57 protein-coding genes and 1 pseudogene (1 of these 58 running past the window's edge) are annotated in these 54371 nt (G+C 74.7%); 29 read left to right on the plus strand and 29 right to left on the minus strand.

All coding sequences use genetic code 11. The features are described 5' to 3' along the window. Positions 1–70: 70 nt before the first annotated feature. Positions 71–949 carry an NAD(P)H-binding protein gene (locus ABT299_RS26845; RefSeq protein WP_500252400.1) on the minus strand — a complete coding sequence of 293 codons (879 nt, stop codon included), beginning with the start codon at positions 947–949 and terminating at the stop codon, positions 71–73. Positions 950–1071: 122 nt separating this feature from the next. On the opposite strand from ABT299_RS26845, the gene ABT299_RS26850 reads away from it, so the two are divergent. Beyond that, the gene (locus tag ABT299_RS26850; protein WP_206700362.1) at positions 1072–2133 is read left to right on the plus strand and encodes a LysR family transcriptional regulator; all 1062 of its coding nucleotides are present in this window, start codon (positions 1072–1074) and stop codon (positions 2131–2133) included. Here the strand turns inward: ABT299_RS26850 and ABT299_RS26855 are convergent. After that, complete coding sequence (locus tag ABT299_RS26855) at positions 2052–2678, minus strand: TetR/AcrR family transcriptional regulator (protein WP_241756541.1); 627 nt, start codon at positions 2676–2678, stop codon at positions 2052–2054. The two genes, ABT299_RS26850 and ABT299_RS26855, sit on opposite strands and share 82 nt — an antisense overlap. A 104-nt stretch (positions 2679–2782) precedes the next feature. Here ABT299_RS26855 and ABT299_RS26860 point away from each other — a divergent pair, with 104 nt between their 5' ends. Then, positions 2783–3745: an AurF N-oxygenase family protein gene (locus ABT299_RS26860; RefSeq protein WP_190868253.1), complete on the plus strand. Its 963-nt coding sequence runs from the start codon at positions 2783–2785 to the stop codon at positions 3743–3745. A 23-nt stretch (positions 3746–3768) separates the two neighbouring features. Further along, a complete protein-coding gene (locus ABT299_RS26865) occupies positions 3769–5283 on the plus strand; it encodes an FAD-dependent oxidoreductase (RefSeq protein WP_500252401.1) in 1515 nt (504 codons plus the stop codon). 3 nt (positions 5284–5286) lie between these two features. Here ABT299_RS26865 and ABT299_RS26870 read toward each other — a convergent pair whose 3' ends face one another. The 9 genes from ABT299_RS26870 to ABT299_RS26910 all read right to left on the minus strand — a co-directional run bounded on the left by ABT299_RS26870 (position 5287) and on the right by ABT299_RS26910 (position 12293). After that, positions 5287–6315 carry an ABC-2 membrane transporter-related protein gene (locus ABT299_RS26870; RefSeq protein ID WP_500252402.1) on the minus strand — a complete coding sequence of 343 codons (1029 nt, stop codon included), beginning with the start codon at positions 6313–6315 and terminating at the stop codon, positions 5287–5289. Beyond that, positions 6312–7202 carry an ABC transporter ATP-binding protein gene (locus ABT299_RS26875; RefSeq protein ID WP_500252403.1) on the minus strand — a complete coding sequence of 297 codons (891 nt, stop codon included), beginning with the start codon at positions 7200–7202 and terminating at the stop codon, positions 6312–6314. Before ABT299_RS26875 ends, ABT299_RS26870 begins: the two co-directional genes overlap by 4 nt. 110 nt (positions 7203–7312) lie before the next feature. Next, on the minus strand, positions 7313–7969 hold the full coding sequence (locus tag ABT299_RS26880; RefSeq protein WP_387025485.1) for a response regulator: 657 nt from the start codon (positions 7967–7969) through the stop codon (positions 7313–7315). Then, positions 7966–9144, minus strand: coding sequence for a sensor histidine kinase (locus ABT299_RS26885; protein WP_387025487.1), 1179 nt, complete (start codon positions 9142–9144; stop codon positions 7966–7968). Before ABT299_RS26885 ends, ABT299_RS26880 begins: the two co-directional genes overlap by 4 nt. A gap of 25 nt (positions 9145–9169) precedes the next feature. Next, positions 9170–9547, minus strand: a complete 378-nt coding sequence (locus tag ABT299_RS26890) for a hypothetical protein (RefSeq protein ID WP_500252404.1) — start codon at positions 9545–9547, stop codon at positions 9170–9172. Then, entirely contained in the window at positions 9487–9705 is a 219-nt protein-coding gene (locus tag ABT299_RS26895; protein WP_500252405.1) for a hypothetical protein, read from the minus strand. The genes ABT299_RS26890 and ABT299_RS26895 overlap by 61 nt, the downstream gene beginning before the upstream one ends. Positions 9706–9833: 128 nt before the next feature. Continuing rightward, positions 9834–10733: a phosphotransferase gene (locus ABT299_RS26900; protein ID WP_500252406.1), complete on the minus strand. Its 900-nt coding sequence runs from the start codon at positions 10731–10733 to the stop codon at positions 9834–9836. Continuing rightward, positions 10733–11677 carry an aminoglycoside phosphotransferase family protein gene (locus ABT299_RS26905; RefSeq protein WP_500252407.1) on the minus strand — a complete coding sequence of 315 codons (945 nt, stop codon included), beginning with the start codon at positions 11675–11677 and terminating at the stop codon, positions 10733–10735. The genes ABT299_RS26900 and ABT299_RS26905 overlap by 1 nt, the downstream gene beginning before the upstream one ends. Before the next feature lie 121 nt (positions 11678–11798). Beyond that, complete coding sequence (locus ABT299_RS26910; protein ID WP_387025494.1) at positions 11799–12293, minus strand: winged helix-turn-helix transcriptional regulator; 495 nt, start codon at positions 12291–12293, stop codon at positions 11799–11801. 106 nt (positions 12294–12399) lie between these two features. Here ABT299_RS26910 and ABT299_RS26915 point away from each other — a divergent pair, with 106 nt between their 5' ends. Together ABT299_RS26915 and ABT299_RS26920 are read left to right on the plus strand one after the other, a co-directional pair. Then, positions 12400–13854: an MFS transporter gene (locus tag ABT299_RS26915; RefSeq protein WP_500252408.1), complete on the plus strand. Its 1455-nt coding sequence runs from the start codon at positions 12400–12402 to the stop codon at positions 13852–13854. A gap of 94 nt (positions 13855–13948) precedes the next feature. Next, entirely contained in the window at positions 13949–14134 is a 186-nt protein-coding gene (locus ABT299_RS26920) for a hypothetical protein (RefSeq protein WP_190868264.1), read from the plus strand. Positions 14135–14277: 143 nt separating this feature from the next. On the opposite strand, the gene ABT299_RS26925 is transcribed toward ABT299_RS26920, so the two are convergent. Further along, positions 14278–14823: a hypothetical protein gene (locus tag ABT299_RS26925; RefSeq protein ID WP_500252409.1), complete on the minus strand. Its 546-nt coding sequence runs from the start codon at positions 14821–14823 to the stop codon at positions 14278–14280. 120 nt (positions 14824–14943) lie between these two features. On the opposite strand from ABT299_RS26925, the gene ABT299_RS26930 reads away from it, so the two are divergent. The 6 genes from ABT299_RS26930 (at position 14944) to nadE (ending at position 20520) form a co-directional block, all read left to right on the plus strand. Further along, entirely contained in the window at positions 14944–15810 is an 867-nt protein-coding gene (locus ABT299_RS26930; protein WP_387025500.1) for a hypothetical protein, read from the plus strand. A gap of 44 nt (positions 15811–15854) precedes the next feature. Further along, positions 15855–16724, plus strand: coding sequence for a PhzF family phenazine biosynthesis protein (locus tag ABT299_RS26935; RefSeq protein ID WP_500252410.1), 870 nt, complete (start codon positions 15855–15857; stop codon positions 16722–16724). Between the two features lie 34 nt (positions 16725–16758). Next, positions 16759–17292 carry a S26 family signal peptidase gene (locus tag ABT299_RS26940; protein ID WP_500252411.1) on the plus strand — a complete coding sequence of 178 codons (534 nt, stop codon included), beginning with the start codon at positions 16759–16761 and terminating at the stop codon, positions 17290–17292. Between the two features lie 160 nt (positions 17293–17452). Beyond that, entirely contained in the window at positions 17453–17593 is a 141-nt protein-coding gene (locus ABT299_RS26945) for a hypothetical protein (protein WP_190868267.1), read from the plus strand. A 248-nt stretch (positions 17594–17841) separates the two neighbouring features. Beyond that, a complete protein-coding gene (locus ABT299_RS26950; RefSeq protein WP_500252412.1) occupies positions 17842–19644 on the plus strand; it encodes an ABC transporter ATP-binding protein in 1803 nt (600 codons plus the stop codon). Positions 19645–19680: 36 nt separating this feature from the next. Beyond that, complete coding sequence (nadE, locus tag ABT299_RS26955) at positions 19681–20520, plus strand: NAD(+) synthase (RefSeq protein ID WP_500252413.1); 840 nt, start codon at positions 19681–19683, stop codon at positions 20518–20520. A 7-nt stretch (positions 20521–20527) separates the two neighbouring features. On the opposite strand, the gene ABT299_RS26960 is transcribed toward nadE, so the two are convergent. Then, complete coding sequence (locus ABT299_RS26960; protein WP_190868478.1) at positions 20528–20815, minus strand: Fe-S cluster assembly protein HesB; 288 nt, start codon at positions 20813–20815, stop codon at positions 20528–20530. Positions 20816–20953: 138 nt separating this feature from the next. Here ABT299_RS26960 and ABT299_RS26965 point away from each other — a divergent pair, with 138 nt between their 5' ends. The 4 genes from ABT299_RS26965 to ABT299_RS26980 all read left to right on the plus strand — a co-directional run bounded on the left by ABT299_RS26965 (position 20954) and on the right by ABT299_RS26980 (position 24384). Then, entirely contained in the window at positions 20954–21136 is a 183-nt protein-coding gene (locus tag ABT299_RS26965; protein ID WP_387025512.1) for a hypothetical protein, read from the plus strand. A 91-nt stretch (positions 21137–21227) separates the two neighbouring features. Further along, entirely contained in the window at positions 21228–22367 is a 1140-nt protein-coding gene (locus ABT299_RS26970) for an acyl-CoA dehydrogenase family protein (protein WP_387025514.1), read from the plus strand. Continuing rightward, positions 22364–23200: a phosphate/phosphite/phosphonate ABC transporter substrate-binding protein gene (locus tag ABT299_RS26975; protein WP_387025516.1), complete on the plus strand. Its 837-nt coding sequence runs from the start codon at positions 22364–22366 to the stop codon at positions 23198–23200. The genes ABT299_RS26970 and ABT299_RS26975 overlap by 4 nt, the downstream gene beginning before the upstream one ends. Next, entirely contained in the window at positions 23197–24384 is a 1188-nt protein-coding gene (locus ABT299_RS26980) for a hypothetical protein (protein WP_387025518.1), read from the plus strand. The genes ABT299_RS26975 and ABT299_RS26980 overlap by 4 nt, the downstream gene beginning before the upstream one ends. A 23-nt stretch (positions 24385–24407) precedes the next feature. Here ABT299_RS26980 and ABT299_RS26985 read toward each other — a convergent pair whose 3' ends face one another. Together ABT299_RS26985 and ABT299_RS26990 are read right to left on the minus strand one after the other, a co-directional pair. Continuing rightward, positions 24408–24731 (minus strand): hypothetical protein, encoded by a 324-nt coding sequence (locus ABT299_RS26985; RefSeq protein WP_387025520.1) that lies wholly within the window; start codon positions 24729–24731, stop codon positions 24408–24410. 485 nt (positions 24732–25216) lie between these two features. Next, a complete protein-coding gene (locus ABT299_RS26990) occupies positions 25217–25666 on the minus strand; it encodes a MarR family winged helix-turn-helix transcriptional regulator (protein ID WP_387025522.1) in 450 nt (149 codons plus the stop codon). 108 nt (positions 25667–25774) lie between these two features. On the opposite strand from ABT299_RS26990, the gene ABT299_RS26995 reads away from it, so the two are divergent. The 4 genes from ABT299_RS26995 (at position 25775) to ABT299_RS27010 (ending at position 29648) form a co-directional block, all read left to right on the plus strand. Then, positions 25775–26686 (plus strand): SDR family oxidoreductase, encoded by a 912-nt coding sequence (locus tag ABT299_RS26995; protein ID WP_190868472.1) that lies wholly within the window; start codon positions 25775–25777, stop codon positions 26684–26686. 16 nt (positions 26687–26702) lie between these two features. After that, positions 26703–27584, plus strand: coding sequence for an amidohydrolase family protein (locus ABT299_RS27000; protein WP_347257154.1), 882 nt, complete (start codon positions 26703–26705; stop codon positions 27582–27584). After that, on the plus strand, positions 27581–28036 hold the full coding sequence (locus tag ABT299_RS27005; protein ID WP_190868470.1) for a MaoC family dehydratase: 456 nt from the start codon (positions 27581–27583) through the stop codon (positions 28034–28036). The genes ABT299_RS27000 and ABT299_RS27005 overlap by 4 nt, the downstream gene beginning before the upstream one ends. Before the next feature lie 85 nt (positions 28037–28121). Continuing rightward, on the plus strand, positions 28122–29648 hold the full coding sequence (locus ABT299_RS27010) for an acyl-CoA synthetase (RefSeq protein ID WP_387025526.1): 1527 nt from the start codon (positions 28122–28124) through the stop codon (positions 29646–29648). Between the two features lie 297 nt (positions 29649–29945). Here the strand turns inward: ABT299_RS27010 and ABT299_RS27015 are convergent, their stop codons facing one another. Genes ABT299_RS27015 through ABT299_RS27040 form a run of 6 tightly spaced genes read right to left on the minus strand, consistent with a single transcriptional unit; the run spans position 29946 to position 35949 of the window. Beyond that, entirely contained in the window at positions 29946–30884 is a 939-nt protein-coding gene (locus tag ABT299_RS27015) for a fumarylacetoacetate hydrolase family protein (protein WP_387033026.1), read from the minus strand. 15 nt (positions 30885–30899) lie between these two features. Further along, positions 30900–31838 (minus strand): VOC family protein, encoded by a 939-nt coding sequence (locus tag ABT299_RS27020; RefSeq protein WP_387033023.1) that lies wholly within the window; start codon positions 31836–31838, stop codon positions 30900–30902. Further along, positions 31838–32863: an amidohydrolase family protein gene (locus ABT299_RS27025; protein ID WP_500252414.1), complete on the minus strand. Its 1026-nt coding sequence runs from the start codon at positions 32861–32863 to the stop codon at positions 31838–31840. The genes ABT299_RS27020 and ABT299_RS27025 overlap by 1 nt, the downstream gene beginning before the upstream one ends. After that, positions 32860–33987, minus strand: a complete 1128-nt coding sequence (locus ABT299_RS27030) for an FAD-dependent oxidoreductase (protein ID WP_387033021.1) — start codon at positions 33985–33987, stop codon at positions 32860–32862. The genes ABT299_RS27025 and ABT299_RS27030 overlap by 4 nt, the downstream gene beginning before the upstream one ends. Before the next feature lie 7 nt (positions 33988–33994). After that, on the minus strand, positions 33995–34954 hold the full coding sequence (locus tag ABT299_RS27035; protein WP_387033020.1) for a cyclase family protein: 960 nt from the start codon (positions 34952–34954) through the stop codon (positions 33995–33997). Beyond that, positions 34954–35949, minus strand: coding sequence for a fumarylacetoacetate hydrolase family protein (locus ABT299_RS27040; protein ID WP_387033018.1), 996 nt, complete (start codon positions 35947–35949; stop codon positions 34954–34956). The genes ABT299_RS27035 and ABT299_RS27040 overlap by 1 nt, the downstream gene beginning before the upstream one ends. A 357-nt stretch (positions 35950–36306) precedes the next feature. On the opposite strand from ABT299_RS27040, the gene ABT299_RS27045 reads away from it, so the two are divergent. From ABT299_RS27045 to ABT299_RS27060, 4 genes are all read left to right on the plus strand, one after another. Then, complete coding sequence (locus tag ABT299_RS27045) at positions 36307–36681, plus strand: BlaI/MecI/CopY family transcriptional regulator (protein ID WP_347257152.1); 375 nt, start codon at positions 36307–36309, stop codon at positions 36679–36681. Between the two features lie 211 nt (positions 36682–36892). Then, positions 36893–39685 (plus strand): bifunctional glycosyltransferase/CDP-glycerol:glycerophosphate glycerophosphotransferase, encoded by a 2793-nt coding sequence (locus ABT299_RS27050; RefSeq protein WP_500252438.1) that lies wholly within the window; start codon positions 36893–36895, stop codon positions 39683–39685. Positions 39686–39731: 46 nt separating this feature from the next. After that, positions 39732–40910 carry a hypothetical protein gene (locus ABT299_RS27055; protein WP_500252415.1) on the plus strand — a complete coding sequence of 393 codons (1179 nt, stop codon included), beginning with the start codon at positions 39732–39734 and terminating at the stop codon, positions 40908–40910. Next, positions 40891–42048: a lysylphosphatidylglycerol synthase transmembrane domain-containing protein gene (locus tag ABT299_RS27060; protein ID WP_500252416.1), complete on the plus strand. Its 1158-nt coding sequence runs from the start codon at positions 40891–40893 to the stop codon at positions 42046–42048. The genes ABT299_RS27055 and ABT299_RS27060 overlap by 20 nt, the downstream gene beginning before the upstream one ends. 59 nt (positions 42049–42107) lie before the next feature. Here the strand turns inward: ABT299_RS27060 and ABT299_RS27065 are convergent. Continuing rightward, positions 42108–42713, minus strand: a pseudogene (locus ABT299_RS27065) (phosphatase PAP2 family protein); the annotation flags it as partial. A 105-nt stretch (positions 42714–42818) separates the two neighbouring features. Continuing rightward, positions 42819–43982, minus strand: coding sequence for a glycosyltransferase family 4 protein (locus ABT299_RS27070; protein ID WP_500252417.1), 1164 nt, complete (start codon positions 43980–43982; stop codon positions 42819–42821). 50 nt (positions 43983–44032) lie between these two features. Here ABT299_RS27070 and ABT299_RS27075 point away from each other — a divergent pair, with 50 nt between their 5' ends. After that, positions 44033–44863, plus strand: a complete 831-nt coding sequence (locus ABT299_RS27075) for a PIG-L family deacetylase (protein ID WP_500252418.1) — start codon at positions 44033–44035, stop codon at positions 44861–44863. A 208-nt stretch (positions 44864–45071) separates the two neighbouring features. Here the strand turns inward: ABT299_RS27075 and lipP1 are convergent, their stop codons facing one another. Then, complete coding sequence (gene lipP1 / locus ABT299_RS27080; protein WP_500252419.1) at positions 45072–46025, minus strand: LipP1 family hormone-sensitive lipase; 954 nt, start codon at positions 46023–46025, stop codon at positions 45072–45074. 2 nt (positions 46026–46027) lie between these two features. Next, the gene (locus ABT299_RS27085; RefSeq protein WP_387033009.1) at positions 46028–46786 is read right to left on the minus strand and encodes a glucose 1-dehydrogenase; all 759 of its coding nucleotides are present in this window, start codon (positions 46784–46786) and stop codon (positions 46028–46030) included. A gap of 110 nt (positions 46787–46896) precedes the next feature. On the opposite strand from ABT299_RS27085, the gene ABT299_RS27090 reads away from it, so the two are divergent. Next, on the plus strand, positions 46897–47517 hold the full coding sequence (locus ABT299_RS27090) for a PadR family transcriptional regulator (protein ID WP_190866730.1): 621 nt from the start codon (positions 46897–46899) through the stop codon (positions 47515–47517). On the opposite strand, the gene ABT299_RS27095 is transcribed toward ABT299_RS27090, so the two are convergent. Further along, positions 47518–49101 (minus strand): FadD3 family acyl-CoA ligase, encoded by a 1584-nt coding sequence (locus ABT299_RS27095; protein ID WP_500252420.1) that lies wholly within the window; start codon positions 49099–49101, stop codon positions 47518–47520. It lies immediately after the preceding gene. 116 nt (positions 49102–49217) lie between these two features. On the opposite strand from ABT299_RS27095, the gene ABT299_RS27100 reads away from it, so the two are divergent. Continuing rightward, positions 49218–49742 (plus strand): flavin reductase family protein, encoded by a 525-nt coding sequence (locus tag ABT299_RS27100; protein WP_500252421.1) that lies wholly within the window; start codon positions 49218–49220, stop codon positions 49740–49742. Here the strand turns inward: ABT299_RS27100 and ABT299_RS27105 are convergent. Further along, positions 49732–50382, minus strand: coding sequence for a PadR family transcriptional regulator (locus ABT299_RS27105; RefSeq protein ID WP_387033004.1), 651 nt, complete (start codon positions 50380–50382; stop codon positions 49732–49734). The genes ABT299_RS27100 and ABT299_RS27105 overlap by 11 nt on opposite strands. Before the next feature lie 101 nt (positions 50383–50483). Here ABT299_RS27105 and ABT299_RS27110 point away from each other — a divergent pair, with 101 nt between their 5' ends. Then, the gene (locus ABT299_RS27110; RefSeq protein ID WP_190866722.1) at positions 50484–51626 is read left to right on the plus strand and encodes an LLM class flavin-dependent oxidoreductase; all 1143 of its coding nucleotides are present in this window, start codon (positions 50484–50486) and stop codon (positions 51624–51626) included. Further along, on the plus strand, positions 51623–52357 hold the full coding sequence (locus ABT299_RS27115) for a glucose 1-dehydrogenase (RefSeq protein ID WP_500252422.1): 735 nt from the start codon (positions 51623–51625) through the stop codon (positions 52355–52357). Before ABT299_RS27110 ends, ABT299_RS27115 begins: the two co-directional genes overlap by 4 nt. Before the next feature lie 14 nt (positions 52358–52371). Here ABT299_RS27115 and ABT299_RS27120 read toward each other — a convergent pair whose 3' ends face one another. Together ABT299_RS27120 and ABT299_RS27125 are read right to left on the minus strand one after the other, a co-directional pair. After that, on the minus strand, positions 52372–53277 hold the full coding sequence (locus ABT299_RS27120; RefSeq protein ID WP_500252423.1) for a tyrosine-protein phosphatase: 906 nt from the start codon (positions 53275–53277) through the stop codon (positions 52372–52374). A 100-nt stretch (positions 53278–53377) separates the two neighbouring features. Further along, a complete protein-coding gene (locus tag ABT299_RS27125; protein WP_387032999.1) occupies positions 53378–54166 on the minus strand; it encodes an IclR family transcriptional regulator in 789 nt (262 codons plus the stop codon). Between the two features lie 147 nt (positions 54167–54313). Between ABT299_RS27125 and hsaA the strand changes: the two genes are divergently transcribed. Further along, on the plus strand, positions 54314–54371 hold the beginning of the coding sequence (gene hsaA / locus ABT299_RS27130) for a 3-hydroxy-9,10-secoandrosta-1,3,5(10)-triene-9,17-dione monooxygenase oxygenase subunit (protein WP_241756413.1). The gene runs 1163 nt beyond the window's last position; the window shows 58 of its 1221 coding nt (coding positions 1–58); it begins with the start codon at positions 54314–54316; the stop codon falls past the right edge of the window.

Below are 54371 nucleotides of genomic sequence, written 5' to 3' on the forward strand. Positions count from 1 at the left end.
GATGATGCTCCCAGCCATCGCCTTGCTCGTCATCCCCCACGGCGGGCCCGGCCCGCGTCGCGTCCGCGGCTCAGCCGAGGACGGCCGGCTTCAGCTCCTGCTCGCACCACTCGCGGAAGGTGGTGGGCGAGGTGGACTCGGGAGTGCGCGGCTCGGCACTGTCCAGGCCGTTCTCCTTGGCCACGGCCATCTCGACCAGTCCCTGGGCGTTCGCCTCGGACACCCCGCGCGCGAGCATGCTCTCCTTGAAGGCCTCGACGGAGATCCGCTGATGGCGGACGGGCCGCCCGAGCACCTCGGACATGATCCGCGCCAGGTCGTCGTTCGACAGGTCCTCCGGGCCGAGCACCGGGACGTCGCCGCGCCCCGTCCACGACGGGTCGAGCAGCAGCTTCAGGGCGGCGTCGGCGATGTCGCGGCAGGCGCACGTCGGCAGCTTGCGGTCCCCGGAGATCGCCGAGTAGAAGACGCCGTCGTTCTTGATGCTCTCCACCTGGCCGAGCATGTTGTCCATGAAGGTCGGCAGCGTCAGCGCCCGGAAGTGCACGCCGGTGCTCGCGATGAGGTCGTCCATCTTCAGCGTCGCCGTGACGTGGCCGGCCTCGGGGAGCACCCCGCGGCCCAGGGCGGAGACGCAGACGACCCGCTGGACGCCCTGGTTCCGGAACGCCTCGCAGGCCGGGCCGGCGAAGCGGGAGTAGACGTCGTCGAGGCTCTCGGCCCGGTGGTCCGGCGGCGCGAGCCAGAAGACGGCGTCGGCGCCCGCGAACGCCTTGGCCACGACGTCGGGGTCGCCGTGCGACCCTTCGACCACCTCGGCGCGCTCGCGCACGCGGTCGGGCAGCCGGGACGCGTCCCGAACGATCACGCGGACCGGTGCCCCGGCGGCGAGCGCGCCGTCGACGACCCGGCGGCCGATCCTGCCGGTGGGCGTGGTGATGACGATCATTGAAGTCTCCAGACACGGACAAGGGGAGCGCGGGCGCCGGAACGGCGCCGGCATCGACCAGTCAAGCCACCGCCGCCGCGGACCTGAAGGATCGATCCGGTCCGCATTGATACCCTGGGGATATGAATGACCTGGAGTCGCGGCAGCTCAGGTACTTCGTGGCCGTCGCCGAGGAGCTGAACTTCGGGCGGGCCGCCGAGCGGCTGGGCATGGCGCAGCCGCCGCTGTCCCGGGCGATCCGCGAGCTCGAACGCGGGCTCGGCGTGCGGTTGTTCGAGCGCACCACCCGCCAGGTCGCGCTGACCCCCGCTGGCGAGGTGCTGCTGCGGGACGCGCGCACCGCGCTGGAGGCGATCACCGCCGCCGCCCGCCGGGCCGTGCACGCCGGACGGCCCGCGCCGGAGCTGCGGCTCGCGCTCAAGGCCGACTTCGACGCCGGGCTGCTGCCGCAGTTCCTTGCCGCCTACCGGCAGGAGCCCGAGGCGATCCCGGTGGAGCTGGTGCTCGGCGGCCGGGGCGACCAGGAGGCCGCGCTGCGCGACGGCCGCGCGGACGTCGCGGTCCTGCCCGAGCTGACCGACGACCGCGGCCTGGACGTCGAGCCGCTGCTGACCGAGCCCCGGCTGGTCGCGCTGGCGGCGTCCGACCCGCTCGCCGCCCGCTCCTCGCTTTCCCTGTCCGACTTCGCCGGCCGGGTGCTGCCCGACGGCAGGCCCGCCGAGCTCGGCGGCCTGCCGCCCGGCCCGGACGGCGGCGACGGCGGGCCGGGGCGGCCCGCAGCGCGGGGGTCCTTCGCCGAGAGCCGGCGCCCCGTCCGCGACTTGACGGAGCTGTTCAGCCTCGTGGAGCTCGGCGGCGTCATCTGGTTCGTGCCGGTGTCGATCGCGCGGCGGCACGCGCGTCCCGGCATCGCCTACCGGGCCGTCGGCGACCTGCCGCCGACGGAGTTCTCCGTCGTCTGGCCGCAGGACTGCCGCTCGCCGGCCGTCGCGGCGTTCGTCCGGGCCGCCACCGCCGTCGCGGCCGCCGCGCAGCCCGTGATCGACGCGCAGCCGCTGGACGTCCCCGGTCCGGCGGGCCCGGCCCGGCCGGCGGAGGCCGGTCAGCGGGCGGACGCCGCCGGGGCCGCGCCCTCGCCGCGTCCGGGCAGCAGCGAGATGAACCCCGTGACGGTGCGCAGGTAGCGCCGCAGGTCCTCCGGGTCGTCGGCGTCGACGCCGGCGCTGTTCACGAAGACCAGCGACAGCACGATCCGGGTCAGCACGTCGATGAGCACCGGCACGTCGACCGGCGGGAACTCGCCCCGGTCGATCTTCTCCTGCACGACCGGGGCCGCGAGGGCCGTGACGCGGGCGACGGTGAGGTCCGCGCGGATCGTGAACCACGGCAGCACCATGTCGGGGACGTCCCGGACGGCGGCGGACAGCAGCGGGTGCCGGCGGGCCCGGCCGACGAGGAAGGCCAGCAGGTCCGACACGTAGTCGGCGTCCCAGCGGGCGGCGTCGATGATCGGCGCGGCCTCGGCGAGGTAGGCGGTGAGCTCGCGCTCGATCAGCGCGTCCTTGATCTCGTCGAGGCTGCCGCCGTACTTGTACAGCGTCGGGCGCGACAGCCCGGCCCGGCGCGCGATCGCCGACAGCAGCCGGGTGGAGGAGAACCCGCCCTCGGTCAGGCACGCGGCGGCGGCGTCGAGGATGCGGGCGTGGATGTCCCCGTCCTGCCTCGGCATGGGCCCGATTCTATGGCCGGGCCCACAGTCCCCGCCCATTGACCCGGTAAGCGACCACTGTTTACAGTTCCTATAGGAAGTGTAAACGATCTAGGAGGTCCCCGATGGCACAGGTGACCGAGTACCGCGAGTTCCTGCGGACCCTCTCCAACGGATCCGTCCACCGCCGGTTCGACCCATACCTGGACATCGACTGGGACTCCCCGGACTTCGCCATCGACGCCTCGGACCCGCGCTGGATCCTGCCCGACTGCGACCCGCTCGGCGCGCACCCCTGGTACAAGGCGCAGCCCGAGGAGAAGAGGATCGCGATCGGGCTCTGGCGGACCGCGAACATGCAGAAGGTCGGCCTCGTCTTCGAGAGCGTCCTCATCCGCGGGATGATGCAGTACGCGATGAGGCTCCCGAACGGCTCCCCGGAGTTCCGGTACTGCCTCCACGAGATGTCGGAGGAGTGCAACCACATCCAGATGTTCCAGGAGCTGGTCAACCGCACCGGCGTGGACGTGCCCGGGATGAAGGCGCCCTACCGGGCGACCTCCTCGCTCTGGCACCTGGCCGCCTACGCGCCGGTCATCTTCTTCATCGGCATCCTGGCGGGCGAGGAGCCCATCGACCACTTCCAGAAGGACGTCATCCGGGACGGCGCCGCCCGCCCGCCCGCGCTGCTGCGCACCATGGAGATCCACATCGCCGAGGAGGCGCGGCACATCTCGTTCGCGCACCGCTTCCTCAACGAGCACGTGGCCCGGCAGACCAAGGCCGGCAAGGGCGTCACCTCCATCGCCTACCCGCTGGTCATGCGCTGGCTGGCCGGCGCGATCATGGCGCCGCCGCGGCGGTTCGCCAAGGAGTTCGGCATCCCCCGCAAGGTGATGCGCGAGGCGTTCTGGCAGCGCCCGGAGTCCAAGGCCATCCTGCGCGGCTACTTCGGCGACGTCCGGATGCTCGCCGAGGAGCTCGGCCTGATGAACCCCGCCGCCCGGAAGGTGTGGAAGGCCTGCGGCATCGACGGCGAGCCGTCCCGCTACCGCGGCGAGCCGCACCGCCGGGCCCACGCCGCCTGACCCGTTAGGAAGCACCCCCAGCCATGCCCCACGTGGTCACGCAGTCCTGCTGCGGCGACGCGTCCTGCGTGTACGCCTGCCCGGTGAACTGCATCCATCCCACCCCGGACGAGCCGGACTTCCTCACGTCCGACATGCTCTACATCGACCCGGTCGCCTGCGTCGACTGCGGCGCCTGCGTGACCGCGTGCCCGGTCGGCGCGATCGTCCCGCACGACCGGCTGCCGGAGTCGCAGGAGCCGTTCGCGCCGATCAACGAGGCGTTCTACCGGGACGGCCGGGTGCGGCCGCTGCTGGCGCCGCACGTCCCGCCGCTCTCGGTGCCCGCGGGCCGGGAGCCGCTCGACGTGGCGATCGTGGGGACGGGCCCGGCGGCGATGTACGCGGCGGACGAGCTGCTCACCGTCCCCGGCGCGCGGGTCACGATGTACGAGCGGCTGTCCGTCCCGTACGGGCTGGCGCGCACCGGCGTCGCCCACGACCACGTGCGGACCCGCCAGGTCGGCGACCTGTTCGACCGGATCGCGGCGCAGGACGGGATCCGGATCGTCTACGGCACCCAGGTCGGCCGCGACGTGACGCACCAGGACCTCCTCGACCGGCACCACGCGGTGGTCTACGCGGTCGGGGCGTCCGCGGACCGGCGCCTGGACGTCCCGGGCCGCGACCTGCCGGGCACCGCGACGGCCACCGAGTTCGTCGCCTGGTACAACGGCCATCCCGACCACGCCGGCCGCCGGTTCGACCTGTCGCACGAGCGGGCGGTCATCGTCGGCAACGGCAACGTCGCGCTCGACGTCGCCCGCATCCTGACCGCCGACCCCGAGCACTTGGCCGGCACGAGCATCGCGCCCCGCGCCCTGGAGGCGCTGCGGGACGGCCGGGTCCAGGAGGCCGTCATCGTCGCCCGGCGGGGCGTCGCGCACTCGGCCTTCACGCTCCCGGAACTGGTCGGGCTCATGCAGCTGCCGGGCATCGACCTGGTGCTCGACTCCGCCGACCTCGACACCGGCCTTGAGACCGGCCTCGACACCGGCACCGGCGCTCTCGGCCACGCCGCCGGGCAGAAGCTCCGGCTGCTGCGCGAGCTGGCGGAACGGCCCGCGACGGGGAACGGGAAGCGGATCGTCCTGCGGTACCTGGCGTCGCCGCTCGCGATCGTCGGCGGCGACCGCGTCCAAGGCGTCGAGCTGGTCCGCAACGCCTACGTCCCCGGCTCCGGCGACCGGGTCGAGCCCACCGGCGAGCGCGAGACGCTCGACGCCGGCCTGGTGCTCAGCTCGATCGGCTACCGCGGCACCGCCGTCCCCGGCGTCCCGTTCGACGAGGCCCGCGCGGTCATCCCGAACGCGGGCGGCCGCGTCCTCGCCGAGCCGGGCGGCGCCGTCCTGCCCGGCGTCTACGCCACCGGCTGGATCAAGCGCGGCCCGACCGGCTTCATCGGGACCAACAAGCAGGACGCCATGGAGACCGTCCGCCACCTCGTGGAGGACTACAGCGAGGGCCGCCTGCGCGCGCCCCGCGCGAGCCTCGTCTGAACCTCAGCTCACCCGGTGCCGCACGCGCCAGAGCCCGAACACCGTGAGGACTCCGGCGAGCAGGAGGTACGCGGCGGTCTCCAGGCCCTGGAACGCCCAGTAGCGGCTCTTCGGCTGGTAGGCGACGTCGACGTGCAGGTTCATCCGGGCGAGGCAGACGGCGGTGTCGCCGAACCTCCCGCCGGCGCCGGTCCGCTGCGGGCTGTTCAGGCACTCGTCGAACTTCGCGCCGCTGAGCGTCCGGCCGTCCGCCGTGCGGAACGGGCTGATGTCGCTCACCCAGGCGCCGGGGGAGCCGGGGACCGCGAGGCCGTGGACGACGGCGCCGCCGGTGATGCTCCCCATGTTCTGCGCCCCGTTGATGGCCTGGGCGGTCATCCGCAGGGTGGTCTTCTCGGGCGGGAGGAGGTGGGGCCGCACCATGTTCGGGAAGACGAACTGGAGCACGATGAACGCGACTCCCGTGACCGCCATCGCGGGCAGCGTCCGGCGCACGAGGAGCCCGACGACCGTGCCGAGCGTGAACGCCAGGACGGCGTAGCCGATCGGGGCGATGTCGCGGGCGCCGAACACGATGGTGGAGAAGCGGTCCTCGGTCGCCTCGTCGAACGGGCGCGCCGCCCAGGTGAGCAGCGCGGCGGCGGCGCCGGTGAGCGCCGCGCCGGCCAGCGCGAGGAACGCGAGCTTGACGGCGAGCCAGCGGCGCCGGGTCACGCTCTGGTTCCACACGAGCCGGTGCGTGCCCGTCTCCAGTTCCCGCGCGATCAGCGGCGCGCCCCAGAACGTCCCGATGACGACGGGGATCAGCTGGAGCCCTGCGGCGAGGAACAGCAGCGTGCTCTCGTAGTCGCCGCGGAACTGCGCGAGGGCGGGCGGGCAGTCGGCGGGCCTGCTCGCGCAGCGGGCCCGGTAGGCGTCGTGGGCGTCCCGGATGTCGGTGCCGAGGTACACCAGGTAAGCGGCGATCACGGCCAGCGCGACGGCGGCGACGAGCGCTTGGACGCGGAACTGGCGCCAGGTCAGCCAGATCATCGCGCGCCCTCCCCGGTGGTGGCGGACGCCCTGGTCATGTAGGCGAGCACGATGTCCTCCAGCGAGACGGGCTCGACCCGGTACGGCTCCGGCGGGACGGCATCGCCGCGCACCACCGCGGTGTCGTGCCCGCCCGCGCTCTCGGCGTGGACGATCTCGACTCCGGCCGGCGGCCGGGCGAGCCCGCCGCGCGGCGCGACCAGGCGGCGGTGCGCGGCCAGCACGTCCCGGACGTCCCCGGCGACCTGCACGCGGGAGGCGCACAGCACCACCAGGTGGTCGCAGACGCGCTCGATGTCGCCGAGCAGGTGCGACGACAGCACCGCGGCGGCGCCGAGTTCGGCGGCGGACTCCAGCAGGTTCCGCAGGAACCCGGCGCGCGCCAGCGGGTCCAGCGCCGCGGCCGGCTCGTCGAAGATCAGCAGGTCGGGGCGCTTGGCGGCGGCGACCGTGAGGGCGAGCTGCGCGCGCTGCCCGCCGGACAGCCCGCCGGCCCGCTGGGCGGGGTTCAGCCCGGCCTGGGCGACGCGCCGCTCGGCGAGGGCGGCGTCCCATCCCGGGTTCAGCCTCGCGCCCATCCGCAGGTGGTCGGCGACGGTGAACGACCCGTACACGGGGGTGTCCTGCGCGACGAACCCGACCCGCGCCAGGTGCGACGGCCCGGCCGCCGGGGCGGATCCGAGCACGCGCAGCGACCCCGACGTGGGCTCGATCAGGCCGCAGGCCAGGTGCAGCAGCGTGGACTTCCCGGCCCCGTTCGGCCCGACCAGGCCGATGACGCGTCCCGCCGGGACGGTCAGGTCGACCTCGCTGAGCGCCGTGCGGCGGCCGTACTTCTTCGTCAGGCCCTCGGCTTGGAGCACCGGGGGCGGTTGCTTGTGCGGCATGCCGCTCATCCTCGGAGGCGGGCGCCCGCCCGCCCATCGGCCCGCAGCACCGTTCGCCCCGCCGGAGACCGTACTTTCGGCCGGTTCGCCGCCGGCCGGTTCGCGGCCGGTCAGCCGCCCTCGACGATGCGGTTCTCCCACGCCCACGCGGCGATCTCGATCCGGTTGCGGAACCCCAGCCTGCTCTGGACGCCGGCGATGTGGCCCTTCACCGTGCTGAGGGAGATGAACAGCTCGGCGGCGATCTCCTGGTTGGTGCGGCCCCGCGCGACGGCCCGCACGACCTCCAGCTGCCGCTCCGACAGCGGGACGTCCGTGGTGCGCGCGCCCGGCGCGCCGCCCGCCGTCAGGTGCCGCAGCAGCCGCAGCGTGACCGACGGCGACACGAGCGCCTCGCCGTTGGCGGCCGCGCGGACGGCCTCGACGAGCAGCGCGGGGCCGGCGTCCTTCAGCACGAACCCGGCCGCCCCGCCGCGCAGCGCCCCGTACACGTACTCGTCCAGGTCGAACGTGGTGACCACCACGACCCGCAGCGGATCGCGCACGCCGGGCCCGGCCAGCGCGCGGGTGACCTCGATGCCGTCGAGGCGCGGCATCCGGATGTCGACCAGGCACACGTCCGGGCGCAGCCGCCGCGCCGCCTCCACCGCCTCGGCCCCGTCCGCGGCCTCGCCGACCACCCGGATGTCGGGCTGGTCCTCCAGGATGAGCCGCAGGCCGCCGCGGATCATCGTCTGGTCGTCGGCGATCAGCACGGTGATGGTCATCGGGACTCCCGGAGGGGCAGGACCGCGCGCACCGACCAGCCGCCGCCGGGCCGGGGGCCGGCGGCCAGCGTGCCGCCGAGCGTCTCGACGCGCTCGCGCATGCCGACGAGCCCGTACCCGGCACGATGATGCGGCCGGGCCGGGCCCGGCGGGGCGTCGTCGTCGACCCGCACGGTGACGCCCTCCGGCTCCTCCGCGACGGTCACGGCGACCGAGCCGGCCTGGGGCGCGTGCCGACGGACGTTCGTCAGCGCCTCCCGGACGATGCGGTACACCGTGCTGGTCACCTCCGGGGGCCAGTCCGCGCCGCCGCAGGACCGGAGCGTCGCCCGCGGCCCGCCCGCGCTGAACCGCTCGACCAGCTCGTCGAGCCGCTCCGGCCCGGGCGAGGCGGGCGCGGCGTCGGCGGTGTCGCGCAGCAGGCCGACGACGCGGCGCATGGCGGCGAGGGCCTCGGTGCCGGCGGTCTCGATTCCGGCGAGCGGCTCCGCCGCGTTCGCCGGGTCCCTGCGGGCGACGATCTGGGCGGCCTGGGCCTGGATCACCATCCCCGTGATGTGGTGGGCGACGATGTCGTGCAGCTCGCGGGCGAGTTCGAGGCGCTCCTCGCGGCGCACCCGCTCGGCGGTCGCCGCGGCGTGGGCGTCGAGCGTCCGCAGCCACCGGCCCACCGACACCGCCGCCAGCCACGCCCCGGCGTACAGCACGGCCATCGAGGACGCGCCGCTCGCGCTGACCGGAGGGTCGGCCGCCAGGCGGGCGACGGCCAGGGCCAGGCCGGCGGCGGCGACCGCGCCGGCCTTGGCGGCGGGCAGGACCCGGACCGCCGTGCCGATCAGCACCGCCAGTCCGAGCACCATGGCCGGGCCGGGTTCGGTGGGCAGTCCCGCCGCGCGCGCCGCGACGATCGCCGTCGCCGCGACGGCGAGGCCGCCCGCGGCCGTCCACGCCGGACGCCGGCGGCGCAGCAGCGCGAGCGCGCAGACGACCACCGCGGCCGGACCGCCGAGCCGCCAGCTCGCGATGCCCCAGCTGTCGGCGAGGGCGACCGCCTGGTAGGCGATGGCCGCGGCGAACAGTGCGGCGAGCCCGGCGCTTGAGGCGGCCCCGGCCCATCGGCGGGAACCGATCAACGCGGCCGCGCCGCACCACCGCCGGACCGCGCCGTTCGCCATCGCTCCGCTCTCCCCTTCGCGCTCGTCACGGGTACGGCCGCCGCGCGGCCGTGGCCCGATGCTCCCGGTCCGGTCGCACCTTGTCGAACACGCGCAGGCCCGCGCCGGTGACCAGGGCGCCGATCATGATCAGGGCGGCCAGGACGGTGACGGCGCCGTGCTCGGCGATCCGGGCCGACGCGACCACCGCGATCCCGCCCGCGCCGACGGCGGCCGCCGCGGGCACGGGCAGCCTGCGGAGCGCGGAGCCCACGAGCACCGCCAGACCGAGCGCGGTGACGGGCCCCGGCTCCCGCGGTAGGTCGGCGGCCGCGGACACGGCGATCGCGGCGGCCGAGACGATCAGCGCCGCGACCGCCGCTCCCAGGGGCCACCGCCCGCGCAGCAGCGCGAGCGCGCACACACCGCGACGGAGATGACGAGGTCGAGGACCCAGGACGTCCCGCCCCAGCTGTCCATGAGCATGTAGGTGGTGAAGGCGATGCCCAGGGCGAACACGAGGCCCAGCCCGATGCCGGACAGCACGGCCCCGGCCGGCCGCGGTCGATCCGCTGCGTTCATGGGCACGACGCTAGGGAGCCGCGCCGCCCGCCGAACCGGCCGAAAGTACGGAAAGGACGTCCGCGGGTCGTGCTCCCGGCCGGTTCGCCTGTGCTCGGTGGTCGGTGGTCGGTGGTCGGCCTCGGGCGTTACGGCCGGAGGGCGAAGAAGGTCTTGACGCGGCGCTCGTGGTAGTCGAGGTCGTCCTCGTCGTGCACGGCGCCCCGCCGCCGGGCGTGCTCGAAGTAGGCCGCCTCGCGCCGCAGCCGGTGCCTGATCAGCTGGACGACCGTCTCGTCGTCCATCTCGCCCGCGGTGCCGCCGGCGTCGTGGTAGTCGGCGATGAAGCGGCGCCGCTCGTCCGGCGCGTCGCCGTGCTCGTCGGCCCATTCGAGCGCGGCGGACGCCACCTCCAGCTCGGGCGCTCCGACGAACGCCTCGTCCCAGTCCAGGACCGCCACCAGCCGGCCGTCCCTGGCGAGGGTGTTGCCGGTGTAGAAGTCCGCGTGCAGCGGGTGGCGCACGCGGCGGCGGCGGTGGAACCCGGCGAGCCAGCGGTCCAGTTCCGGATCGGCCAACGCGGGGACATCGTGCGGCGGCTCCCCGTACAGGCCGGTCTCCAGGAACGACGGCACGGGGCGCGGCGGCGGCCGGTGGGACGCCAGCGCGCGATGCAGCCGGGCGAGGAGGCGCGCGCCTTGCGTCCGCATCTGCGGCTCGTCGGCGTCCGGCCACTCGCCCGCGACATGGGACCACACCGACACGGGCCGGCCCTCGACCCGGACGACCGTCGTCCCGTCGCGTGCGCGCAGCGGCGCGACCGCCTCCGGCAGGCCGGCGGCGGCATGCGCGGCGATCCCGTGGCACCACTCTGCCTCGGCGTTCGTGCGGCTCGCGGGACCGACGCGTACGACGATGTCGCCGGCGCGGTACGCGGCCGACTCCTCCCCGCCGTACAGCCGCACGGGTTCGCCGTCGACGGGCCGTCCCCAGGCGTCCTGGACCGCGCGCCTCATGGCGGCGGTCAGCGGCGTATCGACGAACGGCATCACGCATTCCTTCCGGACATCCGGTGGCGCAGCAGGGCGGTGGCGATGGTGACCTGGACCGGGTCGAGCGCCGTCTCGCCGTCCTCGACGTCCCACAGCGCGTTCTGCAGGACGCGGCCGAGCGTCCATCCGGCCGCCCGCCGCCGGTCCAGGCCGAGGGCCTCGGTCAGCAGGTCGAAGCGGCGGAGCACCGCGCGTGAGACGTCACCGGCGGCCACCAGCTCGTCCCACCGGTTGTCCAGCGCGGGCAGCAGGTCGAAGCCGGGATCGCCGGCGAGCGGCTTGGGGTCGATGGCCAGCCAGGGCTCCCGGTCCCCGGCGAGGACGTTGTCGTAGTGCAGGTCCCAGTGCAGCAGCCGGTCGCCGGGCTCGCCGACCAGCTCGGCCACGGCGGACGCGCAGGTCCGCACCAGCCGCCGGTCGGCCGGGTCCGCCAGCGCGGGCACGGCACGCGGCACCTCGTCGAGCATGGCGGCGGCGATGTCGGCCAGGCGGCGCAGACCGTCCGGGGCGGGCACCGCGACCAGGCGCGCCAGCAGCCCGGCCAGGATCTCCAGGGCGGCGGTGTCGTCGGCCACCGACGACAGCGGCCGGGCCTCGTCGAGGCGCTCCAGCAGCATCGTCCCGGTGCCGGGATCGTGGTCGAGGAGGCGGACCGCCCCGTCGCCGTTCCACACGCGCAGGCCGACCGGCTCGGTGGCGTGCTCGTCGGTGACCGGCTGGAGCTTGAGCGCGGCGGGCGTGCCGTCCGCGCGGGTCACCGGCAGGACGAGGGACGCCATGCCGTGCCGTCCGGGACCGTCCGGCCGCAGCTCCCAGCGGTCCAGGAAGGCGGCGGCCAGGTCGGGCAGCGCCGCGATCCAGGCACGGCCGGACGCGCCGCCGTGCCTGGCGTGCGAGGCGGCCAGCGCCTCGGGGACGTCGATGCGGATCGACGTGCTCATGGTGAAGGTCTCCTTCGTGGACTCGGATGTCGATCGGCACGAAGGAGACGGCGGCGGCGCCCGGCTTCCGGGCAGGGGTCAACGCATGCCCCAACCCTAACGGCCGCCGCGCCGAACGCGGTCAGTCCCGCCGCGGCAGCACGGCGCGGGCGAGGGCGTCGCGTTCGGCCGCCTCGCGTTCGGCGGCCTCCTGCTCGGCGGCCGCGCGCCGGTCGTAGGCGGTGCGCGCCGCCGCGATGGCGTTCTGGTGCTCCTCCGTCCAGACGACCAGGGCGCGGATGGTGCTGTGGAGGGTCGCGCCCATCGGCGTCAGCGCGTAGTCCACCCGCGGCGGGACGGTCGGGCGCACCGTCCGGCTCACCAGCCCGTCGCGCTCCAGATGCCGCAGCGTGCGGGTCAGCATCCGCTGGCTGACGCCGTCGATCGCGCGCCGCAGCTCGGTGAAGCGCAGGCTCCGCTTGTCCAGCAGCGCGATCACCTGGAGCGACCACTTGTCGGCGATGCGGTCGAGGATCTGCCGCACCTCGCAGTCCGCGCGCTGGTCCCACTGGAGGACGTCGTCGTCGACGCCGGTATCCCCGCAGTAACCGAGGGACTCGAGAGTGCCGTCTTCCATGGTCACCGATGGTGCCCGACGATTACGCCGGTAACAAGAGGGAACCGGCGGGCACTCGGGGAACCGCCCCGGGGCGCGGTTCCCGACGAGAGGGAGTCGAGCACCGATGTCCAATTCCGTCACCGGATCCGGCGGGCGCCCGGCGGGCCGCTCCTGGGGCGTGCTCCTGGTGCTGTGCGGCGCGATCTTCCTGGAGGGGATCGACGTGGCGATGCTGAACGTGGCGCTCCCGTCGATCCGGGCCGACCTCGGCCTGTCCACCGGGATGCTCAGCGGTGTCGTCAGCGCCTACGTGCTCGGCTACGGCGGGTTCATGCTGCTGGGCGGCCGTGCCGCCGACCTGCTGGGCCACCGCCGGATGTTCGTGCTGTGGCTGGCGGTCTTCCTGGTCTTCTCCGGGCTCGGCGGGCTCGCCACCGAGGGCTGGACGCTGCTGGCCGCCCGGTTCGTCACGGGCGTCGCGGCCGCGTTCATGGCGCCCGCCGGGCTGGCGCTGGTCACGTCCGCCTTCCCGGAGGGGCCGGCGCGCACCCGGGCGCTCGGCGTGTACGCGGGGACGGCGGCGGGCGGCTTCTCGCTCGGCGTCGTCGCGGGCGGCGCGCTCGCCTCGCTCGGCTGGCGCTGGGTGTTCTTCGCCCCGGTCGTCCTGTCGGCGCTGATCCTGGTGGCGGCGCTGGTCCTCGTCCGCGACGCCCGCGCCGAGCGCTCCCCGGACGGCTTCGACCTGGCGGGGGCGTTCACGCTGACCGGGGCGATGCTGCTGCTGGTGTACGGGGTCGTCCGGCTGGAGCGCGCCGGCGACGGCCCCTTCGTGACCGCCGGCGTGTTCGCCGCCGCGCTGGCGCTGCTGCGGCTGTTCGTCCGCGTCGAGCGCCGCTCCCCGTCGCCGCTGGTGCGCCCGGGCCTCCTGCGGACGGCCCCGCTCGTCCGCGTGAACGCGGCCGCGCTGCTGTTCCTGGCCGCGTTCGCGGGCTTCCAGTTCCTGGCCACCCTGTACTTCCAGGAACTGCGCGGCTGGAGCACGATGCAGACGGGCCTGGCCATGCTGGTGATCGGGCTGGACACCGTCCTGGCCCCCGTCCTGACGCCGCGCCTGGTGAACCGGTTCGGCAACACCCGCGTGCTGCTCGCCGGCATCGTGGTCGCCGCGGTCGCCTACGCGCTGTTCCTGCCCGTCGGGATGGACTGGACCTACGTCGCCATGCTCCCGGCGCTGTGCCTGCTCGGGCTGTCGTTCGCCCTGGCCTACGGGCCGCTGACCATGGCCGCCACCGACGGCGTCGCCGAGGACGAGCACGGCCTGGCGGGCGGCCTGCTCTACACCGCCATGCAGTTCGGCACGGCGCTCGGGCTGTCGGCCGTCACCGCCGTCGACGTCGCCGCGGGCGGGGGACTGGACGGACTGCGCGTCGCGCTGGTCGTCCCCGTCGCGGCGGCGACGCTCGGCGCGGCCGTCATCGCGTCCGGCCTCCGCACGCGCGCCGGGCGGGACGGCGCACCGCCGAGCGCGACGCCCCCGGCCGGGTCCGCGGCGACCGGCTCAGCACGGGCCGCCGCCTGAGCCGGAGAATGAAGCGGGAAGAAAAGGGCATCTGTTGTCGCGGGACAACGGTCCGGCACCCGAGCCGGGCCGGTGGCGATGAGGAGTGACGGACATGAGCCTCTTCCAGCGGTTCTCACGGGCCCGGGCGGGACGCCGGACCAGGGCCGCCGAGCGGCGCCGCACCCCGAGCTTCCGCGAGATGCGCGCGCAGATGCGCACCGCGAAGGCCGAGGCCGACCTCCTCGCGACCGAGGAGCGCATCCACATGGAGGCCGCCCGCATCCGCAGCGGGCGCTGAGTGGCACCGCACCGTTCGAGTCGCGGACGATCGCGGACGACGGAACCGCGCGGCCGGGAGCACAGGGCGCTTCCCGGCCGCGCGCCGGCTCCGTCACCGGCGAAACCGCGCCCACGTCCGGCCGGCGGCCGCGTGCTCCGTGGTCAGGGGCGCCGGTCGGCGATCGCCATCGCCCATTCGTAGAACGCCGCCCGGTCGCCGAGTTCGGCCTGGAGAGCGGGGTCGATGACGGGAGCGTTGGCGGCGGTGAGGAGGTCGAAGAGGCCGAGATGGACCCATTCCCAGACCATGGCGTCGAAGTTGTAGGCGAGCATGAGCGGGGCCAGCCGCTTCCGGACGGCGGTGATCTCGGTCGGAGTGAATCCGGCGCGGTTCAGCCGGACGATCGTGGCGCGTTCCTGATCGGCGTCGATCCGCGTGTCGAGGAACGGTTCGAGCAGATCGGCCCACGTGTCGGGACGCGACGCCTCGGCGATCCCGTGGCGGCGGCAGAACGCTTCGAGATCGGCCTTCCGCTCGCGGGGGACGAACAGCGTCTCGCCGGACGCGGTCCGGATCTCGGGCCTGATGGCGCGCCAGTCGGCGTCGCGGATCCGGGCGGGCGCGACCATTCCCGCGGGGTGCACCGACGCGCCGCGAAAGCCATAGCGCAGGAAACGCACGTGGTCCTCGGCGAAACGCACGTCCATCCGCTCAGAATGGTCTTTCACCGGAGCGTGCGGTAGGCGGCCGGACTGTGAGGTTCGCCGCTCTCCGGCGCCCGCGGGGCGGGTAGGGTGCCGTGGAACGGCACGCGGGAGGTCCGGCGAATGGACGAGGCGCAGGCGATTTCCTTGGTGGTGAAGTGGATCCGCTCCCACGGCCTGGACTACCCCACCGAGGGATTGGAGGCGGACCGCTTCGACGCCGGGTGGAGCGTGTGCGCCCCGGTCGAGGTCGACGAGACCGACCCCATGGCGTTCCTGGAGATGCCGGTGGGCAGATCGGTGTTTCTGGTGGGCGACTCCGGCCGCATCGAGGAGGTGTCGTCGTCCGTTCCCCCGCAGCAGGCCGTTGACCGGTTCGTCGCGCAGGAACGCGCAGGCTCCACCGGCTCCACCGGGCACGGAATGGGCTCCGACGAGTACATGGCCGATTTCGTGCGGTGGCTCGAAGAGGACGGGCCGGAGGAGGAGCAGGACGCCGACGGGATCAGGATCGTCGGCCCGCTGCCCCACGACCCTCTGGCCGGCGACGACATCGACGTGGTCGCCGCCGAGGCGTCGCTGCTGATCGAGCCGATCGTGCAGGAACTGGCCCTCCTCGGGCCGCCCGAATGGGAGTGGCTGTGGGCGGAGTTCGCCTTCACCATCTCCGCCGAGATCGCGTACCTGCGGTTCTCGTCGTACCACCGGTCGGTCGTCGTCCCCGTGCCGGAGTCGGTCGCCGCGCTCGTCCGCGAGCAGCGGCACGCGGTTGCGCTGATGCCCTCCGGGCCCTGGTGGCGGCTGCTCCTCACCGTCACCAATCGCGGTGAGACGACCGTGAACTACGACTACGGCGACGGTCCCTTTCCCCACGACCAGCTGCTGGCGCCCGAGCATTACCAGAACGACCTCGAGGCGTATCCCCGGCCGCGCGTCCCCGCATGGCTCGCCCGGTACATCGAGGGGCCGGGGGAGCGGCGCCCGTCCTAGCCGCGCCGGGGTCGCCCGCGCCGGGCCGCCGTAGGATCCGGATCATGGACGCACGCGGTCAGGCCGTCACGATCGTGAACGCGTGCCGGCGGGACGGCGGCGGGGGCAGCCCGACCGCCGTCCTGGACGACCGGCCCATGACCGACGCCGAACGCCGCGCCGTTCCCGTCCGGATGGGAACCTCGCACGCCGTTTTCCTTTCGCCAGGCGGCGACGACCATTCCGGTGCGGCCGTCCCGGTGCGCTTCTTCACCGCCGAGGGCGAGCTTCCCGCGTGCGGCCACGGGACGGTGGCCGCCTTGGCCGTCCTGGCCGAACGCGCCGGCAGTGACGACTTCCGGGTTCTTCTCCGCACATCGAAGCGCGTTTTCTCGGGCGGTTCCGTGCGCGACGGAGACCGTTTCGAGTGCACGTTCGATCCGGGGCCGGTGGAATTGCGGGACGCGACCGCGGAGGAATGCGAACTGATGCTCCCCGCGCTCGGCGCCACCCCGCCGGCGCCCGGAGACGGTCCCCGCGTGGCGTCGGTGGGGCGGCCCCGGCTGCTGGTCCCCGTCGCGGACCGGGCCGCGCTGGCGGCCCTGGCCCCCGACCTCGACCGGCTGCGAGCCGCGTGCGATGAGCTCGGGCTGCTCGGCGCCTACGTCCACGCCATGGACGGCGGACGCGGCGCCGCCCGCATGTTCGCGCCGTCCATCGGCGTCCCCGAGGACATCGCGAACGCCAACAGCACCGCCTGCCTGGCCGCCCACCTGGCCGGACGCGGTGACATCGAGATCACCGTGGACATGGGCGACGCGCTCGGCGCGCCGTCCGCCGTCACGGCCGTCGCGCGGCGGGGCCCGTCGGGGCCGTCCGTGCGCGTCGGCGGCGTCGCCGCGATCGAGCGGACCACCGTCCTGCCGCTGCTGTGAGCGGCCCGCCGGCGGCGGCTACCATCGGTCGGCCATGAGCCGAATGTCGAATGCGCGGGGACGGCTTTCCTGGGGCGCGGGCCTCGCGGCGGCGGGCCTCGCGGCAGGCGCGCTGGTGGCGCTCGGGTGGGCGCGCACCCGCCTGGTGGTCGTGACGGTCGACGGCGCGAGCATGCTGCCCACGCTGCGCGACGGCGACCGCGTGCTGGCGCGGCGCCGGCCCCTGCACCAGGTGCGGCGCGGGGACGTCGTGGTGCTGGAACCGCCCCCGGACGGCCCGTACCTGCCGGGTCCCGCGGGCCCGGACGGACGGACCTGGAACGTCAAGCGCGTGGCCGCCGTCCCCGGGGACCCCGTGCCGCCGGGGATCGCCGGCGAGGGCGGCACGGTGCCGGACGGGGCGCTCGCGGTGCTCGGCGACAACCCGGACAGCGTCGACTCGCGGCAGCGGGGCCTGTACCCGGGGGACCGGTTGCTCGGCGTGGTGGTGCGCCGTCTGACCATCGCGCCGGCGCCGCGTCAAGAGCGGGCGGCATGGCAGAAAGCACCAACGCCGGGCGGACCTTGATCGCAGAGTGCACAAGACGGGGACGGGCGGCGGCCGGCCCCTTGTCGGTGCAGATCGCCGGGGTTAGCTTCTGGGCCAGCGAGCGCTGATCATCTCGGCAGCGTGCGCCGGTCGGAACCCCGCAGCCGGCTCGGCCCGGCTCGACGTGAGGAGATCCCCCATGATCCGTGCAGTCAACCGCATCGGCGACCGCCTTCTCAGCAGGATGCTGCCGAAGACCACCGCCCGCGCCGAGGCCTGCTGGTGGACCTCCACGGGCATCCACTGCTGCATCTACGCCGGCAAGACGTACTGCCGCTGAACCGGCGCGGCCCCGGCCGGCGCCGTACCCCGGCGATCAGGCGCACGGCACCGGTCGGCCCCGCGCCGGCGGGTGCCGCGCCGGCCGGCCCGCCCCCTGGACGATTCGCCGTTCGTGCCGGCCGCAGCGCGCGCTCCGCGCCGGCGCGGCCGGCCAGCCCCCGAGGGACCATCGTTGCCCCATCTCGTCGCGAGCGTCGTCTTCGACGGCGTCCACTGCGCGCTCGACCTGCCGATGACGGCGGGCACGTGAACCGGGCGGAGGGGTCGCCGCGGCGGACCGCGGCCGTCGCCGCGCTGGCCTGGCGGGCGCACCCCGGCGCGACCACCGGGGCGGTCCTGCTCGCCGTGCTCACCGGGCTCGCGCCGGTCGCGACGGCGTGGCTGACGAAGGGCGTCCTGGACGCGCTCACCACCCACCGGAACCACGACGCCCTGCCCGCCCTCGCGGTGGGGCTCGCCGCCTGCGGGCTGTGCGTCGTCGTCCTGCCGCACGCCTCCACCTACGCGCAGGCCCAGTTGCGCCGGGCGGTGCGGGCCCTCGTCGCGGCCCGGCTGTTCGGGGCGGTCAACGCGCACGGCGGGCTGCGCCGCCTGGAGGACCCGGAGTTCCAGGACACGCTCCGGCTGGCGCACGAGTCCAGCCAGAACGCGCCGGACCGGCTGATCGTCGGGGCCCTGACCATCGCGCAGGCGGCCATCACCATGGCGGGGTTCGTCGGCACGCTGCTGGTGATCAACCCGCTGCTGGTCGCGGTGATCTTCCTGGCGGCGCTGCCCGCGGTCCGCGTCCAGCTCGCGCTGAGCCGGGAGCGGGCCCGCACGATGTGGCGGATCAGCCCGGGGATGCGGCGGGAGATCTTCTACGGAGAGCTGCTGACCAGGCCCGAGGCGGCCAAGGAGGTGCGGCTGTTCGGGCTCGGCGACTTCTTCCGCGCCCGGATGCTCGACGAGGTCCGCGCCACCAACGCCGCCGAGCGGCGGGTCGACCTGAAGACACTGCGCGGCCAGGGGCTGCTCGCCCTGGTCGGCGGGCTCGTCGCGGGCGGCGGGCTGGTGTGGGCCGTGCTCGCGGCCGCGTCGGGCGGCATCACGGCCGGCGACGTGACGATGTTCGTCGCGGCCGTCGCCGGGGTCCAGGCGGCGCTGACGTCGATCGTCGACCGGTGGGCGGACGCGCACAACGCCCTGCTGCTGTTCGGCCACTACACCGCGATCGTGGAGGCCGAGCCCGACATGCCGGTCCGGCCGGGCAGCCGGCCGGTCCCCGCGCTGCGGCAGGGCATCGAGCTGCGCGACGTGTGGTTCCGCTACAGCGAGGACCACCCCTGGATCCTGCGCGGGGTCGACCTGCACATCCCGTGCGGCCGCAGCGTGGCGCTCGTCGGGGTGAACGGCGCCGGCAAGAGCACGCTCGTGAAGCTGCTGTGCCGGCTGTACGACCCGGACAAGGGCTCCGTCCGGTGGGACGGCGTGGACCTGCGCGACCTGGACCCGGCGCAGCTCCGCGAGCGGATCGGCGTCGTCTTCCAGGACTTCATGGAGTACGACCTCACCGCCGCCGAGAACATCATGCTCGGCGACCTGGCGTCCGGCGACGACCCGGACCGCATCCGGGAGGCCGCCGCCCGCGCCGGGGTCCACGACGCCCTGGAGGCGCTGCCGCGCGGCTATGACACGATGCTGAGCAGGATCTTCGCCGACCGCGACGAGGGCTCCGGCGTCGCCCTGTCGGGCGGGCAGTGGCAGCGCCTCGCGCTCGCCCGCGCGTTCCTGCGGCAGAGCCGTGACCTGCTCCTGCTGGACGAGCCGAGCTCGGGCCTGGACGCGGACGCCGAGCACGCCGTCCACGCGTCCCTGCGCCGCCACCGCCGGGGCCGGACCAGCGTTCTCATCTCGCACCGGCTCGGCGCGGTCCGCGACGCGGACGTCATCGTCGTCCTCAGCGAGGGCAGGATCACCGAACGCGGGACCCACGATGAGCTGATGGCGCTGCAGGGAGAGTACGCCCGCCTTTTCACCCTCCAAGCCGACGGCTACGCGAGAAGCTGACGAGCCGCCCCGGATAACGGCGGCTACAGTGTGCCGGTGACGAACCTACGGAAGCGGATAATCGACGAGCTCGGCGTCAAGGCGTCCATTGTTCCGGCGGACGAGATCCGGGAGCGGGTCGCCTTCCTCAAGGACTACGCGCGGTCGACCTCGGCCAAGGGCTACGTCCTCGGGATCAGCGGCGGGCAGGACAGCACTCTGGTCGGGCGGCTGTGCCAGCTCGCCGCAGAGGAACTGCGGGCCGAGGGGTACGAGGCCACGTTCGTCGCGGTCCGGCTGCCGTACGGCGTGCAGGCGGACGAGCACGACGCGCGGGTCGCGCTGGAGTTCATCCGGCCCGACCGGTCGATCGCGGTGAACGTCAGGCCCAGCGCGGACGCCGTCGCGGGAGAGGCGGCGGAGGGCCTGCGCGAGCTGCTGGACGGCGAGCCGGTGCTGCGGGACTTCGTGCGCGGCAACATCAAGGCCCGCGAGCGCATGGTGATCCAGTACGCGATCGCCGGGCAGCTGGGCCTGCTCGTGGTCGGCACCGACCACGCCGCCGAGGCGGTCACCGGGTTCTTCACCAAGTACGGCGACGGCGGCGTGGACGTCACCCCGCTGACCGGCCTGACGAAGCGGCAGGGCGCGGCGCTGCTGCGGGAGCTGGGCGCGCCGCCGAGCACCTGGGAGAAGGTGCCGACCGCCGACCTGGAGGACGACCGGCCCGCGCTGCCCGACGAGGAGGCGCTCGGCCTGAAGTACAGCCAGATCGACGCGTACCTGGAGGGCGTCGACGTCCCCCCGGAGGTGGCGGAAAAGGTGGAGTCGGTCTACCTCGCGACCCAGCACAAGCGGACCGTCCCGGTCTCGCCGCTCGACGACTGGTGGCGCTGAACCCTCCTCAGCGGGTCGGCGCGGTGATGAGGAACGACACCGCGCCCTGGTCGTCGAGGCGGACGTCGAGGACCTTGTCGTGCAGGTAGGCGGCCGCCGCGGAGTCCAGGAACACGCGGGCGCCCTCCGCCTCGACGACCTCGTCGGTCGAGGCGGGGCGCTCCGCCGGCGTCACGGCGAGGAGGGAGGCGTCGCCGTCGAGCGGCGCGATCCGCATGCCGGCACCGCCCGGCAGGCCCGGCCCGCACGACAGATTGCGGATGGCGCTGGCCGCCGTTCCCGTGACGATGAGCACAACGAACTCCTGAGCCTCGCTTGAACCAACCGGTGGCCATGAGTGCCGCATTTTGTCTACCCCGGGGTCTCCGCACCGAATCCGTGACGCGCGCCACGGGTAAGGGAAGGGCCTGACCAGCGATATTCGGGGGAGACGATGAGCGAGCCGACGGCCGGCGGCGGTGCCGGGGACGAGGAGCCGGAAAGCTCCCGGACGGAGGGCGGAGACGACGCGTCCCGGCGCCGGAAGCGCCCGGACGAGGAGGAGGGCTTCTCGCCGACGTCCCCCGAGGGGCGGGGCGGCGCGCTCGAGGATCTGAGCCCCGACGACTTCGAATAGCGCCGGCGGGCCCGCTGCCGCGTCGGCGCCTCCGGTGATTCCGGCCATTTCGCCGACGCTCCATGAACCCAACGCGAAAAGGAGCGGACGGTTGTCCTACGACTACGCGCGCGCCATTCAGGACGTCATCGAGCAATTCATTCGCCCGCGCGCCGCCGAGGTCGACCGCGCCGGGGCCTTCCCCCGCGCGAACGTCGGCGCGCTGGCGGACGCCGGCCTGCTCGGCCTCATCAGCGCCGAGTCGGCGGGCGGGCGCGGCGAGGGGCTCGGCGCCGCCGCGCACGTCGTCGAGCGGCTCGCGGGCGCCTGCGGGTCCACGGCGATGGTCCTGCTCATGCACTACGCCGCCACCGCGCTGATCGAGGCGCACGGGCCGAAGGACGTCCGGGAGGCGATCGCCGGGGACGCGCACCTCGGCACGCTCGCGTTCTCCGAGGCGGGCTCGCGCAGCCACTTCTGGGCGCCGCTCGGCACCGCCGTGTCCGGCGACGGCGGGCGCGTGCGGCTCGACGCCGACAAGAGCTGGGTCACCTCGGCCGGCGAGGCGGACAGCTACGTCTGGTCGAGCCGGCCGCTCGCCGCCGACGGGCCGATGACGCTCTGGCTGGTGCCGCGGGACCGGGAAGGGCTGAGCGTCCTCGGCGCGTTCGACGGCCTGGGGCTGCGCGGCAACGCGTCCAGCCCGGTGAAGGCCGACGGCGTCCTCGTCGACCGCGAGGACATGCTCGGGCCGGACGGGGAGGGCCTGGACATCGCCCTCGCGACGGCGCTGCCCCACTTCCTGGTCCTGAGCGCGGCGTTCTCGCTCGGGCTGATGGAGGCGCTCACCGCCGAGACCGCCGCGCACCTGGCCCGGACGAAGCTGGAGCATCTCGGGCAGACCCTCGCCGACCAGCCGATGCAGCGCGCGCGGTTCGCCGAGCTGCGGATCCGCACCGACCAGGTCCGCGCGTTCCTGCGCGACGCGCTCGCCGCGCTCGCCGGAGGGCGCGAGGACGCGACGCTGCGCGTCCTGGAGGTCAAGGCCGTCGCCGCCGAGGCGGCGTCCGAGGTCGCGGACGCGACGATGCGGCTCTGCGGCGGCGCGGCGTTCCGCAAGGAGTGCGGCGTCGAGCGGCTGTTCCGCGACTCGCTCGCGGCCCGGGTCATGGCGCCGACCACGCAGGCCCTGCACGACTTCGTCGGGCGGGCGAGCCTCGGCATGCCGCTCTTCGAGGGGGCCTCCGGATGACGCTCGTGATGGGCGCCGTCGCCTACGACCCCAAGGTCGTCACGATCTGGGCGGGGTTCCGGGCCTGGTTCGCCCGGCAGGGGCTCGACGTCGACTTCGTCCTCTACTCCCACTACGAGCGGCAGGTGGACGACCTGGCCGCCGGACGCGTCGACGTCGCGTGGAACTCGCCGCTGGCGTGGGTCCGCGCCCGCCGCATGGCCGGCGAACGGCTCGAACCGCTCGCCATGCGGGACACCGACCAGGACCTGACCTCGGTGGTCGTCGTCCGGGAGGACTCCCCGTACAAGGACGTCGCCGACCTCAAGGGCGAGACGGTCGGGACCGGCGCGATCGACTCGCCGCAGGCCACGCTGCTCCCGTCCGCGCTGCTGCGCGAGCACGGGCTCCGGCCGGGGGAGGAGGTCGCGGTCCGGCGGTTCGACGTCGGGGTCGGGCTGCACGGCGACCACGTCGGCGGCGAGCGCGCCGCGGCGCGCGCGATGATGTCCGGCGACGTCGCGGCGGCGTGCATGGTCGACTCCTCCCACCTGCTGTTCGTGCGGGAGGGCACGCTGCCTCCGGGCGGCACCCGGGTGATCGGCCGGACGCGTCCCTACGACCACTGCACCATGACCGCCGCCCGCGCCACGCCCGAGACGGACCGGTTCCGGGACCTGCTGCTGTCGATGGACGCGTCCGACCCCGACGTCCGGACGCTGTTCGACCTCGAAGGGCTCACCGCCTGGCGCCCCGCGCGGACGAGCGGCTACGCGCTCCTCGAACGGGCCGTGGACGACGAGGGGTTCTACGATGCGGCCGGCGCGATCACCGCGCCGGGCTACCGGCCTTGACCGACCCCGTCCTCGACCTCGAGGACCTGGGCTTCGAGAGCGGCGCGCACCTGCTCGTGCAGCGGGCGCTCGGCGACCTGCCGCCGGGCGCGCGGCTCGGCGTCCGGGGCCGCGACCCGCTGCTCGACCCGCACCTGCGCGCGTGGTGCCGCCCGCGCGGCCATACCGTCGCTGCGGGCGAGGAACCCGTGCTCGCCTGGGTCGTGCCGGGAGGCACCGACCGCTGGGCGCGCGCGGAACGGGCGGGCGGCGCGAGGGGACCGGACGGCGTCGTCGCGGCGGCGCCCGCGCACTGGGGCCTGGCCGCCCGAGGCGCGCTCGTCGAACCCGGCGGCCCGGAACCGGCGTTCGACCTCGCCGAGCGCGACGTGGTCTGGGCGGAGATCGCCCCCGCGCTCTACGCGCACGCCGCGTCCGCGCAGTGGGACCCGGCGACCGCCGTCCCGTGGGACGCCGCCTTCACCCTGCCGCCCGACATCGAGCGGGCCGTCGTCCAGGTGATGACGTACCTCGTGGAGAACGAGCAGGCCGCGCTGGTCGTCCCGGCCCGGCTGCTCGCCCGCGTCCACCCGCACTTCCGCGAGGTCGTGCAGCTCCTGGCGGTCCAGGCGGCGGACGAGGCCCGGCACGTCGAGGTGTTCGCGCGGCGCGCGGCGCTCCGCGGCGGGCCGCTCGGGACGTCCGCCGCCGGCGGCCGCGCGTCCCTCGCCACCCTCCTGACCGAGCCCGACTTCTCGCTGGCGTCCTTCCTGCTGTCGGTACTGGGCGAGGGCACCTTCCTCACCCTGCTCGCGTTCCTCGACCGGCACGCCCCCGACCCGGTGACCCGGCGGGCGGTCCGCCTCGCCCGGCAGGACGAGGCGCGGCACGTCGCGTTCGGCGTCGCGCACCTCCGGCACCGGACCGAGGCCGATCCGCGCTTCCGGTCGCGGCTCCGGGCGGCGGTCGAGCGCCGCCACGACGCCCTCGCCGCGTCCACCGGCCTCAACCAGGACGTCTTCGACGCGCTGGTCCTCCTCGCCGCCGGCGAGTGGTCGCCCCGGGCCGTCCGGCGCGGGCACGCGGCGGTGCTGGACCTGCGGAGGGAGATGGACGAGGGGCGCCGGCGCCGCCTGGCCCACCTCGGCTTCCCCGACGGCGAGGCCGCCGAGCTGTCCGCCCTGCACACCCGCAACTTCATGTAGCCCGCCGGCGCGGGCCACGGCCGTCAGCCTCCGGTGACGGCGACGATCAGGAGCAGGACGACCAGGAGGACCGGGACGAGCGCGCCGATGATGGCGATCGGGCGGGACATCAGCGGCGGGCCGGGATCGGCGGGGTGGCGGTGGGGGCTGCCGTCGGGCGGCGGCATCGGCGGCGCCAGGGAGGCGACCTTGCCGTGCCGGGTGAGGTTGATCAGCACGGTGATCGGCGTCGCGGCGAAGGAGACGTAGCCCCACCAGCCGCCGATCAGGGTCTTGGCCGTCATGTCCCGGAACACCGCCAGGCCGCAGTCCCGGCAGAACGGTCCCTTGGTGTGCAGGAACGACATGATCAGGATCATGCCGCGGTGGCCGCGGAAGGTGGTGTCGACCGCCGGGACGCAGCCGCAGAAGCGGCATTGGGTCCCGTAGTGCGCGGTCTGCTGCGCACCGTGGGGCAGGGGCTGGCCGGGCGCCGCGCCGTACGGCGTCTGCTGCGGAGCCGGCGCGTACGGGGCCGGCTGCTGACCGGCATAGGGCTGCCCCGCATACGGCTGACCGGGATGAGGCGCACCGCCATAGGGCTGCCTGCCATACGCTTCCCCGCCGTACGGCTGACCGCCATAGGGCTGGCCGGCAGAGGGCGCACCAGCGTAAGGCTGACCGGCGTAGGGCGTCTGCTGGGGAGCGCCGTAGGGGGATCCGCCGTTTCCGTACGGCGTTTGGTCCGATGGTGGCTGCACAGCCGCCGCCTCCGCTCTTCAAGGGGGTCGGCTGATCTTGCCATGGGAACGCCGTCCGGGGCGGCGATTCGGGCGCGGCACCCGGCCCCGCGTCAGGAGAGGGCGCGCCAGGTGTCGGCGAGGGTGGTGCGGAACTGGCCGACCTGGCGGGACGTCAGGTCGCGGATCATCCGCTCCTCCAGCTCGCCGACGGGCCCGGCGAGGTCGTCCAGCAGGGCGCGTCCGGCGGCGGTGAGCAGGATGAGCAGCTCGCGCCGGTTCGAAGGGTTGCGCTCGCGGCGGACGAGGCCGCGGGTCTCCAGGGCGCGGACCATGTCGGCCATCGACTGCGCGGTGACGAAGGAGTCGCGGGCGAGCTGGGCGGCCGACAGCCCGTCGTGCCGCTCCAGGACGGTGAGCGCCGTGTACTGCAGCGCGGTGATGCCGGCGGGCCTGACCAGCTCCTCCAGCCGCGACCGGACGAGCAGCTCCAGCCGCTTGACCAGGTACAGCAGCGACGGCGGCGACTTGCCGGCGGTCGTCGGCGGCGGGCTGTCGGTCATCGGCTCTCCCTGGTCGCGCGGCACGCGTCCAGGGTAGGGCATTGACAGGAAACCTGTTGAATGTGAACACTGGGCCATCAACAGGATTCCTGTCGATTGTGGGGAGCTATGGAACTGGACGGGAAGGTCGTCGTCGTCACCGGGAGCGGGCGCGGCCTCGGCCTCGCCTACGCCGAGGCCCTGGCGGCCGCCGGCGCCTCGGTGGTGGTCAACGACGTGGACCGGGACGCGGTCGACGCGGCGGTCGCGAAGATCACCGCGGCGGGCGGCACCGCGACCGGCGTCGTCGCGGCGGTCGGCGGCACCGAGACCGCCGACGAGCTGGTCGGCACGGCCGTCCGGGAGTTCGGCCGGCTCGACGTGCTGATCACCAACGCGGGCATCCTGCGGGACCGGGTGCTGTGGAAGATGACCGACGACGACTTCGACGACGTCGTCCGCGTCCACCTGCGCGGCACCTTCACCTGCGCCCGCGCGGCGGCGGCCCGGATGCGCGAGCAGGGCACGGGCGGGCGGCTGATCCTCATCTCCTCCCCGGCCGGGCAGCGCGGCAACTTCGGGCAGACCAACTACGCCGCCGCCAAGGCGGGCATCGCGGCGATGGCGCGCACCTGGGCGATGGAGCTGGCCCGTGCGAACATCACCGTGAACGCGGTCGTGCCGGTCGCGGCGACCGAGATGACCAAGACGATCCCCGCGTTCGGCCCGGTCATCGAGGAGTCCGAGCGCACGGGCGAGCCGCTGCCGGACTGGCTGCGCAAGGACGAGGGCCTCGGCACCGTCGAGGACGTCACCGGCCTGGTCGTCTTCCTGGCCTCGGACGCGTCCAAGGACGTCACCGGGCAGGCGATCGGGATCGGCGGCGACCGGCTGGCGCTGTGGGCGCACCCGAAGGAGAAGGCGGTCGCGTTCGCCGACGGCGGCTGGAGCGCCGAGGCGATCGCCGAAGAGTGGAGCACGGGCGTGGGCGCCGAGCCGGAGACCTACGGCATGCCCGCGCCGAAGGCACCGGAGGGCTGACATGGCCGACCTCACGATCGACGTCGACGCGCTGACCGCGATCGACGTCCACACCCACGCCGAGATCAGCGCGGACGGGCACGGCTCGCTGAGCCCGGAGCTGTTCGGCGCGTCCGAGGAGTACTTCAAGGCGCACGGGCACCGCCAGCCGACCATCCCCGAGATGGCCGCCTACTACCGCGAGCGCGGCATGGCGGCCGTCGTCTTCACGGTCGACGCCGAGCACGCCACCGGCTGGCCGCGCATCGCCAACGAGGAGGTCGCCGAGAGCTGCGCCGAGCACCCCGACGTCCTGATCCCGTTCGCCAGCGTCGACCCGCACAAGGGGCGGGCGGGCGTGCGCGAGGCGCGGCGGCTCGTCGAGCAGTACGGGGTGCGCGGGTTCAAGTTCCACCCGAGCATCCAGGGCTTCGCGCCGAACGACCCGCTCGCGTACCCGCTGTACGAGGCGATCGAGGAGCTGGGCGTCCCGGCGCTGTTCCACACCGGGCAGACCGGCATCGGCGCCGGCGTCCCCGGCGGCGGGGGCATCCGGTTGAAGTACTCGAACCCGATGCTCGTGGACGACGTCGCCGTGGACTTCCCCGAGCTGCGGATCATCCTGGCGCACCCGTCGTTCCCCTGGCAGGACGAGGCCCTCGCCGTCGCCAACCACAAGCCGTACGTGTACATCGACCTGTCCGGCTGGTCGCCGAAGTACTTCCCGCCGCAGCTCGTCCGGTACGCCAACAGCCTGCTGAAGGACAAGGTGCTGTTCGGCTCGGACTACCCCGTCATCACCCCGGACCGCTGGCTCGCCGACTTCGCGAAGCTGGAGATCAAGCCCGAGGTCCGCCCGAAGATCCTCAAGGACAACGCCGCCCGGCTGCTCGGGCTCACCGGCAAGGAGAACGCATGATCACCGTCACCGGTCTCGACGAGATCAAGGCCCTGGCCGGCAAGGACCTCGGCCACAGCCGCTGGCTCGACATCACCCAGGACCGGGTGAACACCTTCGCCGACGCCACCGACGACCACCAGTGGATCCACACCGACCCCGAGAAGGCCAAGGACGGCCCGTTCGGCGCGGCCATCGCGCACGGCTACCTGACGCTGTCGCTGGTCATCCCGCTGTTCAACGACCTGCTCGGCATCCAGGGCACGAAGATGAGCATCAACTACGGCCTGGAGAAGGTCCGGTTCCCGAGCCCCGTCCGCGTCGGTTCGAGGATCCGGCTCGCCGGCCGGGTCGCCGACGTGACCGACGTCCCGGGGAACGGCGTGCAGATGGTCTGCGACTTCACCGTCGAGATCGACGGCGAGGCCAAGCCCGCCTGCGTCGCCCAGGCCGTCTACCGCCACTACGCCTGACCGCCCTTCCCGCCCGCCCCGGCCCCGATCGGGCCGCGCGGCCGGCCATCCGCAAACGCTGCTCAGCAAGAGGAGTGAGAACACCGTGGTGAACGCAGGACTCGGGGGATGGCCGGCCAGGCGGGCCGCGATGTCGCCCGGCCGCACCGCCTTCGTCTTCCGGGACCGCCCGACGACGTACGGGGAGGTCCACGACCGGACGGCGCGGCTCGCCGGCCGGCTGCGCGCCGCCGGCGTCGGCAAGGGCGACCGGGTCGCCTACCTCGGGCCGAACCATCCGGCGTTCGCCGAGACGATGTTCGCCGCGCACGTGCTCGGCGCCATCTTCGTGCCGCTGAACTTCCGGCTCGCCGCGCCGGAGATCGACTACATGCTCGGCCACAGCGGCGCGTCCGTGCTGGTCTACGCGCCCGAATGCGCGCCGGTCGTCCGCGCGGCCGAGCGGGCGCCCGCGACCGTCGTGGCGGTCGGCGAGCCCGCCGAGGGCGAACTCGCCTACGAGGAGTGGCTCGCGGGCGGCGACCCGGCCCCGACCGACACGGAGGTCACGCTCGACGACGTGGCGTGCATCCTCTACACCTCCGGCACCACCGGACGTCCCAAGGGCGCGATGCTCACCCACGGGAACCTCGTCTGGAACTGCTACAACCTGCTCGTCGGCGTGGACGTCGCGGGCGACGAGGTGACGCTGGTCAGCGCGCCGCTGTTCCACGTCGCGGCGCTGAACCAGTGCCTGCTGCCGACGTTCCTCAAGGGCGGATGCTCGGTCATCATGCCGTCCTGGGACGTCGAGGAATGCCTCGACCTCATCGAGCGGCACCGCGTCACCTGGATGTTCGGCGTCACCGCCATGTTCGCCGCGCTCGCGCAGTCACCGCGCTGGGACGGCGCCGACCTGTCGTCCGTCCGCAGCCTGATGTCCGGCGGCGCGCCGGTGCCGACCGGGCTGATCCACACCTACCAGGAGCGCGGCCTCGTCTTCTGCCAGGGCTACGGCCTCACCGAGACGGCGCCGGGCGCGACGTTCCTCGAAGCCGCGCAGAGCGAGCGCAAGGCCGGCTCGGCGGGGGTGCCGGTGTTCTTCACCGGCGTCCGGTGCGTGCGCCCCGACCTGACGGACGTGGAGCCCGGCGAGCCCGGCGAGGTCGTCATCAAGGGGCCGAACGTCACGCCGGGCTACTGGAACGCCCCCGACGCGACCGCGTCCGCGTTCACCGACGACGGCTGGTTCCGCTCCGGTGACATCGCCCACGTCGACGACGAGGGCTACTTCTACATCGTCGACCGGGTGAAGGACATGTTCATCTCCGGCGGCGAGAACGTCTACCCGGCGGAGGTCGAGAACGCGATCTTCGAGCACCCGGCCGTCGCCGAGGCCGCGGTGATCGGCGTCCCCGACGCCCGGTGGGGCGAGGTCGGCCGGGCCTTCGTCGTCACCGCCCCCGGCGCCGCGCTGGACCTCGCCGAACTGCGGGAGTTCCTCGCCGGCCGCCTCGCCAAGTACAAGATCCCCGTGTACCTGGACGTGGTCGACGACCTGCCCCGCACCGGCTCCAACAAGGTGCAGAAGGCCCGCCTCCGAGACCTCCCCCTCCCACCCCCGGCCCGTTGACGTGCGGCGGGCCGTCGCCATGAGCGGCCTCATGGCGACGGCCCGCCGCGACTCAACGGAGGGCGTCGGAGATGGGCTTGGCGCCGGCGATGTAGGACGCCTCGTCGGAGACGAGGAACACCACCAGCGGGGCGATCTCGTCCACGGTGCCGGGCCCGGCAGGTGACGCCCGCGTTGTTGACCAGGCCGTCGACCCGGCCGTGGGTCGCGCGGAGCCAGGCGGCGAGACCGGCCCAGCCGGGCTCGGACGTCACGCCCAGGCGCCGGTGACCACGACGACCTTCCCGGCGACCCGGTTCACGGGCGTTCCCGGGTCCGCTTGCGCCCGGGCGGGATCGGGACGGGTGCCGCTCCCGGGACGATCGTGTTGGACACCGTGCCGATGCCCTCGACGGTGAGCGCGACCGTGTCGCCCGGCACCAGCGGCGGCGGGTCCTGCGCGCCGCCGCGCCCCCACAGCTCGGCGAGGCAGCCGCCGTTGCCGCAGGTCCCCGAGCCGAGGACGTCGCCGGGACGCAGCCGGGCGCCGCGCGAGGCGTAGGCGACGAGGTCCTCGAACGGCCAGCCCATGTTCGACAGCAGGTCCCGCCCGACGACCTCGCCGTTGACCTCGGCGGTCAGCGCGAGCCGCAGGAACCCGTCCTCGTCGCGGTAGGGCTCCAGCTCGTCGGCGGTGACCAGCCACGGCCCGAGCGTCGTCGCGAAGTCCTTGCCCTTGCACGGGCCGAGCCCGACCCGCATCTCCCGCGACTGCAGGTCCCGCGCCGACCAGTCGTTGAAGACGGTGTAGCCGAAGACGTGGTCGCGGGCCTGCTCGGGGGACAGGTCGGCGCCCGCCCGGCCGATGACGGCGGCGACCTCCAGCTCGAAGTCGAGTGCCCGGCAGCCGGGCGGCAGCGGCACGTCGTCGTGCGCGCCGACCATCGCGTGCGGGTTGGAGAAGTAGAACGTCGGCGCGTCGTACCAGGCGTCCGGGACCCCGGACGCGCCGTCCACGGCCTTCCGGACGCCCTCGACGTGCTCCTCGAACGCGACGAAGTCCCGCACGGACGGCGGTTCCAGCGGCGGCAGGAGCCGCACGTCCGCGAGCGGGACCGCCGGGCCCGCCGGCGCCGGGACCGAACCGGACGCGACGACGTCGAGGAGGGCGGTGCCGTCCGGGAACGGAAGCACCCCGTCGCCCTCGACGGCGCCGCAGCGGCGGGCGCCCTGGTGCAGGTACGTGGCGAGACGCATGGGGCTCCTTGCGGATCAGACGGGCGGGGCGACGAAGACGCCGCGGTCGGGGTCGTTGAACGACTCCTTGGCGATGAGCTCGTTCATCGGGTTGGCGGTGCCCCACTGGTCGGTGACGTCGGGGTCGGAGAAGTCGTACAGGTGCGGGTGCCAGGAGTCCTCGTCGAGGGTCTCCAGCTCGGTGGTGTACTCGACGGTGTTGCCGTGCGGGTCGAGGAAGTAGGAGAAGGTGTTGTCGCCCGCCTTGTGCCGCCCCGGCCCCCAGATCATCCGGACCCCGGCGCGCAGCAGGCGGCCGGTGCCGAACATGTACTCGTCCAGGCCCCGCATCTCGAACGACACGTGGTGCAGCGACGTGTACGGACCCTTCGCGATCGCCATGCTGTGGTGCTGCGGGTTGCAGCGCATGAAGTGCATGACCTTGCCCATGTGCGGGGACGTCAGCGTGTCGCTGAGCGCGAAGTCCAGGTGCGTCTCGTACCAGGCGCGGGTGGCGTCCAGGTCGGGGGCGTTGAGCACGACGTGCGACAGCCGGACCGGGACCGCCTCGCGCTCCACCAGCCTCCGGTGCTCGCGGACGGCGACGTCCGCCGACACCTCGACGGTCCGGCCGTCGAGGTCGAAGAACCGGAACCCGTAGCCGCCGCCGGGTGTGGCGAGCTTCCCGGGCTCGGCGACGATCGTGACGCCGGCCGCGCCGAGCCGGGCGGCGAGCGCGTCGACGTCGGCGGGGGACGCGGCGCCGAACGACACCAGGTCGAGGCGCTTCTCGTCCGCCTTCCTGAGCCGGACGACGTACTGCTCCGGCGACCCCTCCGCCGCCAGGAACGAGATGCCGGTGTCGCCCGCGACCTCGGTCAGGCCCCAGACGCCCGAGTAGAACTCGCGCTGCCTGCCGTAGTCGGGGACGGCGAGGTCCACATGGCGAAGATGGGTGATGAGCCTTCCGGGCATCAGTGCTCCTTGAGGTCGAAGAGGGCGACGGCGTTGCCGCCGCGCACGGCGTCCAGGCCGGGGCCGGGCGGCAGGGCGGCGCGCAGCCGGTCGAGCGGGTCGTCCACCCCCATGTCGAAGGGGTGGTCCGAGCCGAGGACGACCTGCGACGCGCCCGCCGCCGCGATCAGCGCGCGGAGCGCGTCCGGCTCGTAGACGAGCGAGTCGAACCAGATCCGCCGCAGGTAGGCGCTCGGCGGTTCGGCGCAGGCGCGCGCCTCGGGACGCACCCGCCAGCCGTGGTCGGCGCGGCCCAGGTAGGTCGGCAGGTAGCCGCCGCCGTGCGCCGCGACGACCTTCAGCCCGGGGTGCCGGTCGAGCACGCCGGAGAAGATCAGGTGCGACAGCGCGACGGCGTTCTCGGCCGGCTGCCCGACGATGTTGGACAGGTAGTACCGGTCGAGCCGCTCGTCCAGCGTGCAGCCGAACGGGTGCAGGAACACCACCGCGCCGGACGCGGCGGCCCGCGCCCACAGCGGATCCAGCTCCGGGTCCGACAGCTCGCGGCCGGGGGCGTGCGAGGAGATCTCGACGCCCTTCAGCCCGAGCGTCAGCGCGTGGTCGAGCGCCTCGACGGCGAGGTCCGGATGCTGGAGCGGGACGAGCCCGAGCCCGTGCAGCCGGTCCGGCGCCTGCGCGCAGTGCGCGGCGGTGGCCTCGTTCGCCATCGTGAACACGGTGCGGGCCAGGTCCGGCGCGGTCCAGTAGTGGTAGTGCGACGGCGACGGGCTGACGATCTGCACGTCCACCCCGGCGGCGTCCATGTCGGCGAGCCGCGCCTCGATCCGCGTCAGCCGCTCGAACCGCTCACCGATCATCTTGCCGCCGACCCGCAACGACTCCGGGCCGTTGCGGCGCGCGTCCAGTTCCCGGTGCTCGGCGTGGCCGGGCGCGCCGGCGACGGCCTCCTCGATCTGCGGCAGCAGCACGTGCGCGTGCACGTCGACGGTGGGGACGCCCGCGGCCCCCGGGTTCCCTTCGCTCACGGCTTCTCCGACACGATCGCGCTGATACGGCCCATGAGGCCGGGGACGTCGGCGTCCGGGGACGGGCGCAGCTGCCACTCCGCGAGCTGCACCGACGCCTCGACGACCGCCTTGGCGCGCTCGAACCGCCGGTCCATGAACGCGTCGAACAGCGCCTGGTCGAGCCGGTCGGCGCCCAGCAGCAGCTCGGCGAGGACGGCGGCGTCCTCGAGGCACTGCGCCGCGCCCTGCGCGAGCGTCGGCGGGCACGCGTGCGCCGCGTCCCCGATCAGGACGGTCCGGCCCCGGTTCCACGGCCGGTCGACCAGCAGCGATTCGAACCAGGTGTAGTTGATCCGGTCCGGGTCGGTGATGTCGGCGCGGATCTCGTCCCAGGCGCCGCCGTAGCCCTCGGCGAGCGCGCGCATGTGCGCCGGCTTGTCGGCGTCCGCGACCGACTCGCGGGGCCGCGCCTTCTCCACCAGGTAGGCGTACATGGTGTCCGGGCCGGTCGGGCAGTACCCGGCGATGAAGCACGGCCCGCCGTAGATCAGGTCGGTCCGCTCGACGCCCTTGGGACGGCGCGTGTGGATCCGCCAGATGCCCATCCCGGTCGGCTCCGGCGACACGTCGACGCCGATCAGCCCCCGCACCGCGGAGCGGATGCCGTCGGCGCCCACGACCAGGTCGTACGTGCCGGTCGATCCGTCGGACAGGTGCGCGGTGACCCGGTCGCCGGAGTCGTCGAGCGCGGTGGCGGTGAGGCCGAACCGGACGGTCGCGCCCGCGTCCCGCACCGCGTCCGCGAGCACCGCCGCCAGCTCGGGACGGTTCATGCCGAGCGTCGCGGGCAGGTCCGGGCCGCCGGTCCGCGCGTCCGGGATCTCCGCGATGAGCGTCCCGTCCGGCGCCCGCAGGCCGAGCACGTCGAACGCGTACCCGGACGCGCTCACCCGGTCCCACACGCCGAGGTCGCGCAGGACCCGCAGCGCGTTGCCCTGCAGCGTGATCCCCGAGCCGAGCGCCCCGGCGCCCGGCGTGATCTCCGCGACGTCCACCGCGACGCCGCCCCGCGCCAGCAGGGCGGCCAGCGCCGAACCGGCCGTGCCGCCCCCGACGATCAGGACGTTCCCGACTGCTGCCATGCCGACCTCACTTCACCGCGATGGGATTGACGGGGGCGCCGACCGCGCCGGTGACCGGGATCGGCCCGGCGGCCAGCCAGAACTCGTGCACGCCGTCGGCCGCGCAGTCGGCCGCGAGCGCGTCCAGGTCCCACAGCTCGCCGATCAGCAGGCCCATGTTCGGGATCGCGACCTGGTGCAGCGGCTGGAACGCGTCGTCGAACTCGTTGGGCCGCACCTCGAACCCCCACGTGTCGGTGGCGATCGCGGCGATCTCGGTGCGGTGCAGCCATCCGGCCGTGGTGAACGACAGGCCGGGTGCGGGACCGCCCGCGTAGTCGCCCCAGCCGTCCCGGCGCGCGCGTGTGAGCTGCCCGGTGCGGACGCAGACGATGTCGCCGCGCCCGACCGTCACGCCGTGCGCGTCGATGGCCGCCTGGAGATGCTCCTCGGTGATGGCGAAGCCGTCGGGCAGCTCGCCGTCCTCGCCGGCGACGCGCCCCACGTCCAGCAGGACGCCGCGCCCCGCGACCGGAGCGGCCATGTGCTCGATGCCGGTGACCAGGTCGCCGTCGGACGTGACGACCTTCTCCGCCGGGCGGCCGTTCCACGCCTTGCCGTGGTCGAAGATGTGGCCGAGGCCGTCCCACTGCGTGGAGCACTGCAGCGGCATCGCCACCACGTCGTCCGCGCCGCCGATGCCGTGCGGGAAGCCCTGGTTGCCGAGCGCCGCGTCCGTCCCGGTGTCCAGCATCGTGTGGACGGGGTTGGTGCGGCGCCGCCAGCCCTTCTGCGGGCCGTTCATGTCGAACCGCTGCGACAGCGAGAACGACGCGCCCCGCCGGACCAGCGCCGCGCCCTCGCGCCGCTTGGCCTCGTCGATGAAGTTCACGGTGCCGAGCACGTCGTCGTCGCCCCAGCGCCCCCAGTTGGAGTACTTCGCGGCGGCCTCGGCGATCGCGCCTTCGGGGTCGGTGCGGTCGAGCATCACGCGTCCTCCGCGCCGGCGGATTCGGCGACGCACCGGTTGCGCTGCGCGCCGAGGCCCGTGATCGAGCCCTCCATGACGTCGCCGGGCCGCAGCAGCCGCCCCCAGTGCATGCCGTTGCCGGCCGGGCTGCCGGTCAGGACCAGGTCGCCGGGCAGCAGCCGGACGGTCCGCGACGCGTACGCCACCAGCCGCGCCACGCCGAAGATCATGTCCTTGGTGGACTCGTCCTGCATGACGTCGCCGTTCAGCCGCAGCGTGACCCGCAGGTCGCCGGGGTCCTGGACGAACGCGGAGGGGACCAGGTACGGGCCGAGCGGGGTGAACGTCGGCGGGTTCTTCGCGCGCAGCCAGTCCGTGCCGATCTCCGGCATGTCCCGGCGGAACACCGCCTCGCGCGCCGTCAGGTCGTTGGCGATCGTGTAGGCCGCGACGTGCTCCAGCGCCTCGTCCGCCGGCACCCGGTACGCCGGGCGGCCGATCACCGCGGCCAGTTCCAGCTCCCAGTCCGGCTTCTCGCACCAGCCCGGGATCACCACGTCGTCGTAGGGGCCCGTCACCGAGGAGGGCAGCCCGATGAACATGTACGGCCGGTCCTCGGCCGCGCGCCGGTCCATCATCGCGGCCGTCTCCTCGCGCACCTGCTCGGCGGGCCGCCCGCCCTCCGGCTCGTGCGCCACCGCGAGGTCGATGACGTGCGTGCGGTAGTTGGCGCCCGACTGCAGGATCTGCCGCGGCTCGACCGGCGCGTGCACCGCCAGCCCGTCGAGCGGCAGCCGCTCGCCGCCCGACTCCGCCGCGGCGTGCAGCAGCGGGAGGGCGTCGTCCCAGCTCTCCAGCAGGCCGCGGGTCGTGGCCCCGCCGCCCGGCAGGCCCGGGACGGTGCGCAGGTCCAGGACCCGCCCGTCCTGGACCAGGCCCGCGAACCGCGGGCCGCCGCCGCTGGAGAAGGTGCCGACCGCGAAGGGGCCGGACGGGTGCGCGTGATCTTCCACGGGGTGTCCTCTCGATGTCCGCCTTAACCTTGGGGCAACCAGGGCTGATCTGGGAAATCGATTCCTCGTATGGCTTTCATCGACCGCATGGATAGGTGACGCGTGAACCTGGGAGCGGCTGTTCACCGGCCGCGCCGACTTCGACCCGGCCACCGAGGGGCGCGAGTTCACGATTGGCTCCGCGAGACCGCCGCACGCGTCGCCGCCGGCCTGACCGCCCTCACCCCGAACCCGGAAGCCGGGGGCGCGGCCGCCGGTGAGCGACACCAGGCCGGCGCGTGACATCATGCCGCGTGGACGGGCGGGGGCGGTCCTTCTACTATTGACGTAGTAAACCCGCTGCGGGGGCGAGGCATTGTGAACGAGGACGACCGGGGGCGGCGCCCGGCGGGCATGCTGGAGGACGCCGTGCTGGCCGTCCTGTGGGACGGCGCGCGCCCGATGAGCCCCGCCGACGTGCAGGCCGTGCTGCCCGGCGCCCCCGCGTACACGACGGTGATGACCACGCTGGCGCGGCTGGCCCGCAAGGGGCTGGCGAGCCGCGAGCGGGAGGGGCGCGGGTTCGTGTACTCCGCGGCCGTCGACGAGGCCGGCCACACCGCCGCCGCGATGAACGAGCTGCTGCGCCGCCGCCGCGACCGCGCCGCCGTGCTGGCCCGGTTCGTGTCCGAGCTGGCGCCCGAGGACGAGGAACTGCTCCAGCGGCTGCTGAGCGAGGGCGGCGAGGGCTGAGGCCCGGCCCCGCGGGACAGGGGCCTTGATCGCCCGTCCGGACGCGCCGCCCGCCGTCGCGGCGAAGGGCGACCGGTCGGGGAGTTTCCGCCCGGTCCGGGGTATATCCCCAGGCCGGGCGCGGTGCGCCCGGCGCTTACGTTCCGATTACCCGCAGGCTCTTACTATCGCGATAGTAGGTGCTGGCCGAGGAGCGAGGGCGGTGGAGCCGATGCCACCCGAACCCGACGTGACCGTCGTGGTGATCGTCTACAACGACGCGTCGCGGCTGCCCCGCGCCGTCCGCTCGGCGCTCGGGCAGTCGCTGCCCGGCGTGGAGGTCGTGATCGTCGACGACGCGAGCACCGACGCGACGCCCGCCGTCGCCGCCCGGCTGGCGGCCCGGAACCCCGGCCGGGTGCGCGCCTTCACCCTCCCGGTGAACTCCGGCGGCTGCGGACGGCCGCGCAACATCGGCCTCCGGCACGCCAAGGGCCGCTACGTGATGTTCCTCGACAGCGACGACACCCTCGACCCGCACGCCTGCCGGAACATGGTCGCCGCCGCCGACGACTCCGGAGCCGACCTCGTGTCCGGCCGCTGCGTCCGCGTCCTGCCCGACCGCGAGCACTCCTGGTACGCGCGGCTCTACCGGGAGAGCGCCGTCTACGACGACATCCTGGACAACCCCGACCTCCTCTACGACACGCTGGCGACCAACAAGTGCTACCGGCGCGAGTTCCTCGACCGCGCCGGGCTGCGCTTCGCCGACCGGCTGCACTACGAGGACCTGCTCTTCAGCGCCGAGGCCTACCTCGGCGCGAACCGGATCGCGGTCATCCCGCACCGGGTCTACAACTGGCTGGTCGACCCGCGCGGCGGCACCCTGTCGATCAGCAACCGGCGCGCCGAGCTGAGCAACTTCGCCGACCGGCTGGAGATCCACCGGCGCATCGACGCGGCGCTGCGCGCGCGCGGCGCGGACGAGATCGCGCTGGTCAAGGACGTCAAGTTCGTCAACCACGACCTGCTGCTCTACCTGCGCGAGCTGCGCAGCCGCGACCCCTGGCACCGCGAGGCGTTCGTCGGGCTGGCCCGCCCCTACCTCGAACGGCTGGACGACGCCGTGTTCGAGGCCGCGGACAAGATGCCCGCCATCGCCGCGCTGATGGTCCGCGAGCGCGACATCGAGGCGGCGATGGCCGCCGCCGACCACGCCCCGAAGGGCGGCGGCCGGCCCGTCCTGTCGATCGCCCCCGCCGAGCGGGACGGCCGGATCTACTGGACCGGCGACCACCTCGGCGCCGCGCCGGCCCGCCGCGTCCTCGACATCACCGGCCTCGGCGTGCACTCGGCGCCGCTGTCCGAGCTGGTCCTCGGCGGCCGGGTCACCGCGATGCGCCGGGACGGCAAGGCGCTGCGCATGTCCGGCACCGTCGTCAACCCGCTCGGCCGCATCCCCGAGGACGCTGAGCTCGGCGGCCGGCTGGAGATCCGCGACCGGCGGCGGCCCGGCCGGGCGTTCGGCGTCCCGGCGACCGTGCGGCGCGAGAACGGCCGGATCGCCTGGGAGACGGTCTTCTTCCCCGCCCAGGTGATCCGCCCGATCGGGCTGGTCGACCAGACGTGGGGCGTGTGGCTCCGGCTGACCGTCGGCGGCACCCCCGTCGAGGTGCGGCTGACGTCGGAGGGCACCGCGCACTGCGACCTCGCCGTGCCCGTCCGGCCGCGCCTGAGCCGCGCGGCGGGCGACCGGCTGGAGGCCTACGTCGCCGCGACCGGCGAGCTCGCGCTGCGGATGGCGGCCGGGCGCTGGCCCGCCCGCGTCACCCTGCCCGCGCTGCGCCGGGTCGCCCGCACGGGCGCCGGGCGGCGCTGGTGGCGCCGGTTCGTCCGGGCCGAGCGCGGGCTGCGCGAGCGGTTCGCGGCCCGCCGGACGAAGATCGCGGTGTTCAACCGGGTCCTGGTGCGGCTCCCGGTCAGCAAGGGCACCGTCGTGTTCGAGAGCCGGCACGGCGCCCGGTACTGCGGCGATCCCAAGTACGTCTTCCGGGCACTGCGCGACAGCGCCGCCCCGTACCGGGCGATCTGGTCCTACCGCGATGACCGGCGCGGCTTCCCCGACGAGGCGCTGCTGGTCAAGCGCGGTTCGTGGGCCTACTACCGGGCGCTGGCCCGCGCCGAGTTCTGGGTCGACGACCGGAGCCTGCCCGCCGGGCTGGTGAAGCGCCCGCAGACCACCTACGTCCAGATCCCGCGCGGGACGGCCCCGCCGCCGGACGAGCCGCCGGACGGGCAGGGCGCGCTCGCCGCCCGCGACCGCGCCGATCATCTCGTCGTGCGGTCCGAGCACGACGTCCCCGCGCCGGGCGGCGGCGCGGGCGCCGAACCGCTCCGGTCGGGCTGCCCCCGCAACGACCCGCTGGTCACCGGCGGCGACCCGCACGAACTGGCGGCGCTGCGGCGGCGGCTCGGGCTGAGCGGGGACCGGCGCTACGCGGTGCTGTACGCCCCGGCGCTGCGGACCGGCGACGGCGACCGGCCCGCGCGGCCCCTGGAGCTCGCGTTCCCGCTGGAACGGTTCGTCCGGGAACTCGGCGGGACGCACGTCCTGCTCGTCCGCCCGGCCGGCGGCGGGAGCGCGGTCATCCCGCCCGGCATGGACGGCACCGTCATCGACACGGCGGCCGTCCACGACGCGGCGCTCCTGATGCTGCTGTCCGACGCGCTGGTCACCGACGAGGCCCCGATCATGTTCGACTACGCGCTGCTGGACCGGCCGATGGTCTTCTACACTCCGGACCGTACGCGTCTCCGGACCGGCGGCCGGGGCCTCCCCGCCCCGGTGCCCGGACCGGTCGCCGAGGACGAGGACGGGCTCCTGACCGCCCTCGGCGACCTGGACGGCGTGCGGACCGGGTACGCCGCCGCCCGCCGCCGGTTCTCCGAGCTCCACGGCGAGTACGACACGGGCACCGCCGCCAAGGCGATCGTCGAGCGGTTCTTCGCCGGCGAGGGACGCTGATCGGCGACCCGCTGGTGTACTACCGGGTTTGTAGTAGAAAGAGACCATGCCGACCGCAGTGAACGCACCGCCCCGGACGGGGAGCGCCGACGGCGCCGTCCCCTGGGTGACGGTGGTCGCGCTGGCGTTCACCGCCGCGCAGCTGCGCTTCGTCCCGGCCGGCATGACGCTCGGCGCGGGCGAGGTCGGCAACGTGTGGCAGGCCCGCAGCGGCGACCCGGGCGCCTTCCTCGACGTGTCGCGCGGGCACGCGACCGTCGCGCTGGTCGCCCCGGTCGTCCAGGCGACCTCCTCCACCGCGGCGATGCGGATCTACCTCGCGGTCGCCTCCGGCGCGGGGCTGTTCGCCGCGCTGTGGGCGTGGCGGCCCCTGCACCGCCCCGAGACGCTGGCGGGCGCGGGCGTGCTGTTCGGCGGGCTGTGGGCGGCGCAGCTCTACGGGTCCCAGGCGATGCCCGACCTGTGGTGCGCGCTCGGGGCGCTCGCCGCGGCCGGATGCTTCCTGCGGGTCGCCCGCGACCGGCAGGACTACCCCGCGATGCTCGGGCTCACCGCGAGCCTCGCGCTCGTCGCGGCGATGCGGCCGTCGCAGGCGTTGTGGCTGGTCCTGCCGCTGTGCGCCGCCCTGGCCGTCGTCCCCGCGTGGCGGCACCGCGAGGCGGTCGTCAGCGTCCTGGCCGGGCTGGTCCTGGACATGACGGCGTGGCTCGTGCACGAGCACGGCGGTTCCGGGTCGGAACCCGTCCAGCGCGCCCAGCGCGCCGCGGCGCGCGGGTCGGGATGGGTGGACGGCTGGCCCGGCTGGTCGGGCGTCGCGGCGGTGGCGGTGTTCCTCGCCGTCGGCGGGCTGGTGGCCGCGTCCGGCGGGCGGCGGCCCGGCAACGCGCTGCTGCCGATGGCCGTCGCGGCGTGGATGCTGGTGCCGGGGGCGTTCGCCGGTCCCGGGACGGCGGCGGGCTTCCTGCTCACCGCGGGGGCGCTGGCGGCCGTGCCCGCCGCGGCCGGCTGCGTGCGGGCGCTCATCCGGGCGCGGCGCCGGCCGCTGGCGGCGGTGCTCACCGCCGGCTGCCTGGTCGCCCACCTGGCGGTGCAGAACGCGGCGCTCGACGCGGTGACCGACGCGGCGGCGGCGCCGGCGGGGCACGCGGCCGGGCAGGGCGCGCACGGGGCCGGAGCAGGGGACGTTCGAGCGGACGGGGCGGAGAGTGACACCTTCCGGAGCTGATCAGGACGCGGCCCGCGGGGGACCGGACGCCCCGGCGGGCCGCCGCCGCGCGACCCCGCGCACGCCCGGCTCGGCGCGCACACCCGGCTCGGCGCGCACCCCCGGTTCCCCGCGCGCGGTGCTCGCGGCCCTCGGACGGGTCCTGTCGGCAGAGGCGTCGGTGCCGCGCGTCGTGCTGGGCACCGCGGTCGCGGGCGCGGTCGTCGTCCTCGCGCTCATGCACCGGGTCGCGCTCGACGCGGGCGGCGAGAGCCTCATGGGCGCCGACCGGGCCTGGCTGCTGCTCGCCGCGCTCGCCACCGCCGCGATGTGGTGCGTGGGCACCGTCACCCAGCTCGGCTCGATGCCGGTGCGGCCTCCGGTCGGCCGGCTGTTCGCGGTGCAGGTCGCCGCGTCGTTCGCCAACCAGTTGCTGCCCGCCGGGTCGGGCGGCATCGCGATCAACGTGCGGTTCCTGCGGCGCTGCGGGCTGACCCGGGGCGCCGCGATGGGCTCGGTCGGGCTGAACTCGCTGGCCGGGCTGGTGACGCACCTGCTGCTGCTCGCGGTCGCCGTCGCGGGCGTCCCGTCCGCGCTCGGCATGCTGGGGGAGCGGCACTGGCCGCGGCCCCGGGAGGTCGCCGCCGCCGTCGCCGAGAACCCGTGGATCGAGGGCGGCCTCGCGGCCGCCGTCGTCGCCGCGGCGGTCGCGCTGGTGTGGCTGCGCCCGGCCCGCTTCGCCCGCGTCCTGCGGTCCCGCGTCGCGGCGGGCGGGCGGCAGTTGCGGCACGAGCTCGCCGGGCTCGGCACGGTCCTGCGGCACCCCGGGCGTGCCACCGCGCTGTGGCTCGGCTCGCTGTCCTCGCCGCTCCTGCACGGCCTCGTGCTGTTCGCGGTGCTGCGCAGCCTGTCCGTCCCGATCACGGTGACCAGCGTCGTCGTGGTCTACCTCGTCGTCTCCTCGGTCTCGGCCCTGGTGCCCTCGCCCGGCGGCATCGGCGGGCTGGACGTGGTGCTGGTCGCCGGGCTCGTGTGGGCGGGCGTGCCGTCGGCCGCAGCGCTCGGCGCGGTCGTCGGGTACCGGTTGATCACCGTCTGGCTGCCGCTGCTGCCGGGCGCCTGCGTGTTCGCCGTCCTGCTGCGCCGCCGGATCATCTGACCGCCCGCGCGGACCGTCCCGTTCCCGGCCCACACCAGGTCGGTCGCGAGGACCGCCGCCGCCGTCACCGCCATCCCGGCGAGGACGTCCAGCAGGAAGTGGTTGGCGGTCGCCATGACGACGAACGCGGTCGTCGCGGGGTACAGCGCCGCGAGCCAGCGCGCCCGGTGGCGGCGCAGGAGCGCGACCGCCACCGCCACCACCCACGTCGCCCACGCCAGATGCAGGGACGGCATCGCCGCGTACTGGTCGGCGGGCACCGGGCCGCCGTGCGTCGTCCCGAAACCGGCGAGCGCCACCGAGTCGGCGAACCCCGCGCCCGGCAGCAGCCGCGGCGGCATCACCGGCAGGACGAAGAAGACCGTCATCCCGGCGAGGTTCGTCAGGACGAGGGCGTTGCGCGCGGGCCGGTAGAGGTCCGGCCCGGCGATGTAGCACCAGGCGAGGACGGTCAGCGTGACGCCGATGTGCGCCCGCTGGTACCACTCCACGGACGCCCACGCCATGCCGTGATGCCCGGTCAGCCACCGGTTCAGCCCGAGCTCGACGTCCAGGTGCAGGTCGCGCTCCACGGCGAGGACGTCCCGGCCGTGCGCGAGCGCCGCACCGTGCCGCGCGTCGGCGAGCGAGCGCACGTAGTCGTAGACCTTCAGCAGCACCAGCACGATCAGCAGCTCGCCGACGAGCCACGGCCTCGTGCGGCGCGGCCTTCCGGCGGCGCGCGGGCCCGTGTCGTGCGCCGCGGGGCGCGGGAGCAACGCGCGGACGGTTCAGCCCACCCTTCTCTCGGGCCGCCCGTCGGGCGCCCTGTCCAGCCGTTCCATGGCCAGGCCGTACAGGTCCTCGGTGCGGCGCAGCACGCCCGGCCAGGTCACCGGCGGCTGGACCGCGCGGGCGCGGGCGGCCATCCGGGCCCGCAGCGCCTCGTCGGACGCCAGCCGGACGATCGCGTCGGCCATGGCGCCGTCGCTCGCGGCCAGCAGGCCGTCCTGGCCGTCGGTGACGAACTCCCCGATGCCGCCCTCGGTGCGCGCGATGACGGGCAGGCCCGCGCACCGCGCCTCAAGGGCGGCTATGCCGAACGATTCCAGTACGGCGGGGGCGACGAACAGGTCGGCGCGCCGGAACAGGGCCCGGATCCCGTCGCGTTCCAGCCGTCCGGGCAGCTCGACCCAGCCGGTCATGGCGTGCCGGCGCAGGTAGCGGTCGATGGAGCGGCGTTCGGGCCCGTCCCCGACGATCACCGCGCGCAGCCCGGCGGACGGGCCGAGCGCCGCCCGCGCCCGCCGCAGTATCCGCAGCAGGTGGTGCGGCCGCTTGCGCGGCGCCAGCCGCATGACGGCGACGACGAGCACCTCGCCCGGCGTGCGGGGCAGCGGATCGACCCGCCACTCCTGCGCGTCGATGCCGTTGGGCAGCACGAACACCGGGGCAGGTGAGACCAGGCGGCGCACCGGCTCGGCCGCGGTGTCGCTCACGGCCGTCCACACGGCCGGCAGTGCGGACCAGCCCGTCGCCGCGTCCAGCACCCGGAACGCCGGCTCCATGTAGGAGATCAGCGAGTGCACCGTCACCACGGTCGGGATCCGGGCGGCCAGCGTGGCGCCCGCGACGGCCAGCGGGGTGAACGGGCCCGCGTGCACGTGCACGACGTCGTACTTGCCGTACCGCGCCAGCCGCCGGCCCGCCACGATCCCGCCGGGGTTCAGCGTCGTCGGGAACGCCATCCGCTCGGTGGGCCGCAGCACGCGCGGCCCGTTCCCGTCCTCCCGCATCGCGGGGTCCCGGCGCCGGAGCCCGGCGGGGCGCGCCGACGAGGTGATCACGGTGACGTCGTGGCCCGCCTCCTGCTGCCGGGTCGCCAGATCATGGACGTGCATCTCCACCCCGCCCAGCCGCGGCAGGTAGTAGTCCGTCAGGTGCGCGATCCTCATCGCCGGGCTCCCCGCGCCGGGCCCGCGTTCCCCTCCGGCACACTTGACCGGTGCCGTACACGCTGGTGTCCTTCCACGCCCACCCCGACGACGAGGCGCTGCTGACCGCCGGGACCCTCGCCCGCGCGGCCGCCGGCGGCCACCGGGTCGTCCTCGTCATGGCGACGGTGGGGGAGGCGGGCCTGGCGGCGTCCGCCGACCGCGAGGACGGGCGGCTCGGCGAGCGGCGCGTCGCCGAGCTCCGCGACTCCGCCCGCGCGCTCGGCTGCGCCCGCGTCGAATGGCTCGGCTACGCCGACTCCGGCATGGCGTCCGATCCGTCGGGCGCCCCCGGCTCCTTCGCGCACGCCGACGTGGAGGAGGCCGCCGCGCGGCTGGCCGCGATCCTGGACGAGGAGGGCGCCGACGTCCTGACCGTCTACGACCCGGCGGGCGGGTACGGGCACCCCGACCACGTGCAGGTGCACCGCGTCGGCACCCGCGCGGCCGAGCTCGCCGGTACCCGCGTCGTGCTGGAGGCCACGGTGGACCGGCGGCTGCTGCGCCGCGCGCTCGCGCTGGTCGTCCGGCTGCCGGGCGTCCCCGCGGACTTCTCGCCGTCCCGGTTCGCCGCCGCCTACAGCGCCCCCGAGGCGCTCACCCACCGGGTGGACGTGCGGCGCTTCGCCCGCCAGAAGCGCGCGGCGATGGCGGCCCACGCGACGCAGGCCGGAGCCGACACGGGCGTCCGGACGCTGGCGGTGCTGCTCAGGCTTCCCCGGCCGGTGTTCCGCTGGGCGCTCGGCCACGAGTGGTACGTCGAGCACGGCCGGACGCCCGCGCGCCCCCTGCTCGACGACATCTTCGCGACCCTGCGCGACGCTCCCGGCCGGAGCGGCTGACACCGGCGGCACGGCCGCAGGCGTCGTCGCCATGGCCGACGCGGCCGGTCCCGGGCGGGCGGCGCACAGGCCCGTCACGCTCGCCCCCGTCACGGCAGCCCCAAGCCTCGTTCACGTACGCTTCCCTCTAATCTACTACAACCCACGTAGTAGATCGTTATCGCGGCAAAGCGCTGGTGCCGGGGGCGCCCTGAGCGGGGACGCGCCGCTACGTCCCGCCGGCCGCCCCGGTGCCGAGCGCGGCGCGGAGCGCGCCCGTGGTCAGCCGGCGTGCTTCGACGGCGGCCGGGAGCACGTGGTCGAGGCCGAAGACGCCGTGGAAGGCGCCCTCGATCCGGTGGACCTCGACGGGGACGCCGGCCTCGGCGAGCCGCGCCGCGTACGCCTCCCCCTCGTCCCGCAGGGGATCGCACTCGGCGGTGAGCACGAAGGCCGGAGGCAGGCCGGACAGGTCCGGGGCCCGCAGCGGCGAGGCGTACGGGTGGTCCGCGTCGGACGGGTCGTCCAGGTACTGCTCCCAGTACCAGCGCATGTGCGCCGCGGTGAGGAACTTCCCCTCGCCGTGCTCGCGGTAGGACGGGGTGTCCTGCCCCGCGTCGGTCACGGGGTAGACCAGCGCCTGGAACGCGATCGGCGGGCCCGCCCCGTCGCGGGCGGCGAGGCACGTGACCGCGGCGAGGTTCCCGCCCGCGCTGTCGCCGGCCACCGCGAGGCGCTCCGGGGCGCCGCCGAGCGACGCGGCGTTGGCGTGCGCCCAGGCGACGGCGGCCCGCGCGTCCTCGACCGCGGCGGGGAACGGGTGCTCGGGCGCCAGCCGGTAGTCGACCGAGACCACGATCGTCCCGGCACCGGACGCGAGGATCCGGCAGAACCGGTCGTGGCTGTCGAGCCCGCAGAGGGTGAACCCGCCGCCGTGGAAGAACACCGTGACCGGGTGCGGTGCGGCGCCGTCCGGCCAGTAGATCCGGACGGGCAGGTCGCCCTGGTCCGGGTGCAGGGTCCGGTCCTCGGTCCGGGCGACGGGGATCGGTTCGAGGTCGGGACCGGGCGCGGCGGCCAGCAGCCGCCGCGCCCGCGCCGCGTCGGTGACCTCGGCGCCGATCGGGGGGAAGCCCGCCGTCATCGCGGCGGCGATCTTCTGCGCGCGGGGGTCGAGCGGCATGGTCAGCCGGCCGCCTGCGCCATCATCACGACCTCGCCGGCGGTCCAGCCGCCGTCCACGGCCAGCTCGGCGCCGGTCACGTAGGCCGCCGCGTCCGAGATCAGGAACGACACCGCCTCGCCGATCTCCTCGGGCACGCCGACCCGGCCGAGCGCGGCGAGCGGGAAGCCGCCCTCGCCCAGGGTGGAGTGCTCGGCGGTCATCGGCGTGTAGGTCATGCCGGGGTGCACCGAGTTGACCCGGATCCGGTGCCGGCCGAGCTCCGTCGCGGCGATCTTGGTGAGGCCGCGGACGCCCCACTTGGACGCGCCGTACCCGGAGGTCAGCGGCAGCGCGGTCAGCCCGGCCGCGGAGGAGATGTTGACGATGGAGCCGCCGCCCGCCGCCCGCATCGGCTCGATCACCGCCTGCATGCCGAGGAACACCCCGAACAGGTTGATCCTCAGCACCTTCTCGAAGTACTCGGGGGACTCGTTCTCGATCAGCGAGTTGGACGCGATGCCGGCGTTGTTGACCAGCCCGTCGATCCGGCCGTAGGCGCCGAGCGCCGCCTCGGTGACGGCCCGCCAGCCGTCCCGCTCGGTGACGTCGTGCCGCACGAACAGGCCGCCGATCTCGGCCGCGGTCGCGGCGCCCGGCTCCTCCAGCAGGTCCGTGACGACGATCCGCGCGCCGTCCCGGGCCATCCGCGCGGCGGCCGCGGCGCCCAGGCCCCGGGCCCCGCCCGTCACGATCACTACCTTGTCCCGCAGTCCGGACATGTCCCTCTCCTCGCTCTGACGTGCGCTTTCTCTGCAGCGTATTCCAAATTGGAACATCAAGTGTCGGGGTGTGACGCGTCAGACCCCGGCGGGTGGCTAGGCTGGTCGCCATGGCGCGCCCCTCCGAACCGCCCGGCGAACGGCTGCCCGCGACCGCGTGGGCCGTGCTCGGCGTGCTGTCCTTCGGCGAGGCTCTGACCGGCTACGAGATCCGCCAGTGGGCCGAGCACATCCTGCGGTTCTTCTACTGGAGCCCCGCGATGAGCCAGATCTACACCGAGCTCAAGCGGCTGGAGCGCGTCGGGTACGCCGAGTCGCGGCTCGGCACCGCCGCCGACGGCCGGTCCCGGCGCGTCTACACCATCACCCCCGCCGGCCGCGACGCGCTCAGCGGCTGGGTCGAGCGGGCCCCGGTCGAGCCGCCCGTCCTCAAGCACGGGACGGCCCTGCGCGTGTGGCTCGGCCACCTGGCCACGCCCGAGCGGCTCCGCCAGATCGTGACCGAGCACCGCGACGACGCCCAGCGGCTGCTGGAGGAGGCGGAGTACTCCCGCTCGTACGCCGCGTCCGTGTCCGGCTGGGCCTATCCCGAACTGGTGGCGCGCTGGGCGACCCGCTACTACGCGGCCGAGCGCGACCTGGCCGACCAGATGCTCGCCGACCTGGACGAGTTGCTCGCCTCCGGGCGGGCCGTCCCGCCCGCGGGCACGCCCACCCAGGCCCCCGGCTGATCACGCCCGCTCCCGCAGGTCCCGCTTGACGACCTTCCCGCTCGCGTTGCGCGGCAGCTCGTCGACGACGTGGAAGTGCCGGGGCACCTTGAAGTTGGCGAGCCGCTCGCGCAGCCAGCGGGTCAGCTCCTCGCCGCCGACCGCCCCGTCCGCGCCGTCCCGCAGGACCAGGTACGCGGCGCCGACCTCGCCGAGCCGCTCGTCCGGCACCCCGACGACCGCCGCGTCGGCGACCGCCGGATGGCGGACGAGCACGCCCTCGATCTCCGCCGGGTAGGCGTTGAACCCGCCGACCACGAACATGTCCTTGAGCCGCCCCGTGACGGTCAGGTAGCCGCGCTCGTCGAGGCGGCCGCAGTCGCCGGTGCGCAGCCAGCCGTCCGCGTCGACCGCCCGCGCGGTCGCGTCCGGATCGTCCAGGTAGCCCTTCATCACGTTGTAGCCGCGCACGAGGATCTCGCCGGTCTCGCCGGGCGGCAGCGGCCGGCCGTCCGCCGCGGCGATCCGGATCTCGGTGCCCGGCAGCGCCGGGCCGGTGGTGCGCGCGACGGTCTCGGCGTCGGCGTCGACTGGGCAGACCGACACCACACCGGCCGCCTCGCTCAGCCCGTAGGCGGTGAACACGTCCGGCACGCCCAGCTCGGCGCGGATCCGGCGGACGAGGTCGACCGGCACGTCGGCCGCGCCCGTCCCCGCGAGCCGCAGCGCGTGCGGCGGCCGATCGGGCAGCGCCAGCAGCGACGAGAAGACCGTCGGCGGGCCCATCAGCACGGTGACCCGCTCCTCGGCCAGCCGCCGCGCCGCCCGCTCGGCGTCGAACACCGCCTCCGGCAGCATCGTGGCGCCGTTCAGCAGGCACGCGAGCACGCCCGCCTTGTAGCCGAACGTGTGGAAGAACGGGTTGATCAGCAGGTACCGGTCGCCCGGCCGCAGCGTGGCGACCGCGCTCCACGCCTCGAAGACGCGGAGCGTCTGGCCGTGCGTCGACATCGCGCCCTTGGGGCGTCCGGTGGTGCCGGAGGTGAAGACGATGTCGCACACGTCCTCGGCGCGCACCGCGTCCGCCCGCTCGCGCGCCTCGTCCGCGCTCACGGCGGCCCCGCCGGCGAGGTGGTCGGCCCAGCTCACGGCGGTGCCGTCGGGCTCGCCCGCCAGCAGCACGGTCAGCCTGAGATCGGGCAGGCGGGCGCCGGAGGCGGCCAGCATCGCCGGATAGTCGTTGCCGAGGAAGCCGCGCACCGTGAACAGCGCGGTGGCGCGGCTGCGGCGCAGGATGTCGGCCGCCTCGGCGGCCCGGTAGCGGGTGTTGAGCGGCACGAGCACCGCGCCCGCGCTCACCAGGCCCAGGGCCGCGACGATCCACTCCGCGCTGTTCGGCGCCCAGATCGCCACCCGGTCGCCGGGCCGGACGCCGGCGCCGGCCGCCGCCCGCGCCGCCGCCTCGACATCGGCGCCGAGCTGCGCGAACGTCCGGCGGACCGGGCCGTGCGCGGTCTCGGTCACCAGTGCCTCGCGGTCGCCGTGGACGCGGGCGGCGTGCCGCACGAGCGCGGGGATCGTGGCGGGGGCGGGGTGGGGTGGCATGTCGCTCCTTCGGGCCGGACGGGGGTGACCGGGCGCCTTGACATGGAACCACAGGGATGCTTCTAATCGGAATGTTTCTATTAGAAATATTTCGCTTCGGTGCATCAGGAGGACGCATGGCGGCGCACGCGACGATGGAGGAGACGGCGGGAGCGGAGGGGGCGGCGGGGCAGGTCGGCGCGGAGCGGATGCGCCGGGTCCTCGGCGCGTTCTGCACGGGCGTCGTGGTGGTCACGGCGATGGACGGGGGCGAGCCGGTCGGCATGGCCTGCCAGTCGTTCTCGTCGCTGTCGCTGGACCCGCCGCTGGTGTGCTTCTGCCCGGGCGCGGCGTCCACGACCTGGCCGAGGGTGCGCGCGGCGGGCCGGTTCGCGGTGAACGTGCTGGCCGCGGATCAGGGCGGGCTGTGCCGGGCGATGGCCGGCCGGGACAAGTTCGCCGGGGTGTCCTGGACGCCGGCACCGGGCGGCTCGCCGCTGCTGGACGGCGCGCTGGCGTGGATCGAGGCCGACGTCGAGCGGGAGCTGCCGGGCGGCGACCACTCCATCGTGATCGGGCGGGTCCGCGACCTCGCCGCCGTGCGGGCCGCGCGGCCGCTGCTGTTCTTCCGCGGCGGCTTCGGCCATGCGCTCAGGGGGTGAGCGGCCCGTCCTTCGCGGACTCGGCGGCGATCTCGTCCAGGTCGGCGAGCATCCGGCGGGTCAGCTCGCGCTCGGCCTCGTAGTAGCGCTGGGACCAGCGCAGCACCAGCTCGGGGTAGGCCCATTCGGCCACTTCGGCGGCGCCGCCGGCGTCGGCCGCCGCGCGCCGGCTCATCTTCTCGGCGTACTCGCCGTGCTGCCGGAGGATCTCGCGGAGCCGGGCCGGCTCCATCAGGTGGCCGAGCCAGGTCCGGAGCATGACCCCGTGCTTGAGGACGGGCGGCTCGACGGGCGCCTCGCGTGCCCAGCGCGACACCGCGGCCATGCCCTCCTCGGTGATGGCGTAGACGCGCTTGCCGCGGGTGCTCTCGGTCAGCTCGACGCGGGACGTCGCGTACCCGATCTTCTCCAGCCGCTTCAGCTCGCCGTAGATCTGGCTGTACGAGGGGCTCCAGTAGAAGAACTTGAGGCTCCAGTCGGCCCACTTCTTCAGGTCGTAGCCCGACAGCTCCTCGCCGAAGGAGAGCAGCCCGAGCACGGCCCAGCTGGTCGGCGGGAGGTTCGGCGTCGCGTCCTCCGCCGCCGCGTCCTTCGCCGTGCCGCCCTTTGCCGTGCCGCCATGCGGTGCCGTGTCGCTCACCCGGCCAGCGTAGCCGCCGCTATATGCCGGACGGTCATGTGGCGGCGGCGACATATATCTGTTAGGAATATTTCGAACCGGAACACTGGAGGTGCCCCCCGATGCAGTTCTCGATGATCTTCGAGGCCCAGCTGGCGAACCCGACCCCCGAGCGCGAGCGGCGGCTCCTGCTCGACAGCGTCGAGCAGGCCGTCTACGGCGAGGAGATGGGCTTCGACCGCGTGTGGGCCGTGGAGCACCACGGGCTCGAGCGCTACGCCCACATGACCGCGTCCGAGATCTTCCTCAGCTGGGTCGCCGCGCGGACGTCCCGCATCCGCATCGGGCACGGCGTGATCTGCATGCCGTTCAACTACAACCACCCCGTCCGGGTGGCCGAGCGGGTCGGGATGCTGGACGCGCTGTCGGGCGGCCGGCTCGACGTCGGCGGCGGGCGCGGCTCCACGCGCATGGAGATGGGCATGTACGGCGTCGAGCCGTCCGCGACCTACCCGCAGATGGAGGAGTCGCTGCGGTTCCTCGCCAACGCCTGGCGCAAGGACGAGGTGGACTGGCACACCGACCTGCTCGACGTCGGCCCGGCGAAGATCCTGCCGAGGCCCGTGCAGACCCCGCACCCGCCGCTCTACATGGCCTGCTCGAAGCGCGACACGGTCCGGCTCGCCGCCGCGCTCGGCGTCGGCGCGCTGGTGATGGGCTTCGCCGGTCCCGAGGAGGTCAAGGAGATGTACGACCTCTACTGGGACACCGTCCGGACGCGCACCCCGGAGCGGCTCGTCAGCACCGAGACCACCGACAAGTTCGTTGCGCTGTGCCCGACGACCGTGCTGGACGACGGCGACCGCGCCCTCCGGATCGGCGCGCGCGGCCAGCGGTTCTTCGCCGAGGCCATCGCGCACTGGTACGGCAACGGCCCCGCCCCCGCCGAGGACACCGAGGACGACGACAACATCGCCGCGCTCGCCCGCGACAAGGAGGCGCTGGTCGCCAAGCTCAACGAGGCCAACATCCCGGCCCGCCCGCAGGACACCGGCACCTTCAACGCCGAGCACGCCTACGGCACCGCGGACTACGCGATCGAGTACGTCCAGCGGCTCGCCGACATCGGCGTGGACGAGATCATGTGCCTGATCCAGATGGGCACCGTCCCGCAGGACGTGTGCATGGAGACGATCCGCCAGTGGGGCGAGACCGTCATCCCGCACTTCCGGGCCGCCGAGCGGACGGCCGGGTCCCGCGGATGAGGCTCGACGGGAAGGTCGCGATCGTCACCGGCGCCGCGCGCGGGCAGGGCGAGGCCGAGGCGCGGGCGTTCGCCGAGGCCGGCGCCCGGGTCGTGCTCACCGACGTGCGGGAGGACGAGGGGGCGGCGGTGGCGGCGTCCATCGGGGACGCCGCCCGCTTCGTCCGGCACGACGTGACGTCCGCCGGCGACTGGGATCGCGTCGCGGCCGTCGCGGAGGAGGCGTTCGGCGGCGTGGACGTGCTGGTCAACAACGCCGCGGTCTGGCGCACCGCCCCGGTCGCCGAGGAGACCCGCGAGAACTTCGAGGAGATCCTGCGGATCAACCTCGTCGGGCCGTTCCTCGGCATCCGGGCGGTGGTGCCCGCCATGCGCGCGCGGGGCGGCGGGTCGATCGTGAACATCTCGTCCACGGCCGGGCTGCGCGGCATCCGCGGCCACTCCGCCTACGGCGCGAGCAAGTCCGGGCTGCGCGGCCTGACCCGTTCCGCCGCGCTCGACCTCGCCGCCGACGGGATCCGCGTCAACTCCGTCCATCCCGGCGTCATCGACACCCCGATGATCGCGAGCATCGGCGTGGAGCGCGGCCCGGGCAAGGCGCCGCGGGTGCCGCTCGGCCGCGCCGGGGTCCCCGAGGACGTCGCGGGCCTCGTCCTCTTCCTGGCCTCGGACGCGTCCGCCTACATCACCGGCGCCGAGCTACCGGTCGACGGCGGCCTGACCACGGGCTGACCCCGCCCGCTCCGTCAGCGGGCGAGGAGGCGGTGGCGCAGGCGGGGCTCGGTGCGGGCGTCGAGGCCGAGTCCGGCGCGCAGGTAGCGGTCGAGCGTGCCGTACGAGCGCCGCACCTGGTCGAGCGCCGCGTCCAGGTAGTCGGCGCGGACCTCCTGGATCGGGATGAGCAGGTCCGGGTCCTGCATGTACCCGGCGGCCTTCAGTTGCGCCCGCGTGGCGGCGTCGGCGTCCTGCCGGTACCGGTTCGACAGGAGGTAGTCGTTCCGGGCGGTCTTCTCCGGGACGCCGAGCGCGCGCAGCAGCAGGTAGCTCATCCAGCCGGTGCGGTCCTTGCCGCTGGTGCAGTGGAAGGCCAGCGGCGTCCGCGACGGGCCTGCGAGGTCGCGCAGCGTCCGGCCGAACGCGGCCCGGGAACCGGCGTCGCTGACGAAGGTCCGGTAGAGCACGCGCATGGTCTCGGCGCCGCGCCCGCCGCCGAGGACGGCCTCCTGCCTCACCGGATCCTTCGACCTGATGGCCGCGTTCACGGCCGCGTACATGCCGCCGTCGGAGATCGGGCGCGCCGTCACGGCCAGGCCGGGCGGCAGCCGGTCCGCGCCGTCGCCCGCGACCTCGGCCGGCGTGCGGAAGTCCACGACCTCGCGGACGCCGAGCGCGGCCAGCGCGGCGAGGTCGGCGTCCGTCGTGCGGCTCAGCGCGTCCGTCCGGAACACCAGGCCCGGCCGGACGCGCGCGTGCGAGATCGTCCGGTATCCGCCGAGGTCGCGGAAGTTGACGGTGCCCTGCAGCGCGTCCTGCGGCGATGTGACCGCGCCGGCCGCCGCGGCCGGGACGGGTGCCGCCGCGACCGCGACGGGGGAGACGAGCAGGCCGCCGGCGATGAGCGCGACGGCGCCCGCGCCACGAATCGAAGGCATGGGGGTCCTCCTGGAAGGGTGGTGAGAGGTGGCTCACACCGTAGGAACCCCTGCCGAGCGCGCCCGCGCGCCTTCCCGATCAGCGGGAGACCACCGCCGGTCAGCGGCCGCGGCGGTGGGGCCCGGCGGTGAAGAGGGCGCGCCACACCTCGCGGGCGGTCGTCAGCAGCGGGGGGACGACGCGGCGCGCGTCCATCCGGGACGGCGGCCCGCAGACGGAGATCGCGGCGACCGCGCGCCCGGTCGCGTCGCGGAGCGGCGCGGCGACGCACGACACGCCCTGGTGCCCCTCCTCGCGGTCGAACGCGACGCCGTGGTCGCGGATGTAGGCCAGCTCGCGGCGGAGCGCGCCGGGGTCGGTGATCGTGAACCTGGTGCGGGCGGGCAGCCCGGCGGCGAGCGTCTCGGCCAGCTCGTCCTCGCCGGCGAACGCCAGCAGGGCCTTGCCGGCGCCGGTGCAGTAGGCGGGCTGCCGGCCGCCGAGCCGGGAGGGCACCCGCCCGTCCGGCACGTCGCCGATCTTCTCCAGGTAGACGATCTCGGGGCCGTCCAGCACGGCGAGGTGCACGAGCGCGCCGGTCGCCTCGTGCAGGCGGCGCAGGTGGGGGAGGGACGTCTCGCGCAGCCGGTTCTGGTGCACGGCGAGCGCGCCGAGTTCGAGCAGGCCGAGGCCGAGCCGGTAGCGCGACCCGGTCCGTTCCAGGGCGCGCAGCCGGACGAGCTGGTCGAGGATGCGGTGCACCGAGGAGCGGGGCAGCCCGGTGCGCCGGACCACCTCGCTCATCGACAGCTCGGGGCTCGTGCTGGTGAAGCAGTACAGGATGCGGGCCGCGCGGGCCAGCATCGAGGACTCCAGGGGCGGCGCGGACGCCGCGGCGGGTGCCGGCATGGGCTGTTCCTCCCGGCTTGTCTCCCGCTCAGCGGGAAGTTGGTATTTCTAATTGGAACACCATGCCTAGCGTGCACGCAACTCCCGGGTGAGCCGGATCACCCTGACCGGCCTCTCGGGGGACGGATGTCCGAGCAAGGAGCGAGCATGAGCGAAGCGAACCGGGGGGTGCGGGGGGTCGTCCCCCCGCAGGGGACCCGCATGA

The sequence above is a fragment of the Spirillospora sp. NPDC000708 genome, assembly GCF_040299565.1.
GTDB lineage: Bacteria > Actinomycetota > Actinomycetes > Streptosporangiales > Streptosporangiaceae > Spirillospora.

What these genes read in the sequence shown, in the direction of transcription:
- ABT299_RS26845 (WP_500252400.1), bottom strand. Translation starts at nt 949, where the DNA reads ATGATCGTCATCACCACGCCCACCGGCAGGATCGGCCGCCGGGTCGTC.
- ABT299_RS26850 (WP_206700362.1), top strand. Translation starts at nt 1,072, where the DNA reads ATGAATGACCTGGAGTCGCGGCAGCTCAGGTACTTCGTGGCCGTCGCC.
- ABT299_RS26855 (WP_241756541.1), bottom strand. Translation starts at nt 2,678, where the DNA reads ATGCCGAGGCAGGACGGGGACATCCACGCCCGCATCCTCGACGCCGCC.
- ABT299_RS26860 (WP_190868253.1), top strand. Translation starts at nt 2,783, where the DNA reads ATGGCACAGGTGACCGAGTACCGCGAGTTCCTGCGGACCCTCTCCAAC.
- ABT299_RS26865 (WP_500252401.1), top strand. Translation starts at nt 3,769, where the DNA reads ATGCCCCACGTGGTCACGCAGTCCTGCTGCGGCGACGCGTCCTGCGTG.
- ABT299_RS26870 (WP_500252402.1), bottom strand. Translation starts at nt 6,315, where the DNA reads ATGATCTGGCTGACCTGGCGCCAGTTCCGCGTCCAAGCGCTCGTCGCC.
- ABT299_RS26875 (WP_500252403.1), bottom strand. Translation starts at nt 7,202, where the DNA reads ATGCCGCACAAGCAACCGCCCCCGGTGCTCCAAGCCGAGGGCCTGACG.
- ABT299_RS26880 (WP_387025485.1), bottom strand. Translation starts at nt 7,969, where the DNA reads ATGACCATCACCGTGCTGATCGCCGACGACCAGACGATGATCCGCGGC.
- ABT299_RS26885 (WP_387025487.1), bottom strand. Translation starts at nt 9,144, where the DNA reads ATGGCGAACGGCGCGGTCCGGCGGTGGTGCGGCGCGGCCGCGTTGATC.
- ABT299_RS26895 (WP_500252405.1), bottom strand. Translation starts at nt 9,705, where the DNA reads ATGAACGCAGCGGATCGACCGCGGCCGGCCGGGGCCGTGCTGTCCGGC.
- ABT299_RS26900 (WP_500252406.1), bottom strand. Translation starts at nt 10,733, where the DNA reads ATGCCGTTCGTCGATACGCCGCTGACCGCCGCCATGAGGCGCGCGGTC.
- ABT299_RS26905 (WP_500252407.1), bottom strand. Translation starts at nt 11,677, where the DNA reads ATGAGCACGTCGATCCGCATCGACGTCCCCGAGGCGCTGGCCGCCTCG.
- ABT299_RS26910 (WP_387025494.1), bottom strand. Translation starts at nt 12,293, where the DNA reads ATGGAAGACGGCACTCTCGAGTCCCTCGGTTACTGCGGGGATACCGGC.
- ABT299_RS26915 (WP_500252408.1), top strand. Translation starts at nt 12,400, where the DNA reads ATGTCCAATTCCGTCACCGGATCCGGCGGGCGCCCGGCGGGCCGCTCC.
- ABT299_RS26920 (WP_190868264.1), top strand. Translation starts at nt 13,949, where the DNA reads ATGAGCCTCTTCCAGCGGTTCTCACGGGCCCGGGCGGGACGCCGGACC.
- ABT299_RS26925 (WP_500252409.1), bottom strand. Translation starts at nt 14,823, where the DNA reads ATGGACGTGCGTTTCGCCGAGGACCACGTGCGTTTCCTGCGCTATGGC.
- ABT299_RS26930 (WP_387025500.1), top strand. Translation starts at nt 14,944, where the DNA reads ATGGACGAGGCGCAGGCGATTTCCTTGGTGGTGAAGTGGATCCGCTCC.
- ABT299_RS26935 (WP_500252410.1), top strand. Translation starts at nt 15,855, where the DNA reads ATGGACGCACGCGGTCAGGCCGTCACGATCGTGAACGCGTGCCGGCGG.
- ABT299_RS26940 (WP_500252411.1), top strand. Translation starts at nt 16,759, where the DNA reads ATGAGCCGAATGTCGAATGCGCGGGGACGGCTTTCCTGGGGCGCGGGC.
- ABT299_RS26945 (WP_190868267.1), top strand. Translation starts at nt 17,453, where the DNA reads ATGATCCGTGCAGTCAACCGCATCGGCGACCGCCTTCTCAGCAGGATG.
- ABT299_RS26965 (WP_387025512.1), top strand. Translation starts at nt 20,954, where the DNA reads ATGAGCGAGCCGACGGCCGGCGGCGGTGCCGGGGACGAGGAGCCGGAA.
- ABT299_RS26975 (WP_387025516.1), top strand. Translation starts at nt 22,364, where the DNA reads ATGACGCTCGTGATGGGCGCCGTCGCCTACGACCCCAAGGTCGTCACG.
- ABT299_RS26985 (WP_387025520.1), bottom strand. Translation starts at nt 24,731, where the DNA reads ATGTCGTTCCTGCACACCAAGGGACCGTTCTGCCGGGACTGCGGCCTG.
- ABT299_RS26990 (WP_387025522.1), bottom strand. Translation starts at nt 25,666, where the DNA reads ATGACCGACAGCCCGCCGCCGACGACCGCCGGCAAGTCGCCGCCGTCG.
- ABT299_RS26995 (WP_190868472.1), top strand. Translation starts at nt 25,775, where the DNA reads ATGGAACTGGACGGGAAGGTCGTCGTCGTCACCGGGAGCGGGCGCGGC.
- ABT299_RS27005 (WP_190868470.1), top strand. Translation starts at nt 27,581, where the DNA reads ATGATCACCGTCACCGGTCTCGACGAGATCAAGGCCCTGGCCGGCAAG.
- ABT299_RS27015 (WP_387033026.1), bottom strand. Translation starts at nt 30,884, where the DNA reads ATGCGTCTCGCCACGTACCTGCACCAGGGCGCCCGCCGCTGCGGCGCC.
- ABT299_RS27020 (WP_387033023.1), bottom strand. Translation starts at nt 31,838, where the DNA reads ATGCCCGGAAGGCTCATCACCCATCTTCGCCATGTGGACCTCGCCGTC.
- ABT299_RS27030 (WP_387033021.1), bottom strand. Translation starts at nt 33,987, where the DNA reads ATGGCAGCAGTCGGGAACGTCCTGATCGTCGGGGGCGGCACGGCCGGT.
- ABT299_RS27035 (WP_387033020.1), bottom strand. Translation starts at nt 34,954, where the DNA reads ATGCTCGACCGCACCGACCCCGAAGGCGCGATCGCCGAGGCCGCCGCG.
- ABT299_RS27050 (WP_500252438.1), top strand. Translation starts at nt 36,893, where the DNA reads ATGCCACCCGAACCCGACGTGACCGTCGTGGTGATCGTCTACAACGAC.
- ABT299_RS27055 (WP_500252415.1), top strand. Translation starts at nt 39,732, where the DNA reads ATGCCGACCGCAGTGAACGCACCGCCCCGGACGGGGAGCGCCGACGGC.
- ABT299_RS27070 (WP_500252417.1), bottom strand. Translation starts at nt 43,982, where the DNA reads ATGAGGATCGCGCACCTGACGGACTACTACCTGCCGCGGCTGGGCGGG.
- lipP1 (WP_500252419.1), bottom strand. Translation starts at nt 46,025, where the DNA reads ATGCCGCTCGACCCCCGCGCGCAGAAGATCGCCGCCGCGATGACGGCG.
- ABT299_RS27085 (WP_387033009.1), bottom strand. Translation starts at nt 46,786, where the DNA reads ATGTCCGGACTGCGGGACAAGGTAGTGATCGTGACGGGCGGGGCCCGG.
- ABT299_RS27090 (WP_190866730.1), top strand. Translation starts at nt 46,897, where the DNA reads ATGGCGCGCCCCTCCGAACCGCCCGGCGAACGGCTGCCCGCGACCGCG.
- ABT299_RS27095 (WP_500252420.1), bottom strand. Translation starts at nt 49,101, where the DNA reads ATGCCACCCCACCCCGCCCCCGCCACGATCCCCGCGCTCGTGCGGCAC.
- ABT299_RS27100 (WP_500252421.1), top strand. Translation starts at nt 49,218, where the DNA reads ATGGCGGCGCACGCGACGATGGAGGAGACGGCGGGAGCGGAGGGGGCG.
- ABT299_RS27110 (WP_190866722.1), top strand. Translation starts at nt 50,484, where the DNA reads ATGCAGTTCTCGATGATCTTCGAGGCCCAGCTGGCGAACCCGACCCCC.
- ABT299_RS27115 (WP_500252422.1), top strand. Translation starts at nt 51,623, where the DNA reads ATGAGGCTCGACGGGAAGGTCGCGATCGTCACCGGCGCCGCGCGCGGG.
- ABT299_RS27120 (WP_500252423.1), bottom strand. Translation starts at nt 53,277, where the DNA reads ATGCCTTCGATTCGTGGCGCGGGCGCCGTCGCGCTCATCGCCGGCGGC.
- ABT299_RS27125 (WP_387032999.1), bottom strand. Translation starts at nt 54,166, where the DNA reads ATGCCGGCACCCGCCGCGGCGTCCGCGCCGCCCCTGGAGTCCTCGATG.